Annotated in this window: 43 protein-coding genes and 1 rRNA gene (1 of these 44 running past the window's edge); 26 read left to right on the top strand and 18 right to left on the bottom strand. The window is 71.8% G+C overall.

Annotation, left to right across the window (positions count from 1 at the left end; genetic code table 11):
• Positions 1-120: 120 nt before the first annotated feature.
• Positions 121-237, top strand: a 5S ribosomal RNA gene (gene rrf / locus AC1DZC_RS11440).
• Between the two features lie 46 nt (positions 238-283).
• Here the strand turns inward: rrf and AC1DZC_RS11445 are convergent.
• From AC1DZC_RS11445 to AC1DZC_RS11480, 8 genes are all read right to left on the bottom strand, one after another.
• Positions 284-739: an AAA family ATPase gene (locus AC1DZC_RS11445; protein ID WP_477043343.1), complete on the bottom strand. Its 456-nt coding sequence runs from the start codon at positions 737-739 to the stop codon at positions 284-286.
• 13 nt (positions 740-752) lie between these two features.
• Positions 753-2,936, bottom strand: coding sequence for a 1,4-alpha-glucan branching protein GlgB (glgB, locus tag AC1DZC_RS11450; RefSeq protein WP_477043344.1), 2,184 nt, complete (start codon positions 2,934-2,936; stop codon positions 753-755).
• 62 nt (positions 2,937-2,998) lie between these two features.
• Complete coding sequence (locus tag AC1DZC_RS11455) at positions 2,999-3,850, bottom strand: LacI family DNA-binding transcriptional regulator (RefSeq protein WP_477043345.1); 852 nt, start codon at positions 3,848-3,850, stop codon at positions 2,999-3,001.
• A 10-nt stretch (positions 3,851-3,860) separates the two neighbouring features.
• Positions 3,861-4,019 carry a hypothetical protein gene (locus AC1DZC_RS11460; RefSeq protein ID WP_477043346.1) on the bottom strand — a complete coding sequence of 53 codons (159 nt, stop codon included), beginning with the start codon at positions 4,017-4,019 and terminating at the stop codon, positions 3,861-3,863.
• Positions 4,016-6,487, bottom strand: coding sequence for a glycoside hydrolase family 2 protein (locus AC1DZC_RS11465; RefSeq protein WP_477043347.1), 2,472 nt, complete (start codon positions 6,485-6,487; stop codon positions 4,016-4,018). Before AC1DZC_RS11465 ends, AC1DZC_RS11460 begins: the two co-directional genes overlap by 4 nt.
• A gap of 15 nt (positions 6,488-6,502) precedes the next feature.
• Positions 6,503-7,324 (bottom strand): carbohydrate ABC transporter permease, encoded by an 822-nt coding sequence (locus AC1DZC_RS11470; RefSeq protein ID WP_477043348.1) that lies wholly within the window; start codon positions 7,322-7,324, stop codon positions 6,503-6,505.
• On the bottom strand, positions 7,321-8,274 hold the full coding sequence (locus tag AC1DZC_RS11475) for a carbohydrate ABC transporter permease (protein ID WP_477038553.1): 954 nt from the start codon (positions 8,272-8,274) through the stop codon (positions 7,321-7,323). The genes AC1DZC_RS11470 and AC1DZC_RS11475 overlap by 4 nt, the downstream gene beginning before the upstream one ends.
• 76 nt (positions 8,275-8,350) lie before the next feature.
• Positions 8,351-9,646 carry an ABC transporter substrate-binding protein gene (locus tag AC1DZC_RS11480; protein ID WP_477043349.1) on the bottom strand — a complete coding sequence of 432 codons (1,296 nt, stop codon included), beginning with the start codon at positions 9,644-9,646 and terminating at the stop codon, positions 8,351-8,353.
• Between the two features lie 220 nt (positions 9,647-9,866).
• Between AC1DZC_RS11480 and AC1DZC_RS11485 the strand changes: the two genes are divergently transcribed.
• Positions 9,867-11,093: an ROK family transcriptional regulator gene (locus AC1DZC_RS11485; protein WP_477043350.1), complete on the top strand. Its 1,227-nt coding sequence runs from the start codon at positions 9,867-9,869 to the stop codon at positions 11,091-11,093.
• A 28-nt stretch (positions 11,094-11,121) separates the two neighbouring features.
• A complete protein-coding gene (locus tag AC1DZC_RS11490) occupies positions 11,122-12,534 on the top strand; it encodes a glycoside hydrolase family 28 protein (RefSeq protein ID WP_477043351.1) in 1,413 nt (470 codons plus the stop codon).
• Between the two features lie 7 nt (positions 12,535-12,541).
• On the opposite strand, the gene AC1DZC_RS11495 is transcribed toward AC1DZC_RS11490, so the two are convergent.
• From AC1DZC_RS11495 to glgX, 5 genes are all read right to left on the bottom strand, one after another.
• A complete protein-coding gene (locus AC1DZC_RS11495) occupies positions 12,542-13,768 on the bottom strand; it encodes a maltokinase N-terminal cap-like domain-containing protein (RefSeq protein ID WP_477043352.1) in 1,227 nt (408 codons plus the stop codon).
• Positions 13,765-15,519, bottom strand: a complete 1,755-nt coding sequence (gene treS, locus AC1DZC_RS11500) for a maltose alpha-D-glucosyltransferase (protein ID WP_477038558.1) — start codon at positions 15,517-15,519, stop codon at positions 13,765-13,767. Before treS ends, AC1DZC_RS11495 begins: the two co-directional genes overlap by 4 nt.
• Positions 15,516-17,525, bottom strand: coding sequence for an alpha-1,4-glucan--maltose-1-phosphate maltosyltransferase (locus AC1DZC_RS11505; protein WP_477043353.1), 2,010 nt, complete (start codon positions 17,523-17,525; stop codon positions 15,516-15,518). The genes treS and AC1DZC_RS11505 overlap by 4 nt, the downstream gene beginning before the upstream one ends.
• Before the next feature lie 63 nt (positions 17,526-17,588).
• On the bottom strand, positions 17,589-19,235 hold the full coding sequence (locus tag AC1DZC_RS11510) for an FAD-binding dehydrogenase (RefSeq protein ID WP_477043354.1): 1,647 nt from the start codon (positions 19,233-19,235) through the stop codon (positions 17,589-17,591).
• A gap of 38 nt (positions 19,236-19,273) precedes the next feature.
• A complete protein-coding gene (gene glgX, locus AC1DZC_RS11515) occupies positions 19,274-21,460 on the bottom strand; it encodes a glycogen debranching protein GlgX (protein WP_477043355.1) in 2,187 nt (728 codons plus the stop codon).
• A 103-nt stretch (positions 21,461-21,563) separates the two neighbouring features.
• Between glgX and AC1DZC_RS11520 the strand changes: the two genes are divergently transcribed.
• Together AC1DZC_RS11520 and AC1DZC_RS11525 are read left to right on the top strand one after the other, a co-directional pair.
• Positions 21,564-22,358, top strand: coding sequence for an electron transfer flavoprotein subunit beta/FixA family protein (locus AC1DZC_RS11520; protein WP_477043356.1), 795 nt, complete (start codon positions 21,564-21,566; stop codon positions 22,356-22,358).
• Between the two features lie 23 nt (positions 22,359-22,381).
• Positions 22,382-23,368 (top strand): electron transfer flavoprotein subunit alpha/FixB family protein, encoded by a 987-nt coding sequence (locus AC1DZC_RS11525; RefSeq protein WP_477043357.1) that lies wholly within the window; start codon positions 22,382-22,384, stop codon positions 23,366-23,368.
• Here the strand turns inward: AC1DZC_RS11525 and AC1DZC_RS11530 are convergent.
• Entirely contained in the window at positions 23,358-24,803 is a 1,446-nt protein-coding gene (locus AC1DZC_RS11530; protein WP_477043358.1) for an outer membrane protein assembly factor BamB family protein, read from the bottom strand. The two genes, AC1DZC_RS11525 and AC1DZC_RS11530, sit on opposite strands and share 11 nt — an antisense overlap.
• A gap of 98 nt (positions 24,804-24,901) precedes the next feature.
• Complete coding sequence (locus AC1DZC_RS11535) at positions 24,902-25,894, bottom strand: phosphotransferase family protein (protein ID WP_477038565.1); 993 nt, start codon at positions 25,892-25,894, stop codon at positions 24,902-24,904.
• Between the two features lie 94 nt (positions 25,895-25,988).
• Between AC1DZC_RS11535 and AC1DZC_RS11540 the strand changes: the two genes are divergently transcribed.
• From AC1DZC_RS11540 to AC1DZC_RS11570, 7 genes are read left to right on the top strand one after another with little or no spacing between them, the layout of a single operon-like run.
• Positions 25,989-27,164, top strand: coding sequence for a cysteine desulfurase family protein (locus tag AC1DZC_RS11540; RefSeq protein WP_477043359.1), 1,176 nt, complete (start codon positions 25,989-25,991; stop codon positions 27,162-27,164).
• Entirely contained in the window at positions 27,164-28,285 is a 1,122-nt protein-coding gene (mnmA, locus tag AC1DZC_RS11545; RefSeq protein WP_477043360.1) for a tRNA 2-thiouridine(34) synthase MnmA, read from the top strand. Before AC1DZC_RS11540 ends, mnmA begins: the two co-directional genes overlap by 1 nt.
• Positions 28,282-29,310 (top strand): uroporphyrinogen decarboxylase/cobalamine-independent methonine synthase family protein, encoded by a 1,029-nt coding sequence (locus AC1DZC_RS11550; protein WP_477043361.1) that lies wholly within the window; start codon positions 28,282-28,284, stop codon positions 29,308-29,310. The genes mnmA and AC1DZC_RS11550 overlap by 4 nt, the downstream gene beginning before the upstream one ends.
• The gene (locus AC1DZC_RS11555; RefSeq protein ID WP_477043362.1) at positions 29,310-29,672 is read left to right on the top strand and encodes a hypothetical protein; all 363 of its coding nucleotides are present in this window, start codon (positions 29,310-29,312) and stop codon (positions 29,670-29,672) included. The genes AC1DZC_RS11550 and AC1DZC_RS11555 overlap by 1 nt, the downstream gene beginning before the upstream one ends.
• 46 nt (positions 29,673-29,718) lie before the next feature.
• Positions 29,719-31,938: an NAD-dependent DNA ligase LigA gene (gene ligA / locus AC1DZC_RS11560; RefSeq protein ID WP_477043363.1), complete on the top strand. Its 2,220-nt coding sequence runs from the start codon at positions 29,719-29,721 to the stop codon at positions 31,936-31,938.
• Positions 31,939-31,984: 46 nt separating this feature from the next.
• The gene (locus tag AC1DZC_RS11565; protein WP_477043364.1) at positions 31,985-33,286 is read left to right on the top strand and encodes a GNAT family N-acetyltransferase; all 1,302 of its coding nucleotides are present in this window, start codon (positions 31,985-31,987) and stop codon (positions 33,284-33,286) included.
• A gap of 42 nt (positions 33,287-33,328) precedes the next feature.
• Positions 33,329-33,742, top strand: coding sequence for a hypothetical protein (locus AC1DZC_RS11570; RefSeq protein ID WP_477043365.1), 414 nt, complete (start codon positions 33,329-33,331; stop codon positions 33,740-33,742).
• A 6-nt stretch (positions 33,743-33,748) separates the two neighbouring features.
• On the opposite strand, the gene AC1DZC_RS11575 is transcribed toward AC1DZC_RS11570, so the two are convergent.
• Both AC1DZC_RS11575 and AC1DZC_RS11580 read right to left on the bottom strand, forming a co-directional pair.
• Positions 33,749-34,414 carry a ThuA domain-containing protein gene (locus AC1DZC_RS11575; RefSeq protein WP_477038573.1) on the bottom strand — a complete coding sequence of 222 codons (666 nt, stop codon included), beginning with the start codon at positions 34,412-34,414 and terminating at the stop codon, positions 33,749-33,751.
• A 10-nt stretch (positions 34,415-34,424) separates the two neighbouring features.
• Entirely contained in the window at positions 34,425-35,609 is a 1,185-nt protein-coding gene (locus tag AC1DZC_RS11580) for an ROK family protein (RefSeq protein ID WP_477038574.1), read from the bottom strand.
• A 109-nt stretch (positions 35,610-35,718) separates the two neighbouring features.
• On the opposite strand from AC1DZC_RS11580, the gene AC1DZC_RS11585 reads away from it, so the two are divergent.
• The 14 genes from AC1DZC_RS11585 to AC1DZC_RS11650 all read left to right on the top strand — a co-directional run bounded on the left by AC1DZC_RS11585 (position 35,719) and on the right by AC1DZC_RS11650 (position 56,914).
• The gene (locus tag AC1DZC_RS11585) at positions 35,719-37,248 is read left to right on the top strand and encodes a sugar ABC transporter ATP-binding protein (protein WP_477043366.1); all 1,530 of its coding nucleotides are present in this window, start codon (positions 35,719-35,721) and stop codon (positions 37,246-37,248) included.
• The gene (locus tag AC1DZC_RS11590; RefSeq protein WP_477038576.1) at positions 37,245-38,312 is read left to right on the top strand and encodes an ABC transporter permease; all 1,068 of its coding nucleotides are present in this window, start codon (positions 37,245-37,247) and stop codon (positions 38,310-38,312) included. The genes AC1DZC_RS11585 and AC1DZC_RS11590 overlap by 4 nt, the downstream gene beginning before the upstream one ends.
• 62 nt (positions 38,313-38,374) lie before the next feature.
• Positions 38,375-39,430: a substrate-binding domain-containing protein gene (locus AC1DZC_RS11595; RefSeq protein ID WP_477038577.1), complete on the top strand. Its 1,056-nt coding sequence runs from the start codon at positions 38,375-38,377 to the stop codon at positions 39,428-39,430.
• 70 nt (positions 39,431-39,500) lie between these two features.
• A complete protein-coding gene (locus AC1DZC_RS11600) occupies positions 39,501-40,673 on the top strand; it encodes a Gfo/Idh/MocA family protein (protein ID WP_477043367.1) in 1,173 nt (390 codons plus the stop codon).
• Between the two features lie 2 nt (positions 40,674-40,675).
• Positions 40,676-41,677 carry a sugar phosphate isomerase/epimerase family protein gene (locus AC1DZC_RS11605; protein WP_477043368.1) on the top strand — a complete coding sequence of 334 codons (1,002 nt, stop codon included), beginning with the start codon at positions 40,676-40,678 and terminating at the stop codon, positions 41,675-41,677.
• A gap of 306 nt (positions 41,678-41,983) precedes the next feature.
• A complete protein-coding gene (locus AC1DZC_RS11610; protein ID WP_477043369.1) occupies positions 41,984-50,689 on the top strand; it encodes a hypothetical protein in 8,706 nt (2,901 codons plus the stop codon).
• Positions 50,686-51,096 carry a pilus assembly protein CpaE gene (locus tag AC1DZC_RS11615; protein WP_477038581.1) on the top strand — a complete coding sequence of 137 codons (411 nt, stop codon included), beginning with the start codon at positions 50,686-50,688 and terminating at the stop codon, positions 51,094-51,096. Before AC1DZC_RS11610 ends, AC1DZC_RS11615 begins: the two co-directional genes overlap by 4 nt.
• A 112-nt stretch (positions 51,097-51,208) precedes the next feature.
• Positions 51,209-51,724 (top strand): VOC family protein, encoded by a 516-nt coding sequence (locus AC1DZC_RS11620; protein ID WP_477043370.1) that lies wholly within the window; start codon positions 51,209-51,211, stop codon positions 51,722-51,724.
• A gap of 44 nt (positions 51,725-51,768) precedes the next feature.
• Positions 51,769-52,068: an Asp-tRNA(Asn)/Glu-tRNA(Gln) amidotransferase subunit GatC gene (gene gatC / locus AC1DZC_RS11625; RefSeq protein WP_477038583.1), complete on the top strand. Its 300-nt coding sequence runs from the start codon at positions 51,769-51,771 to the stop codon at positions 52,066-52,068.
• Complete coding sequence (gene gatA / locus AC1DZC_RS11630; RefSeq protein ID WP_477043371.1) at positions 52,065-53,582, top strand: Asp-tRNA(Asn)/Glu-tRNA(Gln) amidotransferase subunit GatA; 1,518 nt, start codon at positions 52,065-52,067, stop codon at positions 53,580-53,582. The genes gatC and gatA overlap by 4 nt, the downstream gene beginning before the upstream one ends.
• Positions 53,579-55,075, top strand: coding sequence for an Asp-tRNA(Asn)/Glu-tRNA(Gln) amidotransferase subunit GatB (gene gatB / locus AC1DZC_RS11635; RefSeq protein WP_477043372.1), 1,497 nt, complete (start codon positions 53,579-53,581; stop codon positions 55,073-55,075). The genes gatA and gatB overlap by 4 nt, the downstream gene beginning before the upstream one ends.
• A gap of 52 nt (positions 55,076-55,127) precedes the next feature.
• On the top strand, positions 55,128-55,676 hold the full coding sequence (locus tag AC1DZC_RS11640) for a GNAT family N-acetyltransferase (RefSeq protein ID WP_477043373.1): 549 nt from the start codon (positions 55,128-55,130) through the stop codon (positions 55,674-55,676).
• Positions 55,677-55,828: 152 nt separating this feature from the next.
• A complete protein-coding gene (locus tag AC1DZC_RS11645; RefSeq protein ID WP_477043374.1) occupies positions 55,829-56,419 on the top strand; it encodes a TetR/AcrR family transcriptional regulator in 591 nt (196 codons plus the stop codon).
• Positions 56,420-56,452: 33 nt separating this feature from the next.
• Complete coding sequence (locus AC1DZC_RS11650) at positions 56,453-56,914, top strand: ester cyclase (RefSeq protein WP_477043375.1); 462 nt, start codon at positions 56,453-56,455, stop codon at positions 56,912-56,914.
• A gap of 61 nt (positions 56,915-56,975) precedes the next feature.
• Here the strand turns inward: AC1DZC_RS11650 and AC1DZC_RS11655 are convergent, their stop codons facing one another.
• Positions 56,976-57,671, bottom strand: partial view of a cryptochrome/photolyase family protein gene (locus tag AC1DZC_RS11655; protein WP_477043376.1) — the 3' portion only. The gene runs 627 nt beyond the window's last position; 696 of the gene's 1,323 nt are visible here — the last part of the coding sequence; the start codon falls outside the window, past its right edge; the stop codon is at positions 56,976-56,978.

Here is a 57,671-nt window from a genome sequence, read left to right on the forward strand (position 1 = left end):
GCAGCTGACCGGTACTAATAAGCCGACAACTTCATCACATTCATTCAAGTCAATGTGCTACGCGTCCACTGTGCGGTTCCCGAGAGACGAACGGGAACCCGTTTGACAACTCGACAACGTTACGGCGGTCATAGCGAAGGGGAAACGCCCGGTCCCATTCCGAACCCGGAAGCTAAGCCCTTCAGCGCCGATGGTACTGCACTCGCCAGGGTGTGGGAGAGTAGGACGCCGCCGGACATCATTCAGGAAAGCCCACCCCTTCGGGGGTGGGCTTTTCCTGTGTTTACGGCTGTTTGTCGCCCGGCAGAAGCGCCTCGACCTCGTCGGCAAGGGACTCCACCGGACGCCGGCCGTCCAGCTCCAGGGTGGCGCCGTTGCGCAGGAGCGGTTCGACGGTCGCGGTGTAGTGCGCGATCTCGGCACGGTCGGCACTCGTCGAGCCGTACGGGTTGTTCGTGCGCGAGCCCACCCGCTCCAGAAGGACGTCCAGCGGTGCGCTGAGCAGGATGACGTGCTCGAAGCGGTCGTAGAAGCGGCCCTGGTTGTCGACGGTCCCGTCGACGACGATGTCGGGGTACTCGTCGAGAAGCCGGGCTACCCTCGGCTCGTCCCAGGTGCCATCGGCGAGGATCCAGCCGTCGACGTCGGTGTCGACCGTGCGGTGGCCTCGCCGGCGCAGCTCCTCGAGCAGGGTCGTCTTGCCCGCGCCCGACATCCCGGTGATCAGGATGCGCGGCACGGGCGGTCCGGCCTCAGGACGTGGCTTCGAAGACCACGACGCCCAGCGGGGGGACGCGGATCGAGGCGGAGGCCGGGCGGCCGTAGTGCTCGACGTCCTCGGCGTGGATCTCTCCGAGGTTGCCGACGCCGGAGCCGCCGTAGGCCACGGAGTCCGAGTTGTAGATCTCGCGCCACGTGCCGCTCTTGGGCAGCGCGAGCCGGTACTCCTCGTGCGGGACGCCGGCGAAGTTGACGACGACCGCCACCGGGGGGACGTCGACGCCCTTGCGCAGGTAGGCGAGGGTGTTGCGGAACGCGTCGTCGGAGTCGATCCACTCGAACCCGTCGGGGCTGTGGTCGAGCTGCCAGAGCGCCGGCGTCTCGCGGTACACGCGGTTGAGGTCGGTGACCGAGCGCATGACGCCCTGGTGCGCCGGGTCGTTCAGGGCGTGCCAGTCGAGGGAGCGGGACTCGGCCCACTCGGTCTGCTGGGCGAACTCGCTGCCCATGAAGAGCAGCTGCTTGCCGGGGTGGGTCCACTGGTAGCCGAGCAGCAGTCGGACGCCGGCGAGCTTCTGCCAGTGGTCGCCGGGCATCCGCTCGTAGAGGGAGCCCTTGCCGTGCACGACCTCGTCGTGGCTGATGGGCAGGACGAACCGCTCGGAGTACGCGTAGACCATCGAGAAGGTGATCTCGTTGTGGTGGTAGCGCCGGTGGATCGGCTCCTCCGTCAGGTAGCGGAGGGTGTCGTTCATCCAGCCCATGTTCCACTTCAGGCCGAAGCCGAGGCCGTTGCCGTCGGTGGGGGCCGTGACACCGGGCCAGGCGGTGGACTCCTCCGCGATCATCATGATCCCGGGGGTCCGCCGGTAGGCGGTGGCGTTGGCCTCCTGCAGGAACGAGATGGCGTCCAGGTTCTCGCGGCCGCCGAACTGGTTGGGCCGCCACTGGCCGGCCTTGCGGGAGTAGTCGAGGTAGAGCATCGAGGCGACGGCGTCCACACGCAGCCCGTCAACGTGGAACTCCTCGAGCCAGAACGTGGCGTTGGCGACGAGGAAGTTGCGCACCTCGGCACGGCCGAAGTTGAAGACGTACGTGCCCCAGTCGGGGTGCTCGCCCAGCAGCGGGTCCGGGTGCTCGTAGAGCGAGGTGCCGTCGAACTGCGCCAGGGACCACTCGTCCTTGGGGAAGTGCGCGGGCACCCAGTCGACGATGACGCCGACGCCGGCGCGGTGCAGGGTGTCGACGAGGTAGCGGAAGTCGTCGGGGTGGCCGAACCGGGAGGTCGGCGCGAAGTAGGAGGACACCTGGTAGCCCCACGAGCCGCCGAACGGGTGCTCGGCGACGGGCAGCAGCTCGACGTGCGTGAACCCGAGGGCCAGGACGTGCTCGGTGAGCTGGTGCGCGAGGTCGCGGTAGGACAGGCCGACGCGCCAGGAGCCGAGGTGGACCTCGTACACGCTCATGGCCGCGGTGTGCGGGTCGCGGGCGGTGCGTCCGGCGATCCAATCCTGGTCGCTCCAGACGAAGCCCTCCTCGACGACGACGGACGCGGTGGCGGGCGGGACCTCGGTGCCGCGGGCCAGCGGGTCGGCCTTCTGCCGCCAGGAGCCGTCCTGGCCGAGGACCTCGAACTTGTAGCGGGCACCGGCGCGGACACCCGGGGCGAAGATCTCCCAGACACCGCTGTCGCCGAGCGAGCGCATCGCGTGCGACGCACCCTGCCAGTAGTTGAAGTCGCCGACGACGCGCACCGCGCGGGCGTTCGGCGCCCAGACGGCGAACGACGTGCCGCTGACCTCGCCGAGCTCGCCGGGGTAGTGGCGCACGTTGGCGCCCAGCACGGTCCACAGCTGCTCGTGGCGACCCTCGCGCACCAGGTGGCGGTCCAGCTCCTGCACGGTGGGCAGGAAGCGGTAGGGGTCGTCGGCTGTCGTGGTCAGGGCGTTGTACGTGACCTCGAGGCGGTAGTCGGGCACGTCGGCGACCGGGAGGACGGCCACCCAGATGCCGTCCTGCTCGTGCCGCGCGGGGATCCGACCGGTCGCGGTGACCACCACGACGGCGTCCGCGAGCGGCCGCAGGGTGCGGATGGTGATGCCACTGCCGCCGGCGTGTGGACCCAGCACGTCGTGCGGCGCGTACGACGTGCCATGCGCGACGCTGCGGAGCACGTCTGTGTCGACAGGGACCGGGGACGGTGCGGCCGGGCTCATCCCCCTACCCAACCACCCGGGAGACGTTTGCGCAGGTCCGTCGCCTGAGTGACCTGTGACACCTACACGCTGATCGGGGCCCGGGAGGTCGATCGGCGGGCCTGCAGGCGGGGCAGCGGAGCCATGTAGGCGGTGACCGGACCCCCCGCGAGCATGTTGAGCAGGCAGTCCGCCACCTGCATGCCCATGGCCTGCACGTCGAGGCTCATCGCGGAGATCGTCGGGTTCGCCAGCCGGCACAGCGCGGAGTCGTCCCAGGCGAGCAGCGAGAGCTGGTCGGGGACGGCGACGCCCATCTCGGCGGCGACCCCGACGGCGGCGACCGCCATGACGTCGTTGTCGAACACGATGGCGGTCGGGTTGGCGCCGCGGCCCAGGAGAGCGCGGGTGCAGCGCTCGCCGGACGTGTCGGTGTAGTCGCCTTCGACGATCGTGCCGTCGACGCCGAAGCGGGCGCACTCCTCGACGAAGGCCCCGCTGCGCAGCCGGGTGTGCTCGAACGCGGCCGGTCCGCTGACGCGGGCCAGGCGGCGGTGCCCGAGGTCGACCAGGTACCCGACCGCGTCGCGCATCGCCTGGGCGTCGTCGATCCACACGTTGGAGAAGCCGAACCCGCTGCGCGGGCCGCCGACCACGACGGCGGGCAGCCCGAGCTCTTCGACGACGGCCAGCCGGGGATCGTTCTCGGTGAGGTTGACGATCACCACGGCGTCGACCATCCCGCCCGCGGACCAGCGGCGGTAGGCGGCGATCTCGGCGTCCATGTCCTTCACGACGTGCAGCAGCAGGGACCGGCCGTCGGTGGCCAGGACCTCCTCCATGCCCGCGATGAGCTCCATGAAGAAGGGCTCGAGGCCGAGCATCCGCGCCGGCCGCGCGAGCACGAGCCCGACGGCGTCCGCGCGATGAGTCATGCGCGCGAGCCTAGCCGCTGACCCGCGCGACCAGGGCCGCCCGCGACGCGTGGACCAGCGAGCTCACGCATCGGAGCGCCAGGTGCGCGACGAGGCCGGCCGGGTCGGGCGGCCGCTCGATCCGCACGACGAACCGGTGCTGCTCGCCGGGCAGGCGGGTCGTGCTCACGAGGCCGCGGCCCGGGTGCGCGACACCTCGTTGGCCGAGCGCAGGATCGGCGCGCGGGTCAGCGACTCGGCGAGGTCGGTCCGGTCCGTGCGCACGAGGAACGTGGTGGACGCACCCGCGGGGAGCGTGACCAGGGCCTCGTCGACGGTCGCGCGGGCGTCCGCACGGTCCGCGAGGAGGGTCACGTCGCGGGCGAGCGAGGTCGCGGTCACCGTCACCTCGTAGCCGTCGGCGACCTTCTCGACGCGCGTCCGCACGGGGTTCGGGTCGAGGTCCAGCTCGACGTCGTCGAGCCAGGTGTGCGCGGTGCGGACGTCGTCGAGCTCCGCGACGAGCACCTCGGCCCGCGGGTCGAGCGGCGCCCGGACGTCGGCGGGGAGGGACAGCAGCTCGACCGACCGCGGGATGACGTCGACCGCGAGCACGGCGTCGGCGAGCAGCGTCCCGTCGAACCGCTCACGGCGGACGGACACGGATCCGGACCAGCGCCGGTCGGAGTCGTTGACCACGGCAAGCACCTCGAGGCCGTCGCGCACCTGCACCGTGAGGATCCGGTCGGCGAACGAGGCGCGCAGCGCGTGCCACAGCGGCTTGCGCCGCTCGTCGCCGTCGACCGCGGCCCAGGACGTCACAGGCCAGCAGTCGTTGAGCTGCCAGACGATCGCGCCGGCCGTGCGCGGCCACCACGAGCGGTAGTGCGTCACCGCGTACGCGACCGCGCGCGCCTGGTTGAGCTGCGTCGCCCAGTGCCAGTCGGAGAAGTCGGCGGGCACCCCGAGGTGGGGCGCCATGCCCCGGTCGAGCTTGCCGTTGCCGTCCTCGGCCTTCTGGTGCAGGAGGAAGACCGGGTCCTCCTTCTCCAGCGGCGACCCGTCGGCGTTGCGGACCGCCCGCGCGAGGGTGGCCCAGGCGGGCGGGCCCTGGAACCCGAACTCGGAGCAGAAGCGGGGGATGTCGGCGCGGTAGGCGGTGTAGTCGACGCGGTTCCACACCTCCCACTCGTGGTGCGTGCCGTGGTCGGGGTCGTTGGGGTGGATGCCGACCGGCGAGGACGGGCTGCCGGGGGAGTAGGGGCGTGTGGGGTCCAGCTCGGCGACGATCGACGGGAACAGCTCGTTGTAGTAGCCGGCCCCCCAGGTCCGTCCCTCGAGGTCGTCCTTCCACCCCCAGTCCTCGAAGCCCCAGAGGTTCTCGTTCCCGCCGTTCCAGATCACCAGCGACGGGTGGGCGGACAGGCGAGCGACGTGCTCGCGGGCCTCCGCCTCGAACTCCGAGCGGTGCGGCTCCTCCTCCGGGTACGCCGCGCAGGCCAGCGGGAAGTCCTGCCAGACCATGATGCCCGCGGCGTCGCACACGTCGTAGAAGTCCTCGGACTCGTAGACGCCGCCGCCCCAGACGCGCAGGAGGTTGAGGTTGGCGCCGACGGCCTGGTCGATCCGACGGGCCAACCGCTCGCGCGTGATGCGGGTGAGCAGGTGGTCGTCGGGGATCCAGTTGGCACCGCGGGCGAACGCCGGCGTGCCGTTGACGCTCAGGACGAAGGCGGAGCCGAACTCGTCGGCGGACGTGTCCAGCTCGACGGTCCGCAGGCCGATGCGGCGGTGCCAGCTGTCCAGGCGCTCGTCGCCGGCGGTCAGCTCGACGTCGATCTCGTACAGCGGCTGCTCGCCGTAGCCCACCGGCCACCAGAGCTTGGCGTCGGGGACCTCGGCCACGAGCACCGCGCTCGTCGTGCCGGGCGGCAGCGTGCCGGTCACGACGACGTCGCCCACGCGGGCGCGCAGCCCGAGAGCGCTCTCGGACGCCTCGAGACCGGAGCGCTCGACGTCCACGTGCACCGACACCGTGGCCTCGGTCCCGGCCACCGTGACGAGCGGGCGGACCGAGGACAGCCGGGCGGTGCGCCACCGCTGGACCGACGCGGGCTTCCAGAGACCGGCCGTCTGCAGGTCGGGTCCCCAGTCCCAGCCGAAGCTGCACGCCATCTTGCGGACCATGTTCAGGGGAGCGGGGTACGCGCCAGGGCGGCCGCCGATGCGCAGCGCCTCCTGCTCGGCGTGGGTCAGGGCGCTGGCGAAGTCGACGGCGAGCGTCGTGTCACCGGTGGCGAGCGCACGGACGTCGAACCGATAGCTGCGGTGCATGTTCGCGGTGCGTGCGACCTCGACACCGCCCAGCGTGATCGTCGCGACCGTGTCCAGGCCTTCCAGGACGAGGTCGACCCGCTCGTCGGGCTCGGCGGGGTCGAGCGTCAACGGACGCTCGTAGCGCCAGTCGACGCGGTGCATCCAGGCGAGCTCGGCCTCGGCGAGGTCGACGTACGGGTCGACGATCAGGCCGGCCGTCAGCAGGTCCGTGTGCACCGTGCCGGGCACCTGTGCGGGCACGACCTGGCCGACGAGGTTGTCGGGCACGGGACCGGCCGTCGCACGCAGCGTCCAGCCCTGGTCGAGGGTGGTGATGAACATTGAGAAAGCTCCTAGTTACTTGACCGCGCCGGCGGACAGGCCGTTGTAGATGAACCGCTGCAGCAGCAGGAAGACGATCAGGGTCGGGATGATCACAATGATCGCGCCGGCCGACAGCACCTCCCACTGGGTCCCGAACGGTCCCTTGAAGCGGAACAGGGAGGTCGAGACGACGCCGAGCTGCTGGGACGGCATGTAGAGGAAAGGGATGTAGAACTCGTTGTAGATCGCGATGCCCTTGATGATCACGACGGTCGCGATCGCGGGCTTCAGCAGGGGGAAGACGATGCGCCGGTAGATGGTGAAGTGGTTGGCGCCGTCGAGCGTGGCCGCCTCGTCCAGCGACACCGGGATCGAGCGCATGAACTGCACGAAGATGTAGATGGACACGATGTCGGTGCCCATGAACAGCGCGATCGGCGCGAGCCGGGTGTTGTACAGCCCGAGGGTGTTGACCACCTGGAACGTCGCGACCTGCGTGGTCACGGCCGGCACCAGGGTGGCCAGCAGGAACAGCGCCACGATGAGCTTCTTGAACCGGAACTCGAACCGGTCGATGGCGTACGCGGCCATGGTGCCGATCACGATCGTCCCGAACACCGAGACCACCAGGATGATCGTCGTGTTCACGAACGCGGTCGCCATCCCCGCCTCGGTGAACGCCTTCGTGAAGTTCGAGAACGTGATGCTCGTCGGCAGGTCCAGCGGGCCGCTCGTCGCGTAGTCCTGCGCGGTCTTCAGGGAGGTCAGCAGGAGGACGACGAGCGGGATGAGCGCCGCGGCGCAGGCCACCACCAGGCTCGTGTACTTGCCGGTCCCAGCGAGTGCCGCCTTCATGTCAGGTCCACCTTCTCGTCGGGCACCAGCACGCGTTGCAGCCAGGTGATCAGCAGGATGAGGATCAGCAGGATCACGGCCATGGCCGACGCGAGGCCGACCTTGTTGAAGTTGAACGCCGTCTTGATCGTCTGGATCACGAACGTGGCCGAGCCGTTGGCGCCGTCGAGCATCACGAACGGGATCTCGAAGACCCCGAGGCTGCCCGCGATCGCGAGGATGAACGACAGGCTGATGATCGGCTTGATGCCCGGCGCGATGATGTAGCGGAACATGTGCCAGCGGCTCGCACCGTCGAGCTCGGCGGCCTCGTAGATGCCCCGCGGGATCGACTGGATCGCGCCGAGGAAGAGCACGAAGTTCAGGCCCATGTACCGCCAGACCGACGTGCTGGCCAACGAGTAGTTGACGAGGTCCGGGTTGCCGAGCCACTGCGGCGTGGAGTCGATGCCGACCACCCCGAGCAGCGAGTCGAGCGTGCCGCCGGGCCGGAAGAAGTACAGGAACACGAACGAGACGGCGACCCCGTTGATCAGGTTGGGGAAGAAGAGCACACCCTTGAACACGCCCTTGAACCTCGTCCTGAAGGTCAGGAGCGTCGCGAAGTACAGGGCGAGCGCGATCTGCACGACCGAGGCGACGATGTAGTAGAGGCTGACGAAGAAGACCTTGAACAGCTCGGGCCGCGTGAAGAACTCGACGTAGTTGTCGAGGCCGACGAAGTTCTTCGTCTTGCTCAGGCCGTTCCAGTCGGTGACCGAGTACCAGAACATGTTCACGACGGGGATGTACGTGAACACGACCAGGAACAGGATCGGGACGATCAGGAACAGCCACGGCGTGATGCGCCAGCCGTGGGACGTCGCGGCCTGCTTCGGTGCGCGCTCCTGACGGAGCTTGAGGCGCGGGCGTCGCGCGGGCGGCGCGGGTGCGTCGACCATGCCGGTCATGGGGACTCCTCGGGTGCTGCGGGCAGGAGGGGGTAGGTGCCGGGCGGCGCGAGGGGCCGCGCCGCCCGGCGTCTTCTCACATGGCCCCGTTGGCCCACTTCGAGTTGAGCTGCTCGAAGATCTGCTCCTTGGTCTGGCCCGAGGCGCCGCGGGCGGCGTCGATCAGCTCGCGGTAGTAGTCGGGCTGGTCGATGCCGACCTCGGAGTTCTTGCTGCGGTCCGACAGCTCGGGCGACGGCGTCATCTCGAGGTACTCGACACCGGTGGCCTCGAAGTCCTTGAGGTTGTCGGACGGCGGGTCGGCCTTGACCGTCGGCAGTCCGCCGGCCACCTGGTAGAAGCCCGACTCGTCGATGAACCAGTCGAACCACGCGCGAGCAGCGGCCTTGTGCTTCGAGTTCACGTTGATCGCGAGCTGGCGGTCACCGCCCACGGGGGAGTGCAGCTTGCCGTCGACCTCGACGGGCGCCGGCATGAAGCCGATGTCCGCGGGGTCGGTGCCGGCGGTCGTGGCGGCGTCCTGCATCTGCGGGACGGCCCAGGAACCGAGCACCATCGCGCCGATCTTGCCCGTGGCCAGGAGGTTCTTGGAGTCCTCCCAGTTGGTCGTCGTGGGGTCGTCCTCGATGAGGCCGGCTGCGGCGATGTCGTAGAGGAGGGAGTCGACCTCGTACTTCTCGCTGCCCTCGGTCCACGGCGCGTCGTCCTTGGCCATCTTGACCAGGGCGTCCTTGTCGCCGGAGTACGCGCCCATGAGGCCCTGCGGCCAGGTGAGCGGCCAGCCGTCCTTGTAGTTGGTGTAGAGCGGCACGGCGTCGCCCTTGTCCTTGATCGCCTGCAGGTCGTCCATGAACTCCTTGGTCGACGTGGGCTCGCCTGTGATGCCCGCATCGGCGAAGACCTTCTTGTTGTAGACGATGCCGTTGGCGTTGCCGAAGGTGGCCAGCGCGTAGACCTCGCCGTCGGCGGCCTGCTCGTTGACGAACCGGTACTTCTGGCCGAGCTCGTCGGTGGTGCCGAGCGGCTCGAAGAAGGACGACAGGTCGGCGTTCGCCACGCCCGTGGGCATGATGAGGACGTCGCCGTAGTCGTCGGTGTTCATGCGGGTCTTGACCTCACCGTCGTAGTCGGTGACGGCCTCGAACGTGACCTTGACGTCCGGATACTTGGCCTCGAACGTCTTCTTGTAGTCGGCGAACGTCGTGTCGACGAGGTCCGTGCGGTTGGTCAGGACCGTGATGTCGCCGGACGGCGCGCCGTCGTCGGCGGAGGAGTCGTCGCTGCTGGAGCCGCTGGAGCAGGCGGCGGTGAGGGCGAGGAGCGTTGCGGTGGCCGCGGCGGCCATGATCTTCCTGCGTCGGAAGGGGGACATCGATGTTCCTCTCGGCTGGACGGCACGTCTGCGTGCCGGCGCGGGGTGGGGAGGGCCCCGGGGGGTTCGGCGCTGCTCCCTTGCCACATTCTTAGTTCGGTGAATAAAGTAAGTCAAGAGCGTACGGCGAACCCGTTGACCGTGGCTCGACCGCTACCGTGTGAGGCGTCCGTGACCTGGGGAGCTCTCCGCGAAACGGCCCAGGCGACAAGGAGGACCCGTGAGTCACCCCGCAGGTGTGGGCACTCCTCACGTCTCCAGCCGCGCCGCGCTCCTCGACGTGATCCGGGCCGCTGGACAGATCAGCCGCGTGGACCTCGCCCGGGAGACCGGCCTCACGGGAGCGACCGTCTCCACCGTGGTCCGACGTCTGATCGACGACGGCCTCGTGGTGGAGGTGGGCCGAGCGGAGTCGACCGGTGGCAAGCCCGCCGTGCTGCTCTCGCTCGAGCCGGAGGCGCGGTACGCCGTCGGCGTGCACCTCGACCACGGTGGCATCACGTACGTCATCGCCGACCTCGGCGGCGCCGTGGTCAGCCGCTGGCGTCGACCCGGGGCCGGCGCGGACGCGCCGGAGGCCGTGGTCGAGCGGGTGGCGTCCGAGCTGCGCGCGCTCGTGTCGCAGGCGGGCATCGACCCCGACCGGATCCTCGGGCTCGGCGTCGTGTCGCCGGGTCCGATCACGCAGGCCACAGCGGTCGCCCTCACGCCGCCGGTCATGCAGGCGTGGACGGACTTCCCGCTCGCCGACGCCCTGCAGGCCGCCGTCGGCCTGCCCGTGCTGCTCGAGAACGACGCGACCGCAGCCGCCGTCGGGGAGTACTGGGGCGGTCAGATCGACGCGACCAGCTGCTTCGCCGCGCTCTACATGGGCACCGGCGTCGGCGCGGGGGTCATCGTGAACGGCGACGTCTTCCGTGGGTCCAGCGGCAACACGGCCGAGATCGGGCACATCTGCCTCGACGTCGACGGTCCGCCGTGCTGGTGCGGCGCCGTCGGCTGCGTCGAGGTGCTGGCCGGTCCCGCGGCGGTGGTCGCCAAGGCCCGTGCCGCCGGGATCGAGCTTCCTGGGGTGGGGGTCGCGGAGGACTTCGCGGCCGTGTCCCGGGCCGCGATGCGGGAGGAGGGGGTCGCGCGGGACATCCTGCAGTCCTCGGCCCGCTACCTCGCCGTGGCGGCGCAGGCCCTCGCGAACATCCTCGACCTCGATCAGATCGTCCTGACCGGGCCGTCCCTGGCCATCGCGGGCTCGCTGTACGTCCCCGCCATCCGCGACCACCTGAATCGCACGTTCTTCGGTCGGGCGAGCCACCCGGTCGACGTGGTCATCTCCCCGCACGCCTCCGAAGCGGCCGCCATCGGTGGCGCCGCGCTGGTGCTCAAGAGCGAGCTCGCTCCGCGGCACTCCTTCCAGCGGGCAGCAAGCGCCACGGCGCGGCTCGCCTGAACGTTCCCTCGAGGAAGAGGACTTTGCCATGCCTGTTTACGACATCCGCGAGCACGGCGCCGTCGGTGACGGCACGACCAACGACGCGGCGGCGATCCAGTCGGCGATCGACGCGTGCCACGGCGCGGGCGGAGGGACCGTCCTGGTCCCGGCCGGCGCGACCTTCCTGACAGGCTCGATCGAGCTGCGGTCGAACGTCGAGCTGCACGTCGAGCGCGGGGCAACCCTGGCGGGCAGCGGCGACGTGGCCGACTACACGGCCAGGCTCGAGGTCGGGGCACTCTCGGGTGGCGTGGTCGACGACGAGAACGACGCCGCGCTCATGCTCATCACCGCCCGCGACGCGACGAACATCGCGATCACCGGCGCAGGCACGATCAACGGCGCGGGTCAGCACTTCATCCGCGAGGACCTGGGCACCATCTACCGCTGCCCGAACCAGCGTCCGTTCACGCTCTTCCTGATGGGCTGCGACCGCCTGGTGATCCGGGACGTGCGCATCGAGGACGCGGCCCTGTGGTGCGTGCGCCTCAGTGGCTGCGAAGACGTGCTCATCCACGGGGTCACCATCGACACGGACCTGAAGTACCCGAACGCCGACGGGATCGACCTCGACCGCTGCCGCCGCGTGCGGATCAGCGACTGCGAGATCTCCTCCGGCGACGACGCCATCTCGCTCAAGACCTGCGAGGAGTTCCCCGACTACGGGATCACGTCCGACGTCGTCATCACCAACTGCACGCTCCAGTCGACGTCCAGCGCCGTCGTCGTCGGGGTCGACGCCGTGGCGGACATCCGCAACGTCATCGTCACCGGCTGCGTCATTCGCTCGTCGCACCGCGGCCTGGCCGTCAACCTCGGCCAGGAGGGCAACTTCGAGAACATCCTGTTCTCCGACTGCGTCGTGGAGACCCGGCACTTCGCCGGCGGCTGGTGGGGGCACGGCGAACCGATCTACGTCAACGTCGGCGCCTGGCACGACGCGGTCGGACGGCTGCGCAACGTGCGGTTCCGCAACATCTTGGCCCGCGCCGAGAACAGCGCGTACATCGGCTCGGACGCGCCGGGACTCATCGAGGGTGTCGTGCTCGACGGTGTGCGGATCGAGCTGGACCGCTGGTCGAGCTGGCCGGCCGGCGAGTACGACCGGCGCCCGACCACCGACGGCCCGCAGGTCTACGCGCACCCCACGTCGGGCATCCATATCGACACGGCAACGGACGTGACGCTGCGCAACTGCGAGGTGGTGTGGGCCGGCACCGACGAGCACTTCGCGCACGCGGTCGAGGCGATCGACGTCGACGGCCTGGTCATCGAGGGTCTGCGAGGCGTCGCGGCACGCCCCGACCTCGAGCCGGTGGTCGTGCGTCGGCGCGAGCCCGGCGAGGTGCGCTACCCGGTCGAGGTGCCGATGCCGCTGATGATCCCGGCGGCCAGCTGAGCGCCCGTCACGTCGTGAGGCGCTCGAGGCCGGCCACCGCGATCGGCAGCCAGTCGGGCCGGTTGCGGGACTCGTACACGGCCTCGTAGAGGGTCTTGTCCAGCTCGAGCGCGCGAACCAGCGTCGCGTGCTCGTCGAGGCCGTAGCCCGCGAGTAGGCCGTCGCGCGCCGCCGTGGTCCACTCCCGTGCGGGCGACCCGGTCAGGCCGCCGACCGCGGCCGCGTAGTCGATGGACCGCAGGAGCCCGGCCACGTCGCGCACGGCGAGGTCGGGCTTCGTGCGCTGCGCGAGCGGGGCCAGCGGCTCGCCCTCGAAGTCGGTGATGTACCAGGTCCCGTGCGAGCGCAGCACCTGGCCCAGGTGCAGGTCACCGTGCACGCGCTGGCGCGGCGGAACCGCACCCAGCGACCGGACCTCGGCGGCCACGGCGGCGACCCCGCCGGCGAACCGCGCGAGCGACGGCACGGCGGACAGGGCCCAGGAGAACCGGTTCTCGACGGCCCGGGCCACCTCCTCGGTGCCCGACGAGGTCACGCCGTACGACGACACGAGCGCCTCGTGCATCCCGCGCGTGACGGCACCGAGGTCGGTCGCGGGAGCTGCGAACGACTCGCCCCGGCCGGCATAGGCGCAGGCCAGCTCGAACCCGTCCTCGGCCTGGTCGACGAAGGCGGCGATCACGCCGAGGTACCCGGGCTCGTCGGCACCCGGCCAGGTCGCCTGGAGCCAGGCCAGCGGTGCGGGGACGTTCTGCCAGCCGACCGAGACGAGGTGGCGTGGCACGTCGACGTCGGGGTTCTCGCCGGGCGCCACGGCCCGCAGGACCTTGAGGATCCCGGTGCCGAGGATCACGGAGGTGTTCGACTGCTCGCCGGTGATCATCCGGGCGGTCGAGACGTCCGCCTGCAGACCCGGCCCGTCGGCCGCAGCGAGCCACGCCCTCAGGAACGCCGGGTGCGCCGCGCCGTCGCAGACCGGACGGCCGTCGAACGACCCGATGACGTCGCCCTCGGACGAGCCCAGGACCAGCGGCACCTGCAGGACCACGTCGATCGACCCGGCGTGCACGCGCACCAGCAGGATGCGCACGTCGTCGGCAAGATCGATGCTTCCGACCACCGACAGGTCGGCCGCGACGCCCTTGGCCGGGTACCAGCGCCGCCCCGGCAACCACCCCCGGACCACCTCCAGGAGGCGGTCGTCATCGGGGGAGGTGCCTGCGGTCAACGTCACGGGGCGGTCAGCTCCAACCAGTAGAAGTCGCGCGAGCCGAGCGTGAACGAGCAGATGCCGTCCGGGCCGACGGGGAGGAAGTCCGCGCCGCCGAACACGTCGTGCATGCCCCAGCCCTCACGGCCGGGCAGGCTGATCGTGGCGGCGCGCGCCGTGGAGGCCATGTTGGCCACGACGAGCAGGGTCTCCGACGGGGTCCGTCGGCAGAACGCCAGCACCGAGTCGTTGTCGCAGGTCAGCACCTCGAACTCGCCGGCGCCGAGGGCCGGGTGCTGGCGCCGGACGGTCAGCATGCCGCGCACCCAGTGCAGCAGCGAGGTCGGCTGGGCCAGCTGCGCCTCGACGTTGGTGTGGCTGTAGTGGTGCACGAGCGACTGGACCAGCGGGAGATAGAGCTTGCCCGGGTCGGCGGTGCTGAACCCCGCGTTGCGGTCGGGCGTCCACTGCATCGGGGTGCGGACCGAGTCGCGGTCGGGCAGCCAGATGTTGTCGCCCATGCCGATCTCGTCGCCGTAGTAGAGGCACGGGCTGCCGGGCAGGGACAGCAGCAGCGCGTGCGCGAGCTCGATCTCCTTGCGCGAGTTGTCCAGCAGGGGGGCGAGGCGTCGTCGGATCCCCACGTTGGCGCGCATCCGGGAGTCCGGCGCGTACCAGCCGTACATCGACGCGCGCTCCTCGGTGGACACCATCTCGAGCGTGAGCTCGTCGTGGTTGCGCAGGAACGTGCTCCACTGCGCACCGTTCTTCGGGATCGGCGGGGTGTCGGCGAGGATGTCGATGATCTGCGTCGCGCGCTGGTCCCGGATGCCGTAGTAGATGCGCGGCATCACAGGGAAGTGGAAGCACATGTGGCACTCGGGCTCGGCCTCGGAGCCGAAGTAGTGCACGACGTCCTCGGGCCACTGGTTGGCCTCGGCCAGCATGATGCGGCCGGGGAACTCCGTGTCGATCATCTTGCGGACCGTGCGCAGGAACGCGTGCGTCTCGGGCAGGTTCTCGCAGTTGGTGCCCTCGGCCTCGAACAGGTACGGCACCGCGTCCAGCCGGAACCCGTCGACGCCGATGCCCAGCCAGAACCGGCCCACGTCGAGCATCGCCTCGACGACGCGCGGGTTCTCGAAGTTCAGGTCCGGCTGGTGGCTGAAGAACCGGTGCCAGAAGTACTGCCGGCGCACCGGGTCGAAGGTCCAGTTGGAGGTCTCGGTGTCGACGAAGATGATGCGCGCGTCCTGGTAGCGCGTGTTGTCGTCGGACCACACGTAGAAGTCGCCGTAGGGACCCTCGGGGTCGGACCGGGACGCCTGGAACCAGGGGTGCTGGTCGCTCGTGTGGTTCATGACGAGGTCGACGACGATCCGCATCCCGCGGGCGTGCACCTGCTCGATGAGCTCCGTGAAGTCGGCCATGGTGCCGTACTGGCCGGCGATCGCGGTGTAGTCGGCCACGTCGTAGCCGCCGTCGCGCAGCGGGCTCGGGTAGAACGGCGGCAGCCACAGGCAGTCGATGCCCAGCCACTGCAGGTAGTCGAGCCTGTCGATCAGCCCGCGCAGGTCGCCGCTGCCCGCGCCCGAGGAGTCGGAGAACGTGCGGAGCATGACCTCGTAGAACACCGCGGTCCGGTACCACTCCGAGTCCTCGACCAGGCCCGTCTGCTCCGACGAGGCGGGCACGGACGGCTGGCGTCGGCTCGGCAGGGAGAGCTGCGCCGTCGTGGGCGCAGGCTCGCGGGAGTGCCGGCCGACGGCGGTCACGGCGAGACCAGACGGATCACGTGCGCGGCGCGGACCACGGGATCGAGCCGGACGAACGCGGGCGACGACCACTCGTACGCGTCGTCGGACAGCACGTCGTGCGCGACGACCGGCCTGCCGTGCTCCAGCCCGAGGGCGTCGAGGTCCAGCTCGACCCACCCCTCCCGCGCGTTCGCCGTGTCCAGGTTGACGATGACGAGGATCGTGTCGTCGCGCCCGGTCGGCGAGTGCTCGGCCGACAGGTGCCGGGAGAACGCGATGAGCGCGTCGTCGGACGTCGGGTGGATGTGCAGGTTGCGCAGCTGCTGCAGGGCGGGGTGGTTGCGCCGGATCTCGTTCAGCCGCCCGAGCAGCCGGTTGATGCCGATCGGGTCCGCGACGGCCCACATCCGGGGCTTGAACTCGTACTTCTCGTTGTCGATCTGCTCGTCGACACCCGGCCTGGGCACGTTCTCGACCAGCTCGTAGCCGGAGTAGATGCCCCAGGTCGGTGCCCCGAGCGCCGCCAGCACAGCGCGCACCGCGAAGCCCCGCACGCCCGTGGCCTGCAGGTACGGCGGGAGGATGTCGTGCGTCGTCGGCCAGAAGCTGGGGCGCATCCAGGAGCCCTGCTCGCCGGACACCTCGGACAGGTACTCCGCGATCTCGTCCTTGGTGTTGCGCCAGGTGAAGTACGTGTACGACTGGTGGAACCCGACCTTGGCCAGCGTCTGCATCATGGCCGGTCGCGTGAACGCCTCGGACAGGAAGATGACGTCGGGGTGGTCGGCCCGGACCGAGGCCAGGATCCGCTCCCAGAAGTCGAGCGGCTTGGTGTGCGGGTTGTCCACGCGGAACAGGGTCACGCCGTGGTCGATCCACACCTGCAGGACCCGACGGATCTCGTGGTAGATGCCCTCGGGGTCGTTGTCGAAGTTCAGCGGGTAGATGTCCTGGTACTTCTTGGGCGGGTTCTCCGCGTAGGCGATCGTGCCGTCCGCGCGCGTGGTGAACCACTCCGGGTGCGCCGAGACCCACGGGTGGTCCGGCGAGCACTGCAGCGCGATGTCGAGCGCGACCTCCATGCCGAGCGCACGGCTCTGCGCGACGAAGAAGTCGAAGTCGTCGAAGGTGCCCAGCGACGGCTCGATCGCGTCGTGGCCGCCGTCCTTCGAGCCGATGGCGTACGGGGAGCCCGGGTCGCCCGGCTCGGCGTGCAAGGAGTTGTTGCGGCCCTTGCGGTACGTGGTGCCGATCGGGTGCACGGGCGTCAGGTAGACGACGTCGAACCCCATGCCCGCGATCCGCGGCAGGTCGAGGGCGGCGGTGCGCAGCGTGCCGGTGGTCCACTCGTTCGTGTAGTAGTCGTACGTCGCCCCCGCGGAGCGCGGGAAGAGCTCGTACCAGGAGCCCGCGAGCGCGAGCGGCCGGTCCACGACCAGCGGGTAGGACGGCGACCTCGTGACCACGTCGCGGATGGGGTGCTCGTCGAGCGCGGCCCGGACCTCGCGGGTCAGGCCCGCGGCCAGCCGGTCGTTGGGTGGGCGGGTGTGGTCACGCAGGCCCTCGACGGCCTCCTTCAGCACGGGTGCGACGCCCTTGGTGCCCTTGCGACGGGCCGCCTTCTCCAGCAGGAGCGCGCCCTCGGTGAGCATGAGCTCGACGTCGACTCCGGCCTCGACCTTGATCGACGCGTCGTGCGCCCAGGTGCCGTACGGGTCGGACCAGCCCTCGACGCGGAACGTCCAGGTCCCGGTGCTGGTCGGCACCACACGCGCCTCGAACCGGTCGAGACCGGGGGCGATGTCGACCATGCGCGCGCTGGCGCGGTCGACGCCTGACGGGTCGGTGAGCACGGCGGTCGCGCCGACGGCGTCGTGCCCCTCACGGAACACCGTCGCGCGGATCGGGACGGCTTCGCCGACCACCGCCTTCGCCGGGAACCGCCCGGCCTCGGCGACGGGGGAGACGTCGACGACGGGGATGCGGCCGATGGTCGGGCTTGTCTCGCCCGGGGAAGTCGTCACAGTCCCGAACCTAGCCGTAGGTCCAGGTGGCGGGCATCTGGAGGCGAGATGTGGGACGGATGTTCAGCGCAGCGTCGTCGCCAGTGCACGTCCGGTGGTGCGTCCGGTGAAGAGGCAACCGCCCAGGAAGGTGCCCTCGAGGGCGCGGTGGCCGTGCACACCGCCGCCGCCGAAGCCCGCGGCCTCGCCCACGGCCCACAGCCCCGGCAGGACCTGGCCGTCGGGTCGCAGGACGCGGCCCTCGAGGTCGGTGTGCAGGCCGCCGAGGGTCTTGCGCGTGAGCACGGACAGGCGCACCGCGAGCAGCGGGCCGTGCGCCGGGTCGAGCAGGCGGTGCGGCTTGGCCACGCGGATCAGGCGGTCGACGACGAAGCGGCGGGCCATGGCGGTCGCGACGACCTGCGGGTCCTTGCCCAGACCGGTGGCGACCTGCTGGTCGCGGGCCTCGATGGTCCGGGTCAGTGCCTCCGCGGAGATCCGGGTCGTGCCCGAGAGGGCGTTCATCTTCGCCGCCAGCTCGGCCGGGGTGTCCGCCCAGAGGAACTCGTCGGACTTCTCCGCGAACTTCTCCACGGGACCGACCGCGCCCGGCTTGACGCGTTCGAGCAGCAGGCGCAGGTCCTTGCCGGTCAGGTCCGGGTTCTGCTCCGAGCCGGACAGCGCGAACTCCGCGCCGAGGATCGTCTTGTCGAGCACGAACCACGAGTGGTCGTCGCCACGCGACGTGATGTGCTGCAGCGCGCCGAGTGCGTCGAAGCCGGGGAACAGGGGTGCGGGCAGCCGGTTGCCGTCCGCGTCGAGCCACAGGCTGCTCGGGCCCGCGAGGATGCGGATGCCGTGCCGGCTCCAGACCGGCGAGTGGTTGGTGATGCCCTCGGGGTAGTGCCACATGCGGTCCTCGTGCACCACGGCGGCACCGCCCGCGCGCGCGGCCTCGATGCCGGAGCCGTCCACGTGGTCGGGCACGCCGGACAGCATCCGCGCGGGCAGGGTTCCGGCCTCGGACGGCCAGGTCGCGCGCACGCGGTCGTGGTCGGCGCCGATGCCGCCGGTCGCGATCACGACGGACTCCGCCGCCAGCTCGAACGGGCGCACGACGGTACGGGTGCTCGGCACGGCGCGGTCGACGCCGTCGGAGGCCAGCACGTCGCCGCGCACGCCGGTCACGACCCCGTCGGTGGTGACCAGGCCGGTGACGCGGTGCCGGAACCGCACGTCGACCTGGCCGGCGCGGCGCGCGTCGAGCAGGGCGCGGACGAACGGCTCGAGGATCCCCGGGCCGGTGCCCCACGTGACGTGGAACCGGGGGACCGAGTTGCCGTGCCCGCCGGCCTCGTAGCCGCCGCGCTCGGCCCACTGCACCAGCGGGAACCACTTCACGCCCTGCCCGGCGAGCCAGGAGCGCATCTCGCCGGCGGCGAACGACACGAACCCCTCGGCCCAGGCCCGGCCCCAGCGGTCATCAGGGCCGAACTGCGCGGAACCCAGCCAGTCGGCGAGCGCCAGCTCGGCAGAGTCCTTGACGCCGAGGCGCCGCTGCTCGGGCGAGTCGACGAGGAACAGGCCGCCGAACGACCAGAACGCCTGACCACCGAGGCTCGCCCCGTTCTCGGCGTCCAGGAGGGTCACGTGGCGGCCCGCGGCGAGCAGCTCGGCGGTGGCGACGAGCCCGGCCAGGCCCGCGCCGACGACAACGACGGTGTTGGTCATGCCCGTACGCTACGCCTGCTGGACATGTGTCCAGAAGGTCAGACCAGCACGTACACCCGCATGCTCATCGGCTCGATCACGGACGCCTCGCCGGGCTCGGCGTGCAGCCCGCCCTCGATCGCCACCGCGGACTCCTCGTTCGGGTGCTCCCAGACCGAGTCCCACGCCAGCCGCCACTTGCCGCCGTGGTCGTCGGCCAGCACCAGGTGCATGGCGTCGAGCGAGCCGTTGATGACCAGCAGGACGGTGTCCTTCTCCGGCAGCGCCGCGGTGCGGACCATCTGGAGGGTGCGCACCGACGGGTCGTGCCAGCGGTCGTGGTCGAACGGGACGCCGAGGGCGTCGAACCAGGCGAGATCCGGCCGCTTGTCCTGCTTGACCGGCCGGCCCGTGTAGAACTGCTCGGTCCGCAGCGCCGGGTGGTCGCGGCGCAGGGTCAGCAGCCACCGGGCGGTCGCGAGCATGTCCTTGCGCCACGGGCTCAGGTCCCAGCGCATCCACGAGATCTCGGAGTCCTGGCAGTAGGCGTTGTTGTTGCCCTTCTGCGACCGCCCCATCTCGTCGCCCGCGGTGATCATCGGCACGCCCGCCGAGAGCACGAGGGTGGCGAACAGGTTGCGGATGGAACGCCGGCGCAGCGGCACGAGGTCGACCGCGGGGGACTCCCACGTGACCGGTCCCTCGATGCCGTGGTTCCAGGACCGGTTGTCGTCGGACCCGTCGCGGTTCTGCTCGCCGTTGGCCGCGTTGTGCTTGTGGTCGTACGCGACGAGGTCGGCCATGGTGAAGCCGTCGTGCGCGGTGACGTAGTTGACGGACGCGATGGGGCCGCGGACCAGCGGCGGGTCGCTGTGCCCGAACAGGTCGACCGAGCCCGACAGGCGCGTGGCCAGGTCGCGCACGCGGTGCCCCGGCAGGCCATGCGCGGCGCGCGCCGGGTCGGCCAGCCAGAACGAGCGCACCGCGTTGCGGAACCGGTCGTTCCACTCGCCGAACGGCTCGGGGAACTGGCCCGTGCGCCAGCCGCCGGGACCGACGTCCCACGGTTCGGCGATGAGCTTGAGGCCGTGCAGGCTCGGGTCGATCGACATCGCGACGAGCGCGGGGTGGTCGGGGGAGTAGCCGCCGCCGTCGCGCCCCAGGGTCACCGCGAGGTCGAACCGGAAGCCGTCGACCCCCACGACGTCGGCCCAGTAGCGCAGGGAGTCCATCGTCATCCGGACCACCTCGGGGCGCCGGAAGTCGAGCGTGTTGCCCGTGCCCGTGACGTCGTCCAGCGCGGCCGGCGCACCGCCGTTGTGCCGGTAGTAGGAGGCGTTGTCCAGCCCGCGCCACGAGAGGTGCTGACCCGGCAGGCCGCCCTCGCACGTGTGGTTGTAGACGACGTCGAGGAGCACCTCGAGCCCCGCCTCGTGCAGCGCGTGGACCGCCGTGCGCAGCTCGTCGAGGACCGCCGCCGGACCTGCCTCGCGGGCGGCGGCCGTGGCGAACTCTGCGTGCGGGGCGAAGAACCCGAGCGTGCTGTAGCCCCAGTAGTTGGTCAGGCCCTTCTCGACGAGGTGCGGCTCCGACGCGAAGGCGTGCACCGGCAGCAGCTCGATCGCTGTGACGCCCAGCCCGAGCAGGTGGTCGACCACTGACGGGTGCGCGAGCCCGGCGTAGGTGCCGCGCAGCTCTGGCGGCATCCGCTCGTTGAGCAGGGTCAGCCCGCGCACGTGCGCCTCGTAGACCACCGAGTGCGACCAGGGCACCCAGGGGCGGTTGGTCGTGGGGTCGGGGCTGCCGAGGTTCTCGGTGTCGACGACCACGGAGTGCGGGACGAACCGCGCCGAGTCGACGGTGCTCGCCGGACCGTACGGGTCGCCCGCCAGCAGCTCGTCGACCACGTGGCCGTACGTCTCCGGCCCGTAGCCGAGCTCGCCCACGAGGCCGCGCGCGTAGGGGTCGACCAGCAGCTTCGCCGGGTTGTAGCGGTGGCCCGCGGCGGGCTCCCACGGGCCGTGCGCCCGGAACCCGTACCCCTGCCCGGCCTGCACGTCCGGCACGCTCGCGCTGAACACCCCGTGCACCGGGCCGTCGAGGCGGACCCGGCGTTCCTTGCGTCCGTCGAACAGGCACAGGTCCACGGCGGTGGCGTGGGCGGCGTACACGGCGACGTCCGCACCGTGGTCGGTCAGGTGCACGCCGAGACGCGGGGCGCGACGGCGTGGGTTGGTCGAGGTCACCTCGACATTGTGGGGGAACGTGCGCGCTCCTGTGCGAACGGCGTGTTTCCGGCTGGCGACACAGGCGTCGGTCGGGGGCGCTGCGGCGGGTAACCTTCCGCGGGTGAGGATCGTCGTGTGCGTGAAGCATGTCCCGGACATCCAGTCGGAGCGGGCCATCGGCCCGGACCACCGCGTGGTGCGGGACGGGGGTGATGGCACCATCAACGAGCTCGACGAGAACGCGCTCGAGGCGGCCATCGCGCTCGTCGAGGCCTCGGAGGGTTCCGTGGTGGCCCTGACGGTGGGTCCGTCCGACGCCGCCGACGCGGTGCGCCGCGGCCTGCAGCTGGGCGCGCAGGAGGCCGTGCACGTGGTCGACGACGCGATCGGCGGCTCCGACGCGATCGGCACCGCGCGCGTGCTCGCGGCCGCGATCCGGCACCTGGACGCGCAGGAGCCGGTGGACCTGGTCCTCACCGGCATGGCCGGCCTCGACGCGCTCACGTCGCTGCTGCCGACGGCGATCGCCGAGCTGCTCGACCTGCCCGCGCTGCCGCTCGCCGCGGAGCTCACGGTCGACGCCGACGCCCGCACGGTCCGCGTCCGGCGCAACCTTGACCACTCCTCCGAGGTGCTCGAGGCGTCGCTGCCCGCGCTCGTCTCTGTGACCGACCAGGCCAACGAGCCGCGCTACCCGGGCTTCAAGGGCATCATGGCGGCCCGCAAGATCCCCATCACGACGCTGACGCTCGCGGACCTCGGCCTGGACGCCACGCGCGTCGGCGCCGCCGGGGCCCGGACCGAGGTGCTCGAGGCCGCCGCGCGTCCGCCGCGCGAGAACCGCGTGCTGATCAACGACACCGGCGACGCCGGCGCTCGTCTGGCCGCGTTCCTCGTCGACAACCAGCTCGTCTGACTTCCAGCAGAGGACTTCCTGCCGTGACTGCACCTGCACCCGTGCTCGTCCTGCTCGACCACACCGAGGCCGGCGCCCTGCGCGCGCCCGTCCGCGAGCTGCTGACCCTGGCCCGCTCGCTCGCCGGCGACGAGGCCGTGCACGCCGCCTGGCCGCTCGACGGCGTCGAGCCGTCCGCCGCGGTCGTCGACGAGCTCGCGTCGCTCGGCGCCACGCACGTCCACCGGCTCTCGGCCGACGCCGACCTGCACCTGTCGGCCGTGCTGGCCGAGTCGCTCGCGTCGCTGCTCGACGCGACCGGCGCCGGTCTGCTCCTGCTGGAGTCGTCGTTCGAGAACAAGGAGGCGGCCGCGCGCCTCGCCGTCGCCACCGGGGCCGGCGTCATCACCGACGCCGACACGCTCTCGCTCGTGGACGGCCGGTTCGTCGCCGCCAAGACCGTGTTCGCCGGCACGTGGAACACGGCGTGCGCGATCACCGCGCCGCTCGCGATCGTCACGGTCAAGCCGAACAGCGTGGTCGTCTCGACGGTTCCCCCGGTCGCGCCGATCGTGTCCGAGCACGCCGTGTCGGTCAGCGACAAGGCGCGCAGGGTCACGCTGGTCGAGCGGACCGTGCGCCCCGAGAGCGGCCGCCCCGACCTGTCCAGCGCGTCGGTCGTCGTGGCCGGCGGCCGCGGCACCGAGGGCGACTTCTCCCTCGTCGAGGAGCTCGCCGACGTCATCGGCGGCGCCGTCGGAGCCACGCGCGTGGCCACCGACGAGGGCTGGATCGGCCACGACGCCCAGATCGGCCAGACCGGCGTGACGATCGCCCCGAAGCTCTACGTGGGCGTCGGCGTCTCCGGCGCGGTGCACCACCGCGGCGGCATGCAGGCCGCCGGCACGATCGTCGCGATCAACTCCGACCCCGACGCCCCGATCTTCGAGATCGCCGACTTCGGCGTGGTCGGCGACCTGTTCACGGTCCTCCCGCAGGCCGTCGCAGAGCTGCGCCGCCTCAAGGGCTGACGAGCGCGACGAGGGACTGGTCCGCCCGCTCGCCGTACAGGCGACCGCCGATCTGCTCGATCGTGCGGACGTCGAGCGGGTACGGCACCGACCACCGGGGTCGGCCGGTGGACATCTCGTACGCCGCGAGCGTGCGCGTCGCCGACGACGCGACGAGCACCAGCCGGCCGTCGGTCGCCAGCAGGTCGGGCGACGACAAGGCGCTCTCCCAGAGCGTCCGGCCGGAGCGTCCGTCGACCGCGACGACGCCCGAGGCCGTCGGCACGTACACCGTGCCGTCGAGAACGACCCCTGCGGCGTGGCCCGGGCGGACGCCGTCGGCCCGCCACCGTGGCGTGCCGGTGCCGGCGTCCCAGGCGCGCAGGCCCGCTCCGGCCGTGAGCACGATGTCCGGCAGGCTGCCGTCGTCGACGTCGCCGATCCGCACCGGGACGCCCGCCACGGTGACGTCGGCCGGCTCGTCCGCGGCGACCAGGGTGGTCGTCGCCCAGGAGCCGGCACCGTCCTGGAGCTGGAGGAGGTGGTCCCGGACCGCGAAGCCGCCGTCCGTCGACCCGCGCCCCACGTCGTCGCGGACCAGCCTCCCGTGCCCGTCCAGGACGACCCTCGTGCCGAACGTCTCCACCGCGATGTCCGACCCCGACCGGACCAGGCTCGTGGTCCTGCCGCGCAGGCTCCCGGGCTCGGGGACGGCGAGCGGGATGCCGAGGGTCCAGCGCGGATCCCCGTCGAGGCTGTAGGCGGACACCTCGAGACGGCTCGACGTGCTCCCGGCGACGACGACCTGGCCCCGGCCGGACAGCAGCAGGGCCGAACCCCCGACGGGCCACTGCGCCGCGATCGAACCGTCCTCGCCGTCGATGACCTCCACGTGCGTGCGGGTCGGGGTCGTGGTGATCGACTGGCTCGCAGCCGCGACGCCGAGCTGCGGGTTGAGCCGCATGAACCCGTCGGTGACGAGGCAGACGACCTCCGGTGGTGCGCCGGAGCCGCCTGGCGAGACCGCACAGGCGCTGTCGCCGAAGATCCGTGCGCCCGTGGCGCGCGCCGCGGCCAACGCCGGTGAGGGGTCGGTCAGCGTCGAGGTCCACAGCGGCTCTCCGGTCGTCGCGCTCCTCGCCGAGAGCTGCTGCGAACCGTCGTCGACGATCCGGAGCTCCACGAGGCGCTCGTCGTCGAGCGGGCCCCGCCACACGGGCGAGCCCTGGGCGGAGTCCGCCCACAGGACGTGTGGCGGCGACGCGAGGTCGTCGAGCAGCCCGGCGACCCCGGCCGTGGCGGCGCGCTCCCGGGCGTCCACCACGAGCTGTCCGCCGACTAGGGCGACGACGGCGGCGACGCCGACCGCGATGAGGAGGCGGGTGTGCCGGCGACGGGGTGGACCGGCCGGCACCGCCGGGGTGTCGTCGAGCTCCACCTCGCGCATCGCGCCCATCCAACGAACGTACCCAACCCCGTTCGGCCGGAGGGGTGAAACCACCCACCGCCGCTGCGCGAGCGTGAGGCGAAGCTGAAGGAGAAGGACGAACCGCCTCAGGACAGGTCGCGCAGCCAGCGCAGCGTCGCCACGGCCTGCGCGGCCTGGAAGCGGCGAAGGTTCGGGATGCCGAGCGGGGGCGGCTGTCGCGAGCCCCACGCGAAGTAGCCCGCGAGCCCGGCCAGGCCCGCGCGCAGGTCGTCGTCGTGGACGCCCTCGGAGACGGCGTGGCCGCGGAAGTTCGTCGCGGCGTCGCCGCCGCCCTGCAGGGCGACGCTCGGGAGCATGAACGCGAGGTCGAGCCAGGGCGCCCCGACGCTCGCGTGCGGCCAGTCGATGAGCCAGACGCGGTGGTCGTGGTCCGGGTCGATGAGCACGTTGTCGGCGCGCAGGTCGCCGTGCACGAGCGCGTCGCCGGAGCAGACGCGCAGGGCCTCCTGCTCCCAGAGCACGAGCTGCTCGCGGTTGTCGTACGCCCACCGGCCGAGGTCGCCGGCCACCTCGGCGTACCGCTCCTGGTCCGAGTCGTCCAGCGCGGTCAGCCTGCGCCAGCCCGTGAAGTCGTCGGCCAGCAGGTCGTCCGTGCGGGGCAGCTGGTGACCGGGCAGGGGCTCCGCGTCCGCGAGCGCGCCGAGCGCGTCGGCGACCGCGTCCAGGTCGGCACGCTTCCAGGGCAGCTCGGGCGAGCGGCCGTGGATCACCTCGAAGCCGAGGATCACCCAGTCGTCGTCGTCGGACGACCACAGCAGCCGGGGCGCCGGCACCTGCGGCGGCAGGCTGCGGGCCACGCGGATCTCGGCGCGGGCCAGGTCGGGGGACAGCGGGTTCTGCTCGCCGGAGACCGCCTTGACGAAGACGCCGCGCCCGTCGGCCAGCTCGAGGACCGCCGCGAAACCGGGGCTGAAGCCGCTGGTCGCGCTGATCTCCGCGGTGACCTGGGAGCCGGCCAGCTCTGCGATCCGGGTCCGGATGTGCCGGGGCAGGTCACGCCAGTCCAGCCGCTGGCCGCTGAAGGCGAGCGGGAGGGCAATGACGTCGTCGGCACTCACGCGGCACATCCTGCCAGGGAATGTCGAGACCCTGACGGGTGATCCCACGGACCGGCGGACGGATGCGCTCTCATCGGTTCGTAGACTGGGCCGGGTGAGCGTGTATCTCGACCATGCGGCGACCACGCCCATGCTCCCGGAGGCCTCGCGAGTGCTCGTCGAGCACCTCGCGCGCACCGGCAACCCCTCGTCGCTGCACGCGTCCGGTCGGGCCGCGCGACGGGTCGTCGAGGAGTCGCGCGAGCAGCTCGCCGCGTCGCTCGGCGCACGGCCCAGCGAGGTCCTGTTCACCGGCGGCGGGACCGAGGCGGACAACCTCGCCGTCAAGGGTCTCTTCTGGGCCCGACGGACGCACGACCTGCGACGACGCCGGATCCTGGTGTCGGCCGTCGAGCACCACGCGGTCCTCGACCCGGCCTTCTGGATGGCCGAGCACGCGGGCGCCGAGCTGGTGCTCCTGCCGGTGGACTCGGACGGCGTGCTCGTCGTCGAGGCGCTCGCGGAGGAGCTGGCGCAGCACGGCGACGAGGCGGCGCTCCTGTCGGTCATGTGGGCCAACAACGAGGTCGGGGCCCTGCAGCCGATCTCCGAGGTCGTCGCGCTCGCGCACCAGCACGGGGTCCCCGTGCACGCCGACGCGGTCCAGGCCGTCGGGCAGGTGCCGGTCGACTTCGGTGCGTCCGGGCTGGACGCCCTCACGATCTCGGGGCACAAGGTCGGCGGCCCGGGCGGTGTAGGCGCGCTCCTCGCGCGCCGGGGGCTCGAGCTGACGCCCGTGCAGCACGGCGGTGGCCAGGAGCGCGGGGTGCGGTCCGGGACGCTCGACGCGGCCCTGCTCGCCTCCTTCTCGACGGCGGTCTCCTCGGCCGTGTCGTCGCAGGCCTCCTTCGCCTCGCGCGTCGGTGCCCTGCGGGACTCCCTGATCGACGGCGTCCTCGCGGCCGTCCCCGGCGCAGTGCTGCGCGGTCCGCGGTCGGATCGGCTGCCGGCGAACGCGCACTTCACGTTCGGGGGCTGCGAGGGCGACTCGCTGCTGTACCTGCTCGACTCCGCGGGTGTCGAGGCGTCGACCGGTTCCGCGTGCCAGGCCGGCGTGCCGCGGCCCAGCCACGTCCTGCTGGCCATGGGCGTCGACGAGCTCGAGGCGCGGGGCGCGCTGCGGTTCAGCCTGGGCCACACGTCCGTCCCGTCGGACGTGTCCACCCTGCTCGAGGTCCTCCCCGGGGTCGTCGACCGCGCCCGCGCCGCCGGCCTGGCGGCGGTGTCCTGATGCACGTCCTGGCAGCTCTCTCCGGTGGCGTCGACTCGGCGGTCGCGGCCGCGCGCGCGGTCGACGCCGGGCACGACGTCGTCGGCGTGCACATGGCCCTGTCGCGCACGCGGGACCAGTTCCGCACCGGCTCGCGCGGCTGCTGCTCGATCGAGGACGCCGGCGACGCCCGACGCGCCGCCGACGTGCTGGGCATCCCGTACTACGTATGGGACCTCTCGGAGAAGTTCGAGGACACCGTCGTCGCCGACTTCGTCGCCGAGTACGAGGCCGGCCGCACCCCCAACCCGTGCGTGCGCTGCAACGAGCACATCAAGTTCGCGACGCTGCTGGACAAGGCCGTCGCTCTCGGCTTCGACGCGGTGGCCACCGGGCACTACGCGCGCATCGCGCTCTCCGACGACGGCACGCGCGAGCTGCACCGGTCCGTCGACCCCGCCAAGGACCAGTCCTACGTCCTCGCGGTCATGGGGCCCGCCCGCCTCGAGCGGTCGCTGTTCCCGCTCGGCGACGTCGTCTCCAAGGAGGAGACCCGTCGGGAGGCGGCCGCACGCGGGCTGTCGGTGTCGGCCAAGCCCGACTCCTACGACATCTGCTTCGTCGCCGACGGGGACACCCAGGGGTTCCTGCGCTCGCGGCTCGGGTCGCAGCCGGGAGAGATCGTCGACGAGTCCGGCGCGGTGCTCGGCACGCACGACGGCGCGTACGCGTACACCGTCGGGCAGCGTCGGGGGCTCGCCATCGGCAGGCCCGCGCCCGACGGGAAGCCGAGGTACGTGCTGTCGGTGGAGCCGGTCAACAACCGGGTGGTCGTCGGATCGGCGGCCGACCTCGCCGTCGACGTCGTGCAGGCCGACCGGGCCGTCTGGTTCGCTCCGGTCTCGTCGACCTTCGAGTGCTCCCTGCAGGTCCGGGCGCACGGTGCCGCCGTGCCCGCCCGGGCCTCCCTGCTGCCCGACGGGTCGGTGTCCGTCGCGGTCGACGGCGCGCTGCGCGGCGTCGCGCCGGGGCAGTCCGCGGTGCTCTACGACGGCACCCGCGTGCTCGGTCAGGCGACCGTGACCGCGGCCGTGCGTTCCACCGCCGCCTCCGCCGCAGCTCCTGTCGGCGTCCCCCGGTGAGCGGCAGACCGTCCGTCACCGGGACCGGGCCGTGGCCGGGCACCGACGTGCTCGAGGCGCAGACCGTCGTCGTCGGCGACCTGCTGGACACGCCGTCCGAGGTGGCCGGGGTGCCGTTCACGGTGTCCTTGGCGGCACGCGGGCCGTGGGGAGATCCGGTGGGGCGGGCGTCGTCGTTGCTCGCCGACCTGCCCACCGAGCTCGGCGCCCACGGCTGGAAGCTCGCCGACCGTCCGGGCCGGGACCTGGCGCGCGCGCAGGCGCTCGGGCGCGAGGACCTCGACGCGCTCGCGGTCGCCGCGCACGGGTACGCCGGGCCGCTCGTCGTGCCCGTGCTCGGGCCGCTCACGCTCGCCGCGTCGCTCTACCTGGCACGCGGTGACCGGGTCCTGTCCGACACGGGAGCCGTGCGCGAGCTGGCCGCGTCCTTGTCCGACGGGCTCGCCGAGCACCTCGCCGCGCTCGGCCGTGCCGTGCCGGGGGCGGTTCCGACCGTGCTCCTGCACGAGCCGCTGCTCGCCCAGGTGATGGCCGGGGTGCTGCCGTCCTTCTCGGGCTACTCGGCGCTGCGCTCGGTCCCGGGCCCCGTCGCGGCGTCGCACCTCGCGACCGTGGCGTCCGCCCTGCGCGCCGCCGGAGCGGCGTCCGTGGTCGTGCACGGCGGGACGGCGTGGTCGTCGATCGGGGCGATCCGGGCGTCCGAGGCCGACGGGTTCGCGCTCGCCGTCACGGCGCTGGACGACCGGTCCTGGGAGCGCGTCGCCGAGACCGTCGAGGGCGGGCTGGCGTTCTGGCCCGAGCTGCCCCCGCAGGCGTCGTCGCAGTGCGCCGGACCTGATGTCGCCGGGCAGGCCGACCTCCTCCTGCGGCCGTGGCACTCGGTCGGCCTGCCGTCGGTGGGGCTGCGCGACGTGGTCCTCCTGGCCGGCGACGCCACGGGCGTCGGCTCGCCCGACGACGCGCGCGCGGTCCTCGCCGGGCTCGTGCGCGCCGCGCGGCTCGTCGCCGAGCGGGCGGAGTCCTGATGCGTCGCCCGCTGGTCCTGCTGATCGCGTCCGCCGCCGCTCTCGTGGGCCTGGTGATGCTCGCGGTCGCCTTCATCGGCCTCGGCACCAAGACGCTCGAGGTCTCGGAGACCGGCGACTCGCCCTGCCTCCAGGCGGTCGCGCAGGAGCTGCCCGGATCGAAGATCCACTACACGGTCGTCCCGCCGCAGAGCATCTGCACCTTCGACGACTCCGGGACGTCGACCTCCGTGGTCGTCGCAGCCGCGTCGCCCGGCACCGCCGGCCTCGGCGCGGCCCTCGCGGTCGGCGGCGCGGCCGTCTGCCTCGGCGTGCTCCTCGCACCCCGCTTCCGTCGGGAGCGTGACCGGTCACGCGAGTGACGCGGCGGAGCGCTCGCGTGTGGGCGGCGCACGCCATGATGGGACCGTGAGCGAAGAGATCGACGACGCCCCCGCACCTGTGAGCGCCTCCGCGGACCGGGAGATCCCTGCCGAGGCCCGCCACCGGTGGACCGAGCTGGCAGACCTGATCGACGCGGACCAGTTCGCGTACTACATCCGCGACGCCCCGGTGTCGTCGGACAAGGAGTACGACGAGCGGCTGCGCGAGCTCCAGGCGCTCGAGGACGAGCACCCCGGGCTGCGGACGCCGGACTCCCCGACGCAGCGGGTGGGCGGCACGTTCTCCACGGAGTTCGCCTCCGTCAGCCACGTGGAGCGGATGCTCTCGCTCGACAACGCCTTCTCCGACGAGGACATCGCCGCCTGGGCGGACCGGGTGCACCGCGACCTGGAGGCGGACGCGCAGCTGCACTACCTGTGCGAGCTGAAGATCGACGGGCTCGCCATCGCGCTGCTGTACGAGAAGGGCCGGCTGACGCGGGCCGCGACGCGGGGGGACGGTCGCACGGGGGAGGACGTGACGCTGAACGTCCGGACCATCTCGACGATCCCGGACACGCTGGGCGGAGACCCGGCGACGCACCCGGAGCTGATCGAGATCCGCGGCGAGGTGTTCCTGCCCGTCGAGGCGTTCGCGCAGCTCAACGCCTCGCAGGTCGCGGCGGGCAAGGCGCCGTTCGCCAACCCCCGCAACGCGGCCGCGGGCTCGCTGCGGCAGAAGGACCCGCGCGTGACGGCGTCGCGTGACCTGCGGATGTACGCGCACGGGATCGGCGCCCTGCGGTGGGCCCCGGGCGGCGGCGTCGGGATCGAGCGGCAGTCGCAGGTGTACGACCTGCTCGCGTCCTGGGGCGTCCCCGTCTCCGGCCACACGAAGGTCGTGCAGGGTCTGCCCGGGGTGCGGGAGATGATCGCCTACAACGGCGAGCACCGGCACGACGTCGAGCACGAGATCGACGGCATCGTCGTCAAGGTCGACGAGATCGCGCTGCAGCGACGCCTCGGCGCGACGAGCCGGGCACCCCGGTGGGCGATCGCCTACAAGTACCCGCCGGAAGAGGTGAACACCAAGCTGCTCGACATCCGCGTGAACGTCGGACGCACGGGCCGGGTCACGCCCTTCGGCGTGATGGAGCCGGTGTTCGTGTCGGGTTCCACGGTCGAGATGGCGACGCTGCACAACGCCAGCGAGGTGAAGCGCAAGGGCGTCCTGATCGGGGACACCGTGGTGCTGCGCAAGGCGGGCGACGTCATCCCCGAGATCGTCGGGCCCGTGGTGGACCTGCGGGACGGCACCGAGGTCGAGTTCGTCATGCCGACGCAGTGCCCGTCGTGCGGGACGACGCTCGCGCCGAGCAAGGAGGGCGACGTCGACATCCGCTGCCCCAACACCCGCTCCTGCCCCGCCCAGCTGCGCGAACGCCTCTACCACGTGGCCTCGCGCGGCGCGTTCGACATCGAGGCGCTCGGCGAGCAGGCCGCCAACAGCCTGCTGGCGGCGGGCGTCGTGACGGACGAGGGCGACCTGTTCGCCCTGGGTGCCGACGACCTGCGCAAGGTCCCGCAGTTCACGCTCTCGACCAGCTCGAAGGTGGCGGGCCGGCAGCGCGAGGCGGGGGACCTGAACGCGATCGGTCAGGCGCTGCTCACCAACCTGGAGAAGGCCAAGGAGCAGCCGCTGTGGCGGGTCATCGTCGCCCTGTCGATCCGGCACGTGGGACCGAGCGCCGCCCGCGAGCTGGCCAAGCACTTCGCGACGCTGGACGCGATCCGCGAGGCCGGCCAGGACGAGCTGGCCTCCGTCGAGGGTGTCGGGCCGACCATCGCGACGGCCGTCCGCGCGTGGTTCGACCAGCCCGAGGACGACGACAAGTGGCACGCGGAGATCGTCCGGAAGTGGAAGGACGCAGGCGTACGGATGCAGGACGAGCGCGACGAGTCGATGCCCMGCACCCTCGAGGGCCTGACCGTCGTGGTCACCGGCGGGCTCGAGCGGCTCAACCGCGACGAGGCCAAGGAGGCGATCCTGGCGCGCGGTGGCAAGACGTCGAGCAGCGTCTCCAAGAAGACGGACTACGTGGTGGTCGGGGAGAACGCGGGGTCGAAGGAGACCAGGGCGCGCGAGCTCGGCCTGCGGATCCTCGACGAGGCCGGCTTCGAGCGTCTGCTCGCGGAAGGCCCCGCCGGGGTCGGGGAGGCGCCGGCCGACGAGAGCGACGGCGCACCGGACGAGGTGGGCGAATGAGCAGGGGCCCCACCCGCCCGGTGGCGGTGCCATGAAGGTGGCACAGGTGACCGGGCCGACCGTCCGGCCGGCGCGGCACGACGAGATCGCAGGCGCCGGGGCACTGACCGCCGAGGCGTACCTGGCGGACCGGCTGCTGGACGAGGACGACGAGTACGAGGCCCAGCTGCGGGACGCCACGCGGCGAGCCCGCGAGGCGATGCTGCTGGTCGCGACGATCCCGTGCGAGGAGGCTGACGGCAGCGAGACGGTCGTCGGCACGGTCACGCTCGCCCCGTACGGCACGGAGTACGCCGAGATCGCGGAGCCCGGCGAGCTCGAGGTGCGCATGCTCGCGGTCGCCCCGCGCGCACGTGGCCGTGGCATCGCCGAGGCTCTGATGCGTGCGGCGCTCGGCTACGCGGTCGCGTCCGGCGCCCGGCGGGTGGTGCTCTCCACGCTGGACTCGATGGTCACCGCGCACCGGCTCTACGCCCGGCTCGGCTTCGTCGCTGTCCCGGAGCGCGACTGGGGCCACGAGTACGTCCACCTGCGGGTCCAGACCTGGACCCCGCCCGAGGCGCCGGGTGCGCTGGCGGAGACGCGGACGTGGCCGCCGCTGCGGGTCGTCGAGGTCGACGGGTGGCGCGTGGGCGTCTCCGACGGGCTGACGCGACGCGGCAACAGCGCCCTGCTGACCGGCAGGCCGACCGATCCGGTGGCCGCGCTGGACCAGGTCGAGCAGGTCTACGCGGACGCGGGTCTGCTCAGCACCGTGCGCGCGCCGCGCCCGCGGCTGGTGGAGGCCGGCGGGACCGATCGGGTCGATGCGGAGCGCACCTGCACGGAGGTCGCCGGCCTGCTGGACGCCCGCGGCTACCGCAGCGTCTCGGAGACCGACGTGCTGGTCCGGTCCCTCGTCGACGAACCTGCGCTCCCCGGCCGGCTCGCCCTCCCGGGCCTGCAGATCACCGCCCGCGACGAGCCCGACGACGACTGGCTGGCCCTCTGGCTCGGAACCAAGGACGACACCGCCGACCGCGAGACGGGCCGCGCGATCCTCACGGGCGCCCCGGCGAGCTACCTGTCGATGACGTCGGCCTACGACACCACGCCGGTCGCGGTGGTCCGGGTGGCGCGCGTCGACGACTGGGCCGCCCTGTCGTGCCTCGTGGTGCACGGCTCCGCCCGCCGTCGTGGCCTGGCGCGAGCCGTCACGCTGAGCGCGCTGCACGACGGTCGTGAGGCCGGGGCGCGGCGCGCGTTCCTTCAGGTGGAGGCGCACAACGCGGCCGCGGCGGCGCTCTACTGGGGCCTGGGCTTCCAGCCCGCCGACCGCTACTCCTACCGGGTGCGCGACCCGCGCTGACCGGCTCCTCAGCGCGGCGCCCTTCTGATCGATAGAAGGGGTGTGACCCACCGCCCGACACCCTCCGCCAGCAGCCCGGCCCGCAGCGCACCCGCGCGCAGACACCGGGTCGCGGGAGTCGCCCTCGCCGCGGTCCTCACGGTCGCGGCCCTCGCGGGCGCGGCTGCGACCGGCGTCATCGCCGTGGCACCGGGCGGGCCGACCGGCGCGGTGCCGACGCACGGGACGACGACCCACGACGCGGTCCCGGCACCGGCGACGAGCGCGTCGCGGGGTACTCAGACGATCGTCGTCACCGTCCCCGACCTCCAGCAGGAGGTGCGAGAGCTGGGCGCGGCAGCGCCGTACGGCCTTCGTCGGGCCGCGTGCCACCAGGAGACCGCGATGGATGACGAGAGCAAGGAGCCGCTCGCGACGTGCCTCGCGGACATCCCGCAGGACGCCCCGCGCCCCTGAGGCCGGTCAGGCGCTCGGTCGGGCCGCCCAGAGCAGTCCGCGCTCGATGATCGTGCGGACGGCCGGCAGCTCGAGGTCCGCCAGCTGGTGCCCAGGCGCGCAGACGAACACCCGCCCCTGACCCCAGCGACGCGTCCAGACCGCGGGCGAGACCACCGGGCCGTGCCAGTGGTCGTCGGGACCGGGGGAGATGGTGGTGGTCGCGAGCACGTCGTTCAGGTCGTCGGCGAGCAGCCAGTACTGCTCGGACCGGAGGGCGAAGTCGGAGATCCCCGCGACGAGCGGGTCGTCCGCGCGCGACGGGAGGATGTTGACGGTGTGGTCCACGATCCCGCCGGGGTGCGCCGCGAACTGGGCACCGACGAGCTGCAGGTAGTCGGTGGCCATCCGGAACGAGTCGACGATCCCGCCGTGCCAGCCGGCGAACCCGGTCCCGGCGGCGACGGCGTCGCGCAGGCCGTGCAGCTCGTCGGCGAGGATCTCGCCCATGGTCCAGCACTGCACGATCAGATCGGTCGCAGCCATCGTCGAGGCGTCGGCGTAGACCTCGAGCGACCCCTCGACGGTGACGTCGAATCCGCTGTCGCGCAGGAAGGGCAGGAAGAGGTCGACGGCCTCAGCGGGGGCGTGCCCGTCCCATCCGCCGCGGACGACTAGGGCGTTCTGGGTCACAACACTCTCCTCAGGAGATCAGGGAGTCGATGGCGGCGGCGGACAGGACGTGGTCGGACGCCATCGCCGACGCGCCGAGCACGCCGGCGCGGCCCTTGGTGCGGGACGCGACGATGCGCAGGTGCTGCGTCGCCAGCGGCAGAGATCGACGGTAGACGACCTCGCGTATGCCGGCCAGCAGGTGCTCCCCGGCTTCGGCAACGATGCCACCGATCACGATCACAGACGGGTTCAACATGCTCACGCAGGCGGCGAGCACGTCGCCGATGCGCCGGCCGGCCTCGCGGACCTCACGGCTGGCGTCGGGGTCGCCGGCCCGCACGAGTGCGACCACGTCGGCGCTCGTCGTGGCGTCCACGCCGAGCGCCCGCAGCGCGTCGGCGATCGCCGGCCCGCTCGAGACGGCCTCCAGGCAGCCGAAGTTCCCGCAGCGGCAGGGCAGGTCGGGCCCGCCGGGGACGGCGATGTGCCCGAGGTCCCCGGCCGCGCCCTGGGCCCCGCGGCGGATCTGGGCGTCGGAGATGATCCCTGCGCCGATCCCGGTGGCCACCTTGACGAACAGGAGGTGGTCGACGTTGGGCCACTGCGACGTGTGCTCGCCGAGGGCCATGACGTTGACGTCGTTGTCGACCAGGACGGGCACGTGCAGGAGCCGCCGCGACAGGTGGCCGGGCACGTCGGCGTCGTCCCAGCCGGGCATGATCGGCGGGTTGATCGGCTTTCCGGAGGAGTGCTCGACGGGCCCGGGCAGCCCGACCCCGACGCTCACGAGGTCGGTCAGGGGGCGACCGGCGTCCTCGAGCAGCTGGTGGCCGAGCGACACGACGCGGTCGAGCACGACGGTCGGACCCTCGGCGATCGCGATCGGTTCCCCGATCTCGGCGAGCACGGTCCCGACGAGGTCGGTCAGCGCGAGACGCGCGTGCGTGGCGCCGAGGTCGACCGCGAGGACGACACGGGCGGCGGGGTTGAACGCGAACGTGGCAGGCGGCCTGCCTCCGGTCGAGGTGGCCTCTCCAGCCGGCGCGACGAACCCCGAGGAGAGCAGGAGCTCGACGCGCGCAGCGATCGTGGAGCGGGCCTGACCGGTGAGAGTTGCCAGGTCGGAGCGGGTGCGCGGCTGCCCGTCGCGCAGGAGCTGGAACATCTCCCCGGCGCCGGTCGGCTTGGGGGCGAACTTGAGGAGCTCGTCCATGCGCACAGTGAATCATCTCGCCTTGTGTAGGTCACGTTCGCGTAACTCTGACACATAATCGTCGACTTTTGCTTGACGGACGACAGAAGTCAGTCCTACGTTTTCCGACATGGTCAGTGCAGACCCCACGCCCGACACCCCAGTGCTTCTGCAGATGCGCGGCATCGTGAAGCAGTTCCCCGGCGCCCGGGCGCTCGACGGCGTCGACCTCGAGATCCGTGCCGGCGAGGTCCACTGCCTGCTCGGTCAGAACGGTGCCGGCAAGTCCACCCTCATCAAGGTCCTGGCAGGCGCCCACCAGCCCGACGAGGGCGAGATCCTCGTCGACGGTCGGCCCGTCACGATCCCGCACCCGGTCGCCGGCCTGAAGCTCGGCATCGCGACGATGTACCAGGAGCTCGACGTCGTCGACGGCCTGACGGTCGCCGAGAACATCTACCTCGGCCACGAGCTCTCGGTCGGCGGCTTCTCGCAGCGACGCGCGGTGACGGCGAGCACGCGGGCGATCCTCAAGCGGCTCGGCCACGGCGACATCTCGCCCCACCGCGAGGTGGGCCAGCTGTCCGCCGCCGGCAAGCAGATCGTCAGCATGGCCCGCGCCCTGTCGCACGACGCCCGGGTGATCGTGATGGACGAGCCGTCGGCCGTGCTCGACTCGGAGGAGGTGGAGAACCTGTTCCGGGTGGTCCACGAGCTCACGAGCTCGGGCGTCGCCATCGTCTACATCTCCCACCGGCTCGACGAGATCCGGCAGATCGGTGACCGGATCACGGTGCTCAAGGACGGCCGGACGGTCGCGACGAGCCTGTCCGTCGCCGAGACCCCGACGACCGACCTCATCCGGCTGATGACCGGCCGCAACGTCGAGTACGCGATCCCCCCGCGGCCGCAGGTCCCCGACGACGCGGCGACGCTCCTGCACGTCGAGGGTCTCAGCCTCGCGGGCTCGTTCAGCGACGTCTCGTTCGACGTGCGCGCCGGTGAGGTCGTCGGCCTCGCCGGGCTCGTCGGCTCCGGCCGCACGGAGATCCTCGAGACGATCTTCGGTGCGCGCAAGAGGACCGCGGGCACCGTCTCGGTCGGGACCGAGACGCTGCGAGCGGGCTCGGTGAGCGGGGCGGTCAAGGCGGGCATCGGGCTCTGCCCCGAAGAGCGCAAAAGCCAGGGCCTGATCCTCGACGAGCCCGTCTACCGGAACATCACCCTCTCCACCTTCGCGCGCACGGCGAACGCGTCGTTCCTCGACGAGGCCTCGGAGCGCCGGGTCGCCAAGGAGCAGATCGACGCGCTCGACGTCCGGCCGTCCGACCCCGCTCGCGCTGCGCGGACGCTGTCCGGTGGCAACCAGCAGAAGGTGCTCCTCGCGCGCTGGCTGGTGCACGGCTGCCGGGTCCTGCTCCTGGACGAGCCCACCCGGGGCGTCGACGTCGGCGCCCGGTCCGAGATCTACGGCCTGATCGCGGAGCTCGCGAAGGGCGGCGCCGCGGTCGTCGTGGTGTCGAGCGAGATCGCGGAGGTGATCGGTCTGTCCGACCGGATCCTGGTGGTCTCCGAGGGTCGCGTGGTCCACGACGGGCCGGCGGCCAGCATCGACGAGCACCGCGTGCTCGACCTCGTCATGGAAGGAAGTGCCGCGTGAGTGAGCAGACGACCCCGGGGGCAGCCGTTCCGGGCCGCTCCATGACCGACGCCGTCGACGCGCCCGCGCCGGCCGACGGTCCCGCGAAGCCGCCCCGTAGAGGGATCCTGCACGGCCCGGCCGGACGGAACCTCGGCCTGGTGATCGCCCTCCTCGCCATCTGCATCTTCGGTGTCGCGACGGCGGGCGAGCGGTTCGCGAGCGTCGAGAACGCGCTGACCATCCTGCGCCTCGCGTCGGTCACCGGCGTCGTGAGCATCGGGATGACGTTCGTCATCATCGGCGCGGGTATCGACCTCTCGGTCGGCTCGGTGATCGGGCTGGCGTCCGTCTGGGCGTCCACGCTGGCGACCCAGACGATGGCGCAGAACCTGAACTGGGGCGTGATGGTCATCACCGCGCTCGCGGTGGGCCTCGCAGCAGGTCTGATCAACGGGGTGCTCATCGCCTACGGCAAGGTGGTCGCGTTCATCGCGACGCTCGCCATGATGGTCTCCGCCCGCGGCCTCGCCGAGATCATCGCCCAGCGCAAGACGCAGGTGGTCTCGGTCCAGGGGTTCCTCGACTTCTTCCGCGGCGACCTCATCGGCATCCCGACGCTCGTCTGGATCTTCGTCCTGGTCTCCGTGGCCGGGTGGATCCTGCTCAACCGGACCACGTTCGGGCGCCGCACCATCGCTGTCGGTGGCAACCCTGAGGCGGCCCGCCTGGCGGGCATCAAGGTCAAGCGCCACACGATGTACCTCTACGCCCTCTCCGGCCTCGGGGCAGGCATCGGCGGCGTGATGATGCTCGGCCGCACCACGGCCGGCAGCTCCACGAACGGCTTGTTCCTCGAGCTCGACGTCATCGCCGCCGTCGTCGTCGGCGGCACGCTCCTGGTCGGCGGCCGCGGCACGATCGTCGGCACCGTCCTCGGCGTCCTGATCTTCACGACGCTCTCCAACGTCTTCACGCAGAACAACTTGTCCAGCTCGGCCCAGGCCGTGGCCAAGGGCGTGATCATCGTCGTCGCCGTGCTGCTCCAGCAGCGCATCGCAAGTCGCTCCCCAGCAAGAACCTGACGACACCCCCGTCGTCGACAAGCAGCACCTCACCCCGCACGTCCGATCAAGGAGGATCAGTCATGTCCGCACCTCTGCGTCACCGGTGGCTCGCCATTGCCGGCGCCACCGCAGCCATCGCGCTCATCGCCGCGGGTTGTACGTCCAACACGCCCGAGGAGACCGAGGACACCGGCGCCGCGGAGGCGCCCGCCGCTGCCCCGGGTGGGAACGACGAACCGGGCGACCAGGTCACCATCGCGTTCTCCGGCCCCGCGGCCGACCACGGCTGGCTCGGCGCGATCAACTCTGCCGCCAAGGCCGAGGCCGAGAAGTACTCCGACGTCGACTTCGTCATGGCCGAGGGCACCAACGACGTCAGCGTGCAGATCAGCCAGATCGAGCAGTTCATCAACGACGGCGTCGACGCGATCGTGCTCCTGCCGAGCGACGGCGCGGCACTGACCGAGGTCGCCACGAAGGCGATGAAGGCGGGGATCCCCGTGGTCAACGTCGACCGCGAGTTCAGCGACCCGAACGCGGCCCGCACCACGGTGCTCGGCGACAACTACGGCATGGGCGTCAGCGCCGGCGAGTACATCTGCGAGCAGATCGGCGGCACGGCCGGTGCCAAGGTCGCCGAGATCGCGGGCATCGACTCGCTGCCGCTGACGCAGGACCGCAGCCGGGGCTTCAAGGACGCACTCACCAAGTGCGGTCTGAAGGTCGACGCCCGCGTCGCCGCGGACTTCACCGTCCAGGGTGGCGAGGAGGCGGCCGCCGAGCTGCTGCAGGCTCAGCCGAAGCTCGACGCCATCTGGAACCACGACGACGACCAGGGCATCGGCGTGCTGGCGGCGATCGACGCCGCCGGTCGTGACGAGTTCTTCATGGTCGGCGGTGCCGGCTCGAAGAACGCGATGGACGCCATCAAGGCGGACAACACCGTGCTCAAGGCGACGGTCATCTACCCGTCGACGCAGGGTGCCGACGGCGTCAAGCTCGCGCGGCTCCTCGCCCAGGGCAAGGGCATGAGCGACCTGGTGGACGGCGAGGCTCCCCGCACGGTCCAGCTGTACGCGCCCATCGTCACCAAGGAGAACGTGGACCAGTACCTGCCCATCGGCTTCGCGTCCTGACCTCCGACCAGTCTCTGCCGGGCGGGCCGTCCGCGGTCCGCCCGGCAGCACCGACAGAAAGGCAAGAGACATGACAGACCGTCTCGGCGTCGGCATGGTCGGCTACGCCTTCATGGGCGTCGCGCACTCGCAGGCCTGGCGCAACGCACCGCACTTCTTCGACCTGCCGCTGCATCCGGACATGGCGGCGATCGCCGGTCGCGACGAGGCCGCGGTGACCGCTGCGGCGACGCGGCTCGGATGGTCGAGCGTGGAGACGGACTGGAAGGCGCTCGTCATCCGCGACGACATCGACCTGGTCGACATCTGCACGCCCGGCGACACGCACGCCGAGATCGCCATCGCGGCGCTCGAGGCCGGCAAGCACGTGCTCTGCGAGAAGCCGCTGGCCAACAGCGTGGCCGAGGCCGCGGCGATGGCGGACGCGGCCGAGGCTGCCCGCGCCAACGGTCAGCTCGCGATGGTCGGCTTCACCTACCGGCGCGTGCCGGCGATCCAGCTGGCCCGCCAGCTCGTGGCCGACGGCCGGATCGGCACGGTGCGGCACGTGCGCGCGCAGTACCTGCAGGACTGGATCGCGGACGCCGACGCACCGCTGTCCTGGCGCCTGGACAAGCAGAAGGCCGGCTCGGGGGCGCTGGGAGACATCGGCGCGCACATCGTCGACCTCGCGCAGTTCGTCACCGGCGAGCGGGTGACCGGGGTGTCGGCGATCCTCGAGACGTTCGTGCACCAGCGGCCCGTCGCCGCCGCGCACAGCGGCCTGCACGGCACGGCCGGCACCTCGATGGGTCCCGTGACGGTGGACGACGCCGCGATCTTCCTGGGCCGGATGTCCGGCGGGGGAGTGGCGACGTTCGAGGCGACCCGGTTCGCGTGGGGCCGCAAGAACGCGATCCGACTCGAGATCAACGGCTCGGCCGGCTCGCTCGCGTTCGACTTCGAGGACATGAACGTCCTGCACTTCTTCGATGTCGCGCAGCCCGCCGTCGAGGCCGGCTTCCGGCGCATCGTCGTGACCGAGCCCGAGCACCCCTACGTGGGAGCGTGGTGGCCCGCGGGGCACGGGCTCGGGTACGAGCACGCATTCACGCACCAGGCCGTCGACCTGGTGACCGCTATCGCGGAGCGGCGCCAGCCGGAGCCGAGCTTCGCGGACGGCCTGCGCATCCAGCGCGTGCTCGACGCCGTCGAGCGGTCGGCTGCTGACCGCAGCACCTGGACCCCGGTAGAGGAGAGCTGACGATGTCCCGACCGATCACGCTGTTCACCGGCCAGTGGGCCGACCTGCCCTTCGAGGAGGTCGCACGGCTCGCCTCCGGCTGGGGCTACGACGGCCTCGAGATCGCCTGCTGGGGAGACCACCTGGACCCCTGGCGCTGGGACGACGACGAGTACGTGGCCGGCAAGCTCGCGCTGCTGGAGAAGTACAACCTCAAGGTGTGGGCGATCTCGAACCACCTCAAGGGCCAGGCCGTCTGCGACGACCCGATCGACCAGCGGCACCGGGACATCGTCTCGGACCGCGTCTGGGGCGACGGCGACCCCGAGGGCGTCCGGCAGCGGGCGGCCGAGGAGATGAAGCACACCGCGCGGCTGGCGGCGAAGCTCGGCGTCGACACCGTCGTCGGCTTCACCGGGTCGAGCATCTGGAAGTACGTCGCGATGTTCCCGCCCGTCGGCGCGGACACCATCGAGGCGGGCTACCAGGACTTCGCCGACCGCTGGAACCCGATCCTCGACGTGTTCGACGAGGTCGGCGTCCGCTTCGCGCACGAGGTGCACCCCAGCGAGATCGCCTACGACTACTGGACCACCGTGCGCACGCTCGAGGCGATCGGGCACCGGCCCGCGTTCGGGCTGAACTGGGACCCCAGCCACTTCGTCTGGCAGGACCTGGACCCGGTCGGCTTCCTCTGGGAGTTCCGGGACCGGATCTACCACGTGGACTGCAAGGACACGAAGAAGCGTCTGGGCAACGGCCGCAACGGCCGCCTGTCCAGCCACCTGCCGTGGGGCGACCCGCGGCGCGGGTGGGACTTCGTGTCCACCGGGAACGGGGACGTGCCGTGGCAGGACTCCTTCCGGGTGCTCAACTCGATCGGCTACGCAGGGCCGATCTCCGTGGAGTGGGAGGACGCCGGGATGGACCGGCTCGTCGGGGCGCCGCAGGCCCTGGAGTTCGTCCGTCGCAACGCGTTCGACGCGCCGGCTGCGTCGTTCGACGCGGCCTTCAGCAACCGCTGACGACCGGCGGAAGAACAGCTGAAGACCCACTGAACAGACCCGCTCAGGCGGGGCCGCGCGCGTATGGGAGCACGCGCGCAGCTCGGGGGAGACGGAGCGAGCGTCGTCCGGGACCGTGGTTGAGGGGCCACGACGGACGATGCTCGCTTCGTGCGTGTTCGCGTCGGGTCGGACCCCTGACCCCTGTCGGATCGTGTCCGATCGTGAATGAATGATGGGTCACGTGTGACAGGTGAGGCAGGTGTGGTCGCGGGCGAGATCCGGTCAAATGGGGCCGAACAGCACGGAATCAGGCACCATACGAGGATGACTGGCGCCCACGCGGTCCAGGACGTACGTGCTCCGTGGGTGCGTGCGTCGGTGCTGACCTGCGTTCTCGCGCTCGTCGCGGTGCTGTTCGGGCCGATCACTGCGGCCGTCGCGGCACCCGGGATCCTGCTGTCCAAGGACGCACCCGGCGAGGTCCTGGCGGGGCAGCCGATCACCTTCACGCTCACGGCCACGAACCCGCCGAGCAACCCGGACGCGGCGCCGGAGTACAACCTCGCGTTCCGTGACGTCATCCCGTCGGACGTGACCTACGTCGGCGGCTCGACGACTCCAGCGGGCGCCGGCGACCCGGTGCAGTGGACCGACCCCGACACCGGCATGACGACGCTGACGTGGACCAACGTCACGGACCTGTCGGTGAACGGCGCGACGACCCTGACGTTCCAGGTGATGCCCGACCCGGTGGTCTACCCGGTGGGCACCACCGTCGAGAACACGGCCGACGTCTACAGCAGCACCGATCCGTTCGTCGCGCCGGAGTTCGACGAGCTCGGCGTGCTCGTGCCCGGCACCGCGACCGAGACCGCGACCTCCAACCCGACGACGACCCTCATCTCGGCGCTCCAGATCACCAAGGACGAACCGAGCCCCGAGGGCGAGCTGCTGCGCGGGGTTCACGACAACGACACCGTGTACTCGCTCACGATCGAGTCCGCCCCGGCGGCGGGCAGCACCGGGCTCGTCGTGACCGACTACATCCCCGCGCGGCTGGAGTACCTCGGCTGCGGTGGCGTGGACAACTCGGCGACCCCGGAGTTCCCGGGTGCGCCCTCGCTGACCGCGACGCCGACGCCGGCCGACTGCCTGACCCCGACGTCGGTGACGACGGTCCAGGACCCGCCGCCGAACGGCACGACCACCTACCCGCCGGGCGTCTACACGCGCGTGGAGTGGTCGATCCCGGACATCGCGGCGTCGAGCACCTTCACGCTCCGGTACGCGGCCGGAGTCCCGCTGCGCGCCAACGTCATGTTCCCGGACCCGGCTCCGGGCGGGCTGCTCCAGACCGCCAACCTCGACAACAACACGGGCGCGTCGACCCGCGAGACCGCCACGGAGCTCGGCGCGACGAACGTCGCCCAGGTGACCGGCACCTTCCAGGGCACGACGGCACCCGGCGTCCCGGCGACGGTCTCGGCCTCCGACACGCTGACGGTCTCGATCGAGGACGTCCGGATGCGCAAGACCGCCGACCGCTCGGAGTTCCTCTCCGGCGGCACGGTGCGCTACACCCTCACCGTCGAGTCCAGCGAGTACGTGAGCGCCGCCGACATCGTCCTGGCCGACACGCTTCCCAACGGCACCTGCCCGCTCGGCGGTCCGGGGACGAACTACTCGCCCGGCGCCAACCCCTTGTGCGACGGCGGGCGCGCACCGGCGCCGTCCGTGCCGATCGCGACGGCCACGTTCAATGTCGACGGCACCTTCGACATCACGTTCGACGCGCTGGCCGAGGGGCCTGACGCGACGACGACGGTCTCCTACTCGGCCGCGATGCTGCCCACCTACCTGGGTGGCGCGCTGGTCGGGCAGGCGACGGCGACGGGCGACTCGTTCACCAACGACGCGTCCCTCACGGCGACGACCACCCCGGTCGCCGGCACGGGCGAGACGGGCACCGTGACGGTGGAGGACGAGTCCGAGTGGACCCTGACCACCGGCTCGGAGTCGATCGACAAGCTCATCGCGCCGCGCTCGATCTCGGGTGGCACGTGCCCGACGGACGCCGGCGTCTACGGCGAGCCGGCAGCGTTCGCGCCCGAGGAGACCCTGTTCCTCAAGGGTGACCGCGTGTGCTACCTGCTGACGGCCAACTTCTCGCCCCTGACCGAGACGCGCAATCCTCAGGTCACGGACTTCCTGCCCCCCGGCATGACGTACGTGAACGGGTCGGCGACCGCCGCGGCCACGAACGCCGATGCTCCGTTCACGGTGACCTCGAGCACGAGCGCGGTGCAGTTCCTGATCGGCACGCCCGGACCGGCGGGCAACCGGTTCGTCGACCCGGGCGCCGTGTTCGCGGTGGTGATCCAGGCGAACGTGACGAGGGCCGCGCCGGGCACGACGGCGCTGACCCGGTCGAACCTCATGAAGCTGCGGGCGGAGAACTCCGCGGGCATCACCGAGACGCTCCGGGACAGCCTCGTCATGCAGGGGGCGCCGGTCCCGCCCGTCCAGGTGGTCAAGGGCGTCGAGTCGGTCGACGCACCCGCCAGCGGCCCGAACCCCGCGAACAGCAACGTCGACGGCTCCGAGGTGCGTGCCGGCTCCGTCGCCACCTTCCGGATCGACCTGACCAACGGCGGCGTTGCGGGTACCGCCAACGGCTACGAGGTCGGCGCGCTGGACGTCTGGGACAAGCTGCCCGTCCAGCTCACCTGCGACGACATCGACGAGAGCACGGTGCGGTACGAGCCTGCGCAGGCCGTGCCGCCGACCGTCGTGTGCACCGACCCGGGCGAGCCCGGGCACCCCGCGTTCCTGGGTTCGGCCGACCTGAGCCTGCTGCGAGTCACGTTCCCGATCGACGGCACGCAGCCGGACCTGTCGGGCCAGGGCGTCGGGCCGGGCGCGACGCAGTCGATCCTCTACGACACCACGATCCCCGACCCGGCGGGCGTCGGGACGGTCTACACCGACACGGCTTACGTGAGCAGCTACCAGGCGCTGACCAACGTCCCGGGTGGCGGCACGGTCACGTTCTACCCCCGGCAGAACGTGAACCTGGCGGTCCTCCCGACACAGTGGGACGCCCCGGCCGCCTCCGACCCGTCGAACGTGCGGGTCCCCGGGCCCGAGGTCGACAAGTCCGCGACGACGTCGGTCGTCGAGACGAACAACGACCTCGAGAACGAGGCGACGATCGGGGAGCTCGTCACCTACACCTACGGGGTGCGGATCCTCGCGGGTACGGCGGCGTACGACGGTGTGCTGCAGGACCCGCTGCCGACGGGCTTCGTGCAGGTCGGACCGGCCACGCTGACGTACCACCCGGACGCCGACAGCGCGGCGACCGCGCCGGTCCCGGCGGGGGTCACGATCGACCCGGACACGGGCACGGTGACGTTCCCGTCCACGTACAACAACGCGACCGCGGTGGACCAGCGGTTCGAGGTGGTCCTGCCGGCCCAGGTCACGGGCGCCGCGATGAGCACGGCGCAGAACAACCTGCAGGTGATCAACACCGCCCGGTTCGTCAGCCTGGAGACCCTCGGCGGCTCGGCACTGCCGCCGGCCACGGCGTCGTGGACCATCACGGTCCGCCAGCCGCGCCCGGACGTGACGAAGGCGAACGACTCCGACGGGCCTGTCCCCGGCGGCACCACCGTCGCATACACGGTGAGCGCGCGGAACGTGAACACGGACGGCTCGGGCGCCACGCGCACGCCGCTGCACGACACGTTCCTCGTCGACTGCCTGCCCGCGGGAATGATCTTCGACGCCTACGGCGCCGACCCCGGTGCGGCGCCGGCGGCGGGTGGTACGGCCAACGGCTGCGCCGCGGGCACGACCGCGCTCGTCTGGAACGTCGGCACGATCGAGCCCGGGGCCACGGCGACGCGCACCTACACGGCGATCGTGCCGCTCGACGCGATCGCCGGGACGACGTACGTCAACAACGTGACGCTCTCGGGGTCCACGCTCGACGACGGCAAGGCGAGCCCGACCGACCCCGACAACCCGGACGAGCGCGTGGTCACCGACACCGCGTCGTCGACGGTGCCGATCGTCGGTGCGGACATCACCAAGTCGGTCACCCCGGACCGGGCGACCATCGGCCAGGAGGTCACCTGGCGGGTGGACGTCGAGATCTCACCGAACACCACCTACTTCGACGCCACCCTCGTCGACCACCTGCCGGCGGGTGTGGACGACGTCGCCATCACGGACTACGGGTGCCAGGTGCTGACCACCCCGGCGACGGACTGCACGATCGTGCCGGTCCGGCTGAACGACGCCGCCGGGCCGGGAGGCTCGACCCTCGTCGCCTGGAACTACGGCGACCTCCCGCCGAGCGTCGACATCCGCATCGTCTCGGTCACCTACACCGGCAAGATCGCCGACGTGCCGGGGAACGTCGCCGGCGTCACCCTGACCAACACGGCGCACACCGCGTGGAACGTCAGCCCCGACAGCCCGAACGACGACCCGCAGTCGGCCGACGCGCCGTTCGACACGACCGGGCCGTCGGCGAGCGCGACGGTGACCGTCATCGAGCCGCAAGTGACGGTCGACAAGGCGGTCAGCGACGCGACGCCCGGTCCGGCCGACTCGTTCGAGTACACGATCACCGCGCACAACTCGCCCGACCCCACCTCGAGCGACTCGTGGAACGGGGTCCTGCAGGACGTCGTGCCCGTGGGCGTCGTGGTCGACCCCGACAGCATCGCGTTCGGCGGCGTGCTGACCGGGGACGACCCGGTCCGTGGTGGCGGCCTGATCACGTGGGACACGCGCGGCCTGGCCATCGCCTACCCACCCGGCGCCGACGTCACGGTGACCTACGAGGCGACGCTCGCGCCGTCCGAGGACATCGACGCGACACCGCTGGCGAACACGGTGACCGTCACCAACTACGAGTCGCTCGAGTCGGGCGGGCGTGTCTACAGCGGACCCAGCGCGACCGCGCAGGTCGTGCCCGCGTTCCCGCAGCTGACGACCGTCAAGACCGCCGTGTCGCCGGCCCCCGCCTACATCGGCTCGCCCTTCACCTGGCGCGTCGCGACCACGAACACCGGGACGGCGCCGGCGTTCGGCATCGACATCACCGACACGCTCCCGGCGGGCTGGGAGTACGTCCCGGGCAGCTCGCAGCTGACGGCCGCGACGGGCACCACGTCCGCCCACGCCGACCCGCTGGTCGCCCTCGGGGTCGCGGTGTGGTCGGACCTGGGCACCCTGCAGCCGGGTCAGAGCGCCAGCATGACGTTCCAGCTGCGGCCCACGACCGCGGTCCTGCCCAACGTCGGTTCGACGGTGCCGCAGCTCAACCGGGCCCGCACGATCGGTGAGGACGCCACCGGTGCCACGGGGAACCTCGACGGCCCGTACGACAACGGCCAGGTGACCGCCCAGACGCGCATCGACTCGGCCGACGTCCAGGTCACCAAGACGCACGCGTCGCCGGTCGTGGCGGGCGCCAACGCCCGGTGGACCCTGACCGTGCGGAACAACGGCGCGGATCCCGCCGTCGGCCCGTTCACGGTGACCGACACCCTGCCGCCGGGCACGGGCTTCGTCTCCGCGTCGGGAACCGGCTGGACCTGCGGTGCGCCCGTCTCGGGCGTCGTCAGCTGTGCGCGGACGACCCCGCCGGGGACCCTGGCCTCCGGCGCGTCCTTCCCGGTGATCACCGTCGTGACGTCGATCCCCGCCGCGACGCCCAGCGGCACGGCGTTCACCAACGGCGCGACGGCGAACGCCCGGACGTACGACCCGAACACCGCGAACAACTCCACGACCGACGCGGTCACGATCACGACGAGCGCCGACCTGGCGATCACCAAGACCCATGCGGGTCCGGGGGTCGCGGGGCAGGACACCGCGTGGACCATCGGCGTGCACAACAACGGGCCCTCGGACTCGCAGCCGACCATCACGGTGAGCGACACGCTGCCGGCCGGCACGACGTTCGTCTCGGCGGTCGGCGTCGGATGGTCCTGCGCCCCGCCGGTCGGGCAGACGTTCAGCTGCACGCGGTCCACGGTGCTGGCCTCGGGTGCGGTCGCGCCGCAGATCCTCGTGGTCGCCCACATCTCGTCCGGCCTGACCGGGACCCTCACCAACTCGGCGACCGTCACGGGGACCACGCCCGACCCGGTGCCCGCGAACAACACCGCGACGAGCCCGTTGACGATCACGACCTCCGCCGACCTCGCGATCCAGAAGGCGCACGCGGGCGCGTTCACGCCGGGCACCCAGGGCACGTACACGTTCGCCGTCGTGAACAACGGACCCTCCGACGCCGCCGCACCCGTCACGATCACGGACACGCTGCCCGACGACCTGACGTTCGCCTCGACGGTCGACCCCACCGGGACGTGGACCTGCTCGGCGGCCGGCCAGCTGGTGACCTGCACCCTGGCCGGGTCGCTGGCCCTGAATGCGTCGACGACCGTGAGCATCGTGGTCGACGTGGACCCGGCCGCCGGCGCCGGCTCGTTCGAGAACACCGCGACCGTCGACTCGCCGACGCCGGACCCGAACCCCGTCAACAACACCGACACGGACGACACGTCCTTCAGCTCGATCTCGGACCTCGCTCTGGACAAGTCGCACACCGGGCCGGTCGACGCCGGAGCGAACGTCGTCTGGACCCTGCAGGTGTCGAACCTCGGCCCGTCGGCGACGGTCGGGCCGATCACGGTCGCGGACGGACTGCCCGACGACGTCGACTACGTCTCGGCGACCGGCGTCGGATGGACGTGCTCCGCCGTCGACCAGGTGGTCACGTGCACCACGCCGGACGGCATCGCCGGCGGTACGCCCGGCTCGCCGGCGCTCGCCGAGCCGATCACTCTCACCGCGTTCGTCCACGCGGACGCCGGGCCGTCGATCATCGTCAACCACGCGTCGGTGGACGGGCCGCAGGCGGACCCGGACCTGAGCAACAACGACGCGAGCGACCCGGTGATCGTGCGCGACGAGGCCGACGTGAGCGTGGTGAAGACCGTCACGAGCCCGGCACCGTATCTCGCGGGCACCCAGGTGACGTACACCCTCACGGTCGGGAACGCCGGTCCGTCGTTCGCCGACGACCTGCACGTCGTCGACACCCTGCCGCCGGGGATGAGCGGGGTGAGCGGATCGGGTCCGGGCTGGACCTGCGTGGTGTCGACGACCGAGATCGTCTGTGACCGTCCCGTCCTCGCCGCGCCCGTCGCATCGCCCGTGAACACCAGCGTCATCACGGTGACCGGGCAGATCGGGGCCGACGTGCTCGACGGGACGACGCTCACCAACACCGCGGTCGTCGGGACGGCGACCACGGACACCGACCCGAGCAACAACCAGGACGACGAGTCGATCTCGGTGGCCGCCGCGGCCGACCTCGCGATCACCAAGTCGCACCCGGCCGGTCGGTTCGACGCCGGCCAGGAGGTCCCGTTCACGATCGTCGTCACCAACAACGGGCCCTCCGACGCCCTGGCGCCGATCGAGGTCACGGACACGCTGCCGCCCGGGTTCACCTACGTCTCCTCGTCGGGACCCTGGACGTGCACACCGAACGGTGCCGGCACGACCGTCGTCTGCGACCTGGACGGCGTCACGTCCCTAGCCGCGGGTGCGACGGCGCCGGACCTCGTGGTCACGACGCAGATCGACCCGTCCGCGTCCGCGGGACCCGTGCTCAACACGGCGACCGTCGACTCCCCGACGACCGATCCCGACCCCGGCAACAACACGACGACCGACCCCGTGCTCGTGCAGCAGGCGGCCGACGTACGCATCCTCAAGACCCACACCGGCGCGGTCCGGGTCGGCGACGACGTGACGTTCCACCTCACCGTGTTCAACGTTGGCCCGTCGGACGCCCAGGACGTCGTCGTCAACGACCCGCTGCCGCGAGGCCTGACCTACGTCTCGGCGACCGGAACCGACTGGACCTGCACCACGATCCTCAGCGCGGTCCGGTGCGCGTACGACCTGCCGCTGGCCGCCAACCGGTTCGCACCCCAGATCGACCTCGTCGTCACGGTCGGTCCCGAAGCGTTCCCGACGGTCCGGAACATCGCCGACGTCGACACGAGCACGGACGGCGACAACCGGGACGACAACATCGCCACGGACGACCTCGGAGTCCCGGCGCAGGTCGACCTCTCGATCACCAAGACCCACGCGGCGGACTTCGTGGTCGGGAGCACCGGCACCTGGACGATGCTCGTCAGCAACGCGGGCCCCACCGACGACCCCGGTCCCGTCACGGTGACCGACACCCTCCCGGCCGGCACGACGTTCGTGTCGGCGAGCGGACCGGGCGCGACGTGCACCGCGGCCGGTCAGACGGTCACGTGCGTGCTCGCGGACGGCGTCACGATCGCCACGCCGGTCACGATCACCCTGGTGGTCTCGGTGCAGGCCGACGCCTACCCGAGCGTGACCAACGCGGTCACGGTGGGCACCGACGCCGAGGACCTCGACCCGGACAACAACACCGCGACCGACGACGTGGACGTCCTCGGGCTGTCGAGGCTGGCGATCGTCAAGGACGTCGTCGGCATCCCGGGCACGCAGCCGGTGTTCGACCTCACCGTCACCAACCTCGGGCCCAACGCGACCACCGCACCGGTGACCGTGACCGACCAGCTGCCCGTCGGCCTGACGTACGTGAGCGCCACGGGAGTCGGCTGGACCTGCGACGCGGTGTCGAACGCCGTGACCTGCACGTACTCGGCGTCGCTCGCGGTCAGCCAGTCCGCGCCGTCCGTCCGGGTGCAGACGACCCTGACCGCGCCGCCGGGAACGAGCGTCGTCAACGTCGCGACCGCGACCGGCGGACAGCCGCTGTGCCCCGACTGCGTCCCGGTCTACGTGCAGGACGACGCCACGGTCGTCGCACCCGACGACTCGACGCTGTCGGCCACCGGCACGGACGCCCTCGCCTGGGCGATCCTCGCGCTCGTCCTGCTGGGCGGCGGCATCGTGATGGTCGGCGTGTCCCGTCGGAGGTGGATCACATGATCAGCGTCGCGCGTGCCGAACAGCTGCACGGGGCCGGACTGACCTGGCACCCGCGGCCCGGGGACGCGTTCGCGGTCCGCGTGCTCGAGGACCAGGTGTTCACGATCGCGGACATGGTGGTCGAGCCGCGCGAGTACCCGACCGGCACGGTCCTGGGTTTCAACGGGACGACCGAGTGGGCGCTCGACTCGGTGCGCCAGGAGGACGCGCTGTGGCTGCCGCGCGAGGACCAGCTGCGCGAGCTCCTGGGCGGCACGTTCCGCAGCCTGGCGCGCTCGACCTTCGGGGGCTACCAGGTGCTCGTCGAGCTCGCCGGCCGTCCTGAGCAGGTCTTCTCGGCCGACGACGCCGCCGACGCGTACGCCCAGGCCGTGCTGGCCCTGGTGACCGCCGCGGTGGGCGGCTGACCCGGAGAACTTTCTCGGTCGTCGGTGTCGAGAACGTCGCGGCGGCTCCGACCTCCTCGTGAACGACGGCGCGGGCACCGGGCCACGCGCCGCACACACCGGAGGTACCGAGATGTCCATCACGCCGTTCCTGTGGTTCGACGACGAGGCGGAGCAGGCCGCCGAGCGCTACGTGTCGATCTTCCCCAACTCCCGCATCGTCTCCGTCGCCCGCTTCAACGCGGACGCGCCGCCGCCGGCCGGTCCGGCGATCAACGTGACCTTCGTGCTCGACGGGCTCGAGATCCAGGCGCTCAACGGCGGACCCGGGCACCCGCACTCCGACGCCTTCTCGCTGCAGATCATCGTCCCCGACCAGCAGGAGACCGACCGCGTGTGGGACGCGCTCCTCGAGGGAGGGGGCACCCCGGGTCCCTGCGGGTGGCTGACGGACCGGTGGGGGCTGTCCTGGCAGGTGATCCCCGAGGCCCTGCCCGAGCTCATCTCCGACCCCGACCCCGAGCGCGCCAACCGCGCGCTGAACGCCATGTTCACGATGACCAAGATCGACGTCGCCGCGCTGCAGGCGGCCGCCGACGGCGCGTCGACGGTCGGGGCGGGCGCGGGGACGTCGGCCGGACGCGACTGAGGGGTGGGGGGAGCGGGTGAGCCGACCCGTCTAGACTTCGGAGCATGTCCACCCTCTCTCGCGACGAGGTCGCGCGCGTGGCGGGCCTGGCACGGATCGACCTGACGCCGGCGGAGCTCGACCGCCTCGCGGGCGAGCTCGACGTCATCGTCGAGTCGGTCGCACGCGTGAGCGAGATCGCCACGTCCGACGTGCCGGCCACCAGCCACCCCCTGCCGCTGACCAACGTGTTCCGCGCCGACGTGCCCGAGGCCCCGGTGGACCGGGACCTGGTGCTGGCGTCCGCGCCGGCGTCGATCGACGGCAAGTTCGCGGTCCCGCAGATCCTGGGGGAGGACGCGTGAGCAGCGCTGACCTGACGCGGCTGTCCGCCTCGGCGCTGGCCGAGCGCCTCGCCGCCAAGGACGTCTCGAGCGTCGAGGCGACGCAGGCGCACCTCGACCGGATCGCCGACGTCGAGCACGCGGTGCACGCCTTCCTGCACGTGTCCGGCAACGAGGCCCTCGCGGTCGCGGCCGACGTCGACGCGCGCCGCGCCGCGGGGGAGGACCTCCACGTGCTGGCGGGCGTCCCGATCGCGGTCAAGGACGTCGTCGTCACCAAGGGTCTGCCGACGACGGCCGGCTCGAAGATCCTCGAGGGCTGGGTCCCGCCGTACGACGCGACCCTCGTCGAGAGGATCAAGGCCGCCGGTCTGCCGATCCTGGGCAAGACCAACATGGACGAGTTCGCGATGGGCTCCTCGACGGAGCACTCCGCGTACGGCAACACGCACAACCCGTGGGACCTCGACCGGATCCCCGGCGGCTCCGGCGGTGGCTCGGCCGCGGCCGTCGCGGCCTACGAGGCGCCGCTGGCGATCGGCACCGACACCGGCGGCTCGATCCGTCAGCCGGGTGCGGTCACGGGCACCGTCGGCGTGAAGCCGACCTACGGCTCGGTGTCCCGGTACGGGCTCATCGCCATGGCGTCCTCGCTCGACCAGGCCGGTCCCGTCACGCGCACCGTGCTCGACGCCGCGCTGTTGCACGAGCTCATCGGCGGTCACGACCCCCGCGACAGCACGTCGATCGACGAGCCTCTGCCCGGCCTCGTCGCCGCGGCCCTCGAGGGCGCGTCCGGCGACCTGACCGGAGTGCGCGTCGGCGTCATCACCGAGCTGCAGGGCGAGGGCTACCAGCCCGGCGTCCTCGCGCGGTTCCAGGAGTCCCTGGAGATCCTGCGCGGCGCGGGTGCGCAGATCGTCGAGGTCTCCTGCCCGCACTTCGAGTACGCCCTGGGCGCGTACTACCTGATCATGCCGAGCGAGGCGTCCAGCAACCTGGCGAAGTTCGACGGCATGCGGTTCGGCCTGCGGGTCGTCCCGGAGGACAACCCGACCGCCGAGCGCGTCATGTCCGCCACGCGCGGCCAGGGCTTCGGCGACGAGGTCAAGCGCCGCATCATCCTGGGCACCTACGCGCTGTCCGCGGGCTACTACGACGCCTACTACGGCTCGGCGCAGAAGGTCCGCACGCTCATCCAGCGCGACTTCACCGCCGCGTTCGAGCGGGCCGACGTGCTCGTCTCCCCGACCGCGCCGACCACCGCGTTCAAGCTCGGCGAGAAGCTCGACGACCCGTTGGCGATGTACCTGAACGACGTCGCGACGATCCCGGCCAACCTGGCCGGCGTGCCCGGCCTCTCGTTGCCGGCCGGCCTGTCCGACGACGGCCTGCCCGTCGGGTTCCAGGTGCTGGCGCCCGCGAAGGCGGATGACCGGCTGTACCGGGTCGGGGCGGCGCTCGAGGCGCTGCTGGAGAGCAACTGGGGTGGGCCGCTGCTGGCCAAGGCTCCCGAACTGGAGATCGCACGATGAGCACGCTGGTGGACTACGACGACGCCGTCGCGCGCTACGACACGGTCATCGGCATCGAGGTGCACGTCGAGCTCGGCACGCGCACCAAGATGTTCGACGGCGCCGAGGTGACGTTCGGTGCCGAGCCGAACACGCAGGTCACGCCCGTGTCGCTGGGCCTGCCCGGCGCGCTCCCGGCCGTCAACGCCACCGCCGTCGAGTACGCGATCCGCATCGGCCTCGCGCTGAACTGCTCGATCGCGGAGTCCTGCCGGTTCGCGCGGAAGAACTACTTCTACCCGGACGTGCCCAAGAACTTCCAGACGTCCCAGTACGACGAGCCCATCGCCTACGAGGGCTGGGTCGACGTCGAGCTGGACGACGGGAGCATCTTCCGCGTCGAGGTCGAGCGCGCGCACATGGAGGAGGACGCCGGCAAGAACACCCACATCGGTGGCGCCGACGGCCGCATCCACGGTGCCGAGTACTCGCTGGTCGACTACAACCGCGCGGGCATCCCGCTGGTGGAGATCGTCACCAAGCCGATCACGGGCGCCGGTGCACGGGCACCCGAGGTTGCCCGTGCGTACGTGCAGACCCTGCGGGACATCTTCCGCGCGCTGGGCGTCTCCGAGGCGAAGATGGAGCGCGGCAACGTCCGGGCGGACGTCAACGTCTCCATCCGCCCGACCCCCGAGAGCCCGCTGGGCACCCGCACCGAGACCAAGAACGTCAACTCCTTCCGGTCGGTCGAGCGGGCCGTCCGCTACGAGGTCAGCCGCCAGGCGGGCGTCCTCGACGACGGCGTCGCGATCATCCAGGAGACGCGCCACTGGCACGAGGACACCGGCACCACGGCGTCCGGCCGCGTGAAGTCGGACGCGGAGGACTACCGCTACTTCCCGGAGCCCGACCTCGTCCCGATCGCCCCGGACCGCGCGTGGGTCGAGGAGATCCGCGCCGGGCTCCCCGAGCTGCCCGCCGCGCGCAGGCGCCGGCTGCAGACCGAGTGGGAGTACGCCGACGCCGAGATGCGCGACGTCGTCAACGCCGGTGCCGTGGAGCTCATCGAGACCACGATCGCCGCGGGCGCCAGCCCGGCCGCCGCGCGCAAGTGGTGGATGGGCGAGCTGGCCCGCACGGCCAAGCAGCAGGACGTCGAGCTCGAGGCGCTGCCGGTGACGCCCACCCAGATCGGCCAGCTGCAGAAGCTGGTCGACGACGGCGCGATCAACGACAAGCTGGCCCGTCAGGTGCTCGAGGGCGTCCTGGCCGGCGAGGGCGACCCGGCCGACGTCGTGGCCGCCCGCGGCCTCGGTGTCGTGTCCGACGACGGCCCGCTGCTCGACGCGATCGACGCCGCGCTCGCCGCGCAGCCGGACATCGCCGAGAAGATCCGCTCGGGCAACCTGGGTCCGGTCGGCGCGATCATCGGTGCCGTCATGAAGGCCACGCGCGGTCAGGCCGACGCCGGCCGCGTCCGGGAGCTGCTGCTGGAGCGGATCGGGTCGTAACACCACGTCCACAATCCCGCCGTAGTCTCGGCGGACGCGAGAGGAGCGGACGATGGAGAAGCCCACGCTGCAGGGCGAGATGATCGTGCTCCGACCGATCCGCGCGAGCGACGCGGACGCGATGTGGGAGATGCTCGGCGACCCCGAGGGCAACCGCCTGACGGGGACGACGGCCACCTTCACGCGCGAGGAGATCGACGCCTGGTGCGCCAGCCGGGCGACCGCGCAGGGCCGGTACGACTTCGCGGTGACGGTCGAGGGCGACGACACGTTCCGCGGGGAGATCGTGCTGAACGAGGTCGACGAGGTGGTCCGGTCCGCCAACCTGCGCCTCGCGATGGGTCCGCAGTACCGCGGCCGCGGCTACGGCACCGAGGGCATCCAGCTCGTGCTCGGGCTCGCCTTCGACGGTCTCGGCCTGCACCGGGTCGAGCTCGACGTGCTGAGCCTCAACGCCCGCGCCAAGTCGCTGTACGAGAACATCGGCTTCCGCGTCGAGGGTCGCAAACGCGACGCCTACCGGGACGGCGAGGGCTGGTGCGACGCGATCATCATGGGCATGCTCGAGGACGAGTACCGAGCGGCCCAGATCCCTTCCTGACTGCGAGCCGTTTCGAGGCTCGGGGTCACGAGTTCCTGCCGATAGCTCTAGCGGGACTCGCTGCGGGCTGCGACTGGCTATTGACTATAGCTAACTAGTGGTGTTTATTAGCCGAATGGCAACAACAACTACCTGCCGCGGGACGCTGACCCGTGGCTAGGGCCGGTCTGAACCGCGACCGGGTGGCCGAGCAAGCCGCCGTGATGGCCGACGAGGTCGGCCTGAGCAACCTCACGCTGACCGGGCTCGCGCTCCGGCTGGGCGTGCGACAGCCCTCGCTGTACAAGCACATCGACTCGCTGGCGGGGCTGCACCGCGACATCGCGGTGCACGCGAAGCGAGACCTGGGCGAGGTGCTGGCGCGAGCCGCGGTCGGTCGGTCTGGGCCCGACGCGATCTCCGCGATGTCCCACGCCTACCGGCACTGGGCGCTCCGGCACCCCGCGCGGTACGAGGCGTCCAACCTGATGCCCGCTCCGGGCGACGTGGAGGACGAGGCAGTCTCGCTGGCGGCGATCCAGGTGATCGCCGACGTCCTGACGGCCTACCACCTGGAGGGTGACGACGCGGTCGACGCGATCCGAGCCTTCCGCTCCACCCTGCACGGGTTCGTCTCCTACGAGACCGCCGGGGCGTTCGCCTGGAGCGCCGACGTCGACCGCAGCTTCGAGCGACTCGTCCGCGGGTTCATCGTCGGGCTCGCGCACTGGGTCGACACCGCCGCCCCGCACCCCACCGCCTAGACCATCCGCCACCACCACCACAAGGAGAGCACCATGGACGACGCCAGCACCAGCACGACGAGCTCCGCCCGGGACGCCGCAACGACTCTGGTCACGCACTGGATCGCCCTGTGGAACGGCGAGTACGCGATCGCGGAGGAGATCATCTCGGAGAACAACCGCGTCCATGCCGCGATGCTCGACGGCGGGGACGGCAGCGCCGCCGGCGGGGTCGCCGGCATGGTGGGCTTCGTCAGCCAGGGGCGCTCCCTGGCGTCCGACCTGACCTTCTCGGTCGAGGTCGGGCCGATCGTCGATGGCGACTACGTCGTGGTCCGGTGGGTGGCGACCGGCACCTACGAGGGCGGGATGCCTGGTGCCGGGGCGCCGGCGGGCACGGTCGTCACCTTCCACGGCACCGACATCCTGCGCGTGGCCGACGGGCAGATCGTCGAGTACTGGCTCAACGGAGACACCCTGGACCTCATGACCCAGCTGCAGGTAGGCGCCGGCTGACCGGCTCACCACGGAGAGACGGCCGCGAGACCCGAGGCAGGCCCCGGGTCTCGCTGCTGCGTCAGCCTCCGCGGTGGAGGTCGTCCAGGGCGACCCTGCGCTCGGTCGCGTGGTCGACCATCGGGGCCGGATAGTCGGCCGGAGCGTCCAGGCCCAGCTTCCACGGTTCGTGCACCTCGGGGCCGTCGAGGCCGCGCAGCTCAGGCACCCACTCGCGGACGTAGGCGCCGGACGGATCGAACTTCTTGCCCTGGGTCACCGGGTTGAACACGCGGAAGTACGGCGCGGCGTCCCGGCCGGTGCCCGCCACCCACTGCCAGTTCAGCTGGTTCTGGGACACGTCGCCGTCGACGAGCCACGCCATGAAGTGCTCCGCACCGCGCTGCCAGCGCACGTGCAGGTCCTTGACCAGGAACGACGCGACGACCATGCGGACGCGGTTGTGCATCCACCCGAGGGCCCGCAGCTGGCGCATGCCGGCGTCGACGATCGGGTAGCCCGTGCGCCCCTCGGCCCAGGCCGCGAACGACGCGAGCTCGGCACGCCCGCTCGCCCAGGACTCCTCCGGCACCACGGTGCGCAGTGAGGTGTGCGCGGCACGCGGGTGGTGCCAGAGCACGTCCGCGTGGAACTCGCGCCAGGCCAGCTCCGAGCGGAACTTCGCCGCGGCGTCGCCCGCGGGCAGGTCCGCCAGGAGCGTGCGCGGGTGCAGCTCGCCGTACTTGAGCGGGATGGACAGGCGCGAGGTGCCGTCCAG

It is taken from the genome of Cellulomonas sp. P2_B4 (assembly GCF_056404795.1).

Coding starts and splice junctions, on each gene's coding strand:
- glgB (WP_477043344.1), bottom strand. CDS start 2,936: ATGAGCCCGGCCGCACCGTCCCCGGTCCCTGTCGACACAGACGTGCTC.
- AC1DZC_RS11455 (WP_477043345.1), bottom strand. CDS start 3,850: ATGACTCATCGCGCGGACGCCGTCGGGCTCGTGCTCGCGCGGCCGGCG.
- AC1DZC_RS11465 (WP_477043347.1), bottom strand. CDS start 6,487: ATGTTCATCACCACCCTCGACCAGGGCTGGACGCTGCGTGCGACGGCC.
- AC1DZC_RS11470 (WP_477043348.1), bottom strand. CDS start 7,324: ATGAAGGCGGCACTCGCTGGGACCGGCAAGTACACGAGCCTGGTGGTG.
- AC1DZC_RS11475 (WP_477038553.1), bottom strand. CDS start 8,274: ATGACCGGCATGGTCGACGCACCCGCGCCGCCCGCGCGACGCCCGCGC.
- AC1DZC_RS11480 (WP_477043349.1), bottom strand. CDS start 9,646: ATGTCCCCCTTCCGACGCAGGAAGATCATGGCCGCCGCGGCCACCGCA.
- AC1DZC_RS11490 (WP_477043351.1), top strand. CDS start 11,122: ATGCCTGTTTACGACATCCGCGAGCACGGCGCCGTCGGTGACGGCACG.
- AC1DZC_RS11510 (WP_477043354.1), bottom strand. CDS start 19,235: ATGACCAACACCGTCGTTGTCGTCGGCGCGGGCCTGGCCGGGCTCGTC.
- AC1DZC_RS11530 (WP_477043358.1), bottom strand. CDS start 24,803: ATGGGCGCGATGCGCGAGGTGGAGCTCGACGACACCCCGGCGGTGCCG.
- mnmA (WP_477043360.1), top strand. CDS start 27,164: ATGCACGTCCTGGCAGCTCTCTCCGGTGGCGTCGACTCGGCGGTCGCG.
- AC1DZC_RS11555 (WP_477043362.1), top strand. CDS start 29,310: ATGCGTCGCCCGCTGGTCCTGCTGATCGCGTCCGCCGCCGCTCTCGTG.
- AC1DZC_RS11580 (WP_477038574.1), bottom strand. CDS start 35,609: ATGGACGAGCTCCTCAAGTTCGCCCCCAAGCCGACCGGCGCCGGGGAG.
- AC1DZC_RS11585 (WP_477043366.1), top strand. CDS start 35,719: ATGGTCAGTGCAGACCCCACGCCCGACACCCCAGTGCTTCTGCAGATG.
- AC1DZC_RS11595 (WP_477038577.1), top strand. CDS start 38,375: ATGTCCGCACCTCTGCGTCACCGGTGGCTCGCCATTGCCGGCGCCACC.
- AC1DZC_RS11600 (WP_477043367.1), top strand. CDS start 39,501: ATGACAGACCGTCTCGGCGTCGGCATGGTCGGCTACGCCTTCATGGGC.
- AC1DZC_RS11605 (WP_477043368.1), top strand. CDS start 40,676: ATGTCCCGACCGATCACGCTGTTCACCGGCCAGTGGGCCGACCTGCCC.
- AC1DZC_RS11610 (WP_477043369.1), top strand. CDS start 41,984: ATGACTGGCGCCCACGCGGTCCAGGACGTACGTGCTCCGTGGGTGCGT.
- AC1DZC_RS11615 (WP_477038581.1), top strand. CDS start 50,686: ATGATCAGCGTCGCGCGTGCCGAACAGCTGCACGGGGCCGGACTGACC.
- AC1DZC_RS11620 (WP_477043370.1), top strand. CDS start 51,209: ATGTCCATCACGCCGTTCCTGTGGTTCGACGACGAGGCGGAGCAGGCC.
- gatC (WP_477038583.1), top strand. CDS start 51,769: ATGTCCACCCTCTCTCGCGACGAGGTCGCGCGCGTGGCGGGCCTGGCA.
- gatB (WP_477043372.1), top strand. CDS start 53,579: ATGAGCACGCTGGTGGACTACGACGACGCCGTCGCGCGCTACGACACG.
- AC1DZC_RS11640 (WP_477043373.1), top strand. CDS start 55,128: ATGGAGAAGCCCACGCTGCAGGGCGAGATGATCGTGCTCCGACCGATC.
- AC1DZC_RS11650 (WP_477043375.1), top strand. CDS start 56,453: ATGGACGACGCCAGCACCAGCACGACGAGCTCCGCCCGGGACGCCGCA.